General features: G+C 68.7%; 51 protein-coding genes and 1 pseudogene (1 of these 52 only partly in view). 31 read left to right on the top strand and 21 right to left on the bottom strand.

All coding sequences use genetic code 11. The annotated features are described in order from the left end of the window. Positions 1-126 precede the first annotated feature (126 nt). Genes HAV22_RS31560 through HAV22_RS20840 form a run of 3 tightly spaced genes read left to right on the top strand, consistent with a single transcriptional unit; the run spans position 127 to position 1919 of the window. Complete coding sequence (locus HAV22_RS31560; protein ID WP_267874818.1) at positions 127-258, top strand: hypothetical protein; 132 nt, start codon at positions 127-129, stop codon at positions 256-258. A 22-nt stretch (positions 259-280) separates the two neighbouring features. After that, positions 281-1099 carry a DUF1700 domain-containing protein gene (locus HAV22_RS20845; protein WP_166861688.1) on the top strand — a complete coding sequence of 273 codons (819 nt, stop codon included), beginning with the start codon at positions 281-283 and terminating at the stop codon, positions 1097-1099. A 4-nt stretch (positions 1100-1103) separates the two neighbouring features. Beyond that, a complete protein-coding gene (locus tag HAV22_RS20840) occupies positions 1104-1919 on the top strand; it encodes a head GIN domain-containing protein (RefSeq protein ID WP_166861687.1) in 816 nt (271 codons plus the stop codon). On the opposite strand, the gene HAV22_RS20835 is transcribed toward HAV22_RS20840, so the two are convergent. Beyond that, positions 1897-3195, bottom strand: coding sequence for a TIGR03862 family flavoprotein (locus HAV22_RS20835; protein ID WP_166861686.1), 1299 nt, complete (start codon positions 3193-3195; stop codon positions 1897-1899). The genes HAV22_RS20840 and HAV22_RS20835 overlap by 23 nt on opposite strands. A gap of 144 nt (positions 3196-3339) precedes the next feature. Between HAV22_RS20835 and HAV22_RS20830 the strand changes: the two genes are divergently transcribed. The 5 genes from HAV22_RS20830 (at position 3340) to dctP (ending at position 7738) form a co-directional block, all read left to right on the top strand. Then, the gene (locus HAV22_RS20830) at positions 3340-3741 is read left to right on the top strand and encodes a hypothetical protein (RefSeq protein ID WP_166861685.1); all 402 of its coding nucleotides are present in this window, start codon (positions 3340-3342) and stop codon (positions 3739-3741) included. Further along, positions 3738-3941, top strand: a complete 204-nt coding sequence (locus HAV22_RS20825; RefSeq protein WP_166861684.1) for a helix-turn-helix transcriptional regulator — start codon at positions 3738-3740, stop codon at positions 3939-3941. The genes HAV22_RS20830 and HAV22_RS20825 overlap by 4 nt, the downstream gene beginning before the upstream one ends. Then, entirely contained in the window at positions 3938-4888 is a 951-nt protein-coding gene (locus tag HAV22_RS20820) for an alpha/beta fold hydrolase (RefSeq protein ID WP_166861683.1), read from the top strand. The genes HAV22_RS20825 and HAV22_RS20820 overlap by 4 nt, the downstream gene beginning before the upstream one ends. Before the next feature lie 87 nt (positions 4889-4975). After that, positions 4976-6337 (top strand): M28 family peptidase, encoded by a 1362-nt coding sequence (locus HAV22_RS20815; protein WP_166861682.1) that lies wholly within the window; start codon positions 4976-4978, stop codon positions 6335-6337. Between the two features lie 381 nt (positions 6338-6718). Then, positions 6719-7738: a TRAP transporter substrate-binding protein DctP gene (gene dctP / locus HAV22_RS20810; protein WP_166861681.1), complete on the top strand. Its 1020-nt coding sequence runs from the start codon at positions 6719-6721 to the stop codon at positions 7736-7738. Positions 7739-7768: 30 nt separating this feature from the next. On the opposite strand, the gene moaD is transcribed toward dctP, so the two are convergent. From moaD to HAV22_RS20780, 6 genes are all read right to left on the bottom strand, one after another. Beyond that, positions 7769-8026 carry a molybdopterin converting factor subunit 1 gene (gene moaD / locus HAV22_RS20805; RefSeq protein WP_166861680.1) on the bottom strand — a complete coding sequence of 86 codons (258 nt, stop codon included), beginning with the start codon at positions 8024-8026 and terminating at the stop codon, positions 7769-7771. 9 nt (positions 8027-8035) lie between these two features. Beyond that, on the bottom strand, positions 8036-9271 hold the full coding sequence (locus HAV22_RS20800; RefSeq protein ID WP_166861803.1) for a molybdopterin molybdotransferase MoeA: 1236 nt from the start codon (positions 9269-9271) through the stop codon (positions 8036-8038). Between the two features lie 23 nt (positions 9272-9294). Continuing rightward, the gene (thrC, locus tag HAV22_RS20795; protein WP_166861679.1) at positions 9295-10776 is read right to left on the bottom strand and encodes a threonine synthase; all 1482 of its coding nucleotides are present in this window, start codon (positions 10774-10776) and stop codon (positions 9295-9297) included. A gap of 214 nt (positions 10777-10990) precedes the next feature. Beyond that, positions 10991-12367, bottom strand: a complete 1377-nt coding sequence (locus HAV22_RS20790; RefSeq protein WP_166861678.1) for an L-serine ammonia-lyase — start codon at positions 12365-12367, stop codon at positions 10991-10993. Positions 12368-12473: 106 nt separating this feature from the next. Further along, positions 12474-13436 (bottom strand): NAD-dependent epimerase/dehydratase family protein, encoded by a 963-nt coding sequence (locus HAV22_RS20785; RefSeq protein ID WP_166861677.1) that lies wholly within the window; start codon positions 13434-13436, stop codon positions 12474-12476. 88 nt (positions 13437-13524) lie between these two features. Next, positions 13525-14730, bottom strand: a complete 1206-nt coding sequence (locus HAV22_RS20780) for a glycine C-acetyltransferase (protein WP_166861676.1) — start codon at positions 14728-14730, stop codon at positions 13525-13527. A 134-nt stretch (positions 14731-14864) separates the two neighbouring features. Between HAV22_RS20780 and HAV22_RS20775 the strand changes: the two genes are divergently transcribed. Beyond that, complete coding sequence (locus HAV22_RS20775; protein WP_166861675.1) at positions 14865-15440, top strand: helix-turn-helix domain-containing protein; 576 nt, start codon at positions 14865-14867, stop codon at positions 15438-15440. Positions 15441-15525: 85 nt separating this feature from the next. Here HAV22_RS20775 and HAV22_RS20770 read toward each other — a convergent pair whose 3' ends face one another. The 4 genes from HAV22_RS20770 to HAV22_RS20755 all read right to left on the bottom strand — a co-directional run bounded on the left by HAV22_RS20770 (position 15526) and on the right by HAV22_RS20755 (position 19210). Further along, positions 15526-15669, bottom strand: a complete 144-nt coding sequence (locus tag HAV22_RS20770; RefSeq protein WP_166861674.1) for a hypothetical protein — start codon at positions 15667-15669, stop codon at positions 15526-15528. Positions 15670-15832: 163 nt separating this feature from the next. Further along, positions 15833-17101, bottom strand: a complete 1269-nt coding sequence (locus HAV22_RS31305; protein ID WP_166861673.1) for a tetratricopeptide repeat protein — start codon at positions 17099-17101, stop codon at positions 15833-15835. A gap of 191 nt (positions 17102-17292) precedes the next feature. Further along, positions 17293-17928, bottom strand: coding sequence for a 3'-5' exonuclease (locus tag HAV22_RS20760; protein WP_166861672.1), 636 nt, complete (start codon positions 17926-17928; stop codon positions 17293-17295). A 31-nt stretch (positions 17929-17959) separates the two neighbouring features. Further along, positions 17960-19210 carry an Hsp70 family protein gene (locus HAV22_RS20755; protein ID WP_166861671.1) on the bottom strand — a complete coding sequence of 417 codons (1251 nt, stop codon included), beginning with the start codon at positions 19208-19210 and terminating at the stop codon, positions 17960-17962. A 281-nt stretch (positions 19211-19491) separates the two neighbouring features. Here HAV22_RS20755 and HAV22_RS20750 point away from each other — a divergent pair, with 281 nt between their 5' ends. The 8 genes from HAV22_RS20750 to HAV22_RS20715 all read left to right on the top strand — a co-directional run bounded on the left by HAV22_RS20750 (position 19492) and on the right by HAV22_RS20715 (position 28751). Continuing rightward, positions 19492-19944 (top strand): DUF2244 domain-containing protein, encoded by a 453-nt coding sequence (locus HAV22_RS20750; RefSeq protein WP_166861670.1) that lies wholly within the window; start codon positions 19492-19494, stop codon positions 19942-19944. Between the two features lie 218 nt (positions 19945-20162). Beyond that, the gene (locus HAV22_RS20745; RefSeq protein WP_166861669.1) at positions 20163-21077 is read left to right on the top strand and encodes an isoaspartyl peptidase/L-asparaginase; all 915 of its coding nucleotides are present in this window, start codon (positions 20163-20165) and stop codon (positions 21075-21077) included. Beyond that, on the top strand, positions 21074-22021 hold the full coding sequence (locus HAV22_RS20740; RefSeq protein WP_166861668.1) for a cyanophycinase: 948 nt from the start codon (positions 21074-21076) through the stop codon (positions 22019-22021). The genes HAV22_RS20745 and HAV22_RS20740 overlap by 4 nt, the downstream gene beginning before the upstream one ends. Next, the gene (cphA, locus tag HAV22_RS20735) at positions 22018-24597 is read left to right on the top strand and encodes a cyanophycin synthetase (protein ID WP_166861667.1); all 2580 of its coding nucleotides are present in this window, start codon (positions 22018-22020) and stop codon (positions 24595-24597) included. Before HAV22_RS20740 ends, cphA begins: the two co-directional genes overlap by 4 nt. A 155-nt stretch (positions 24598-24752) precedes the next feature. Continuing rightward, entirely contained in the window at positions 24753-27854 is a 3102-nt protein-coding gene (locus tag HAV22_RS20730; protein ID WP_166861666.1) for a PAS domain S-box protein, read from the top strand. A gap of 64 nt (positions 27855-27918) precedes the next feature. After that, positions 27919-28251, top strand: a complete 333-nt coding sequence (locus tag HAV22_RS20725; RefSeq protein ID WP_166861665.1) for an ArsR/SmtB family transcription factor — start codon at positions 27919-27921, stop codon at positions 28249-28251. A gap of 8 nt (positions 28252-28259) precedes the next feature. Then, positions 28260-28433, top strand: coding sequence for a hypothetical protein (locus HAV22_RS20720; RefSeq protein WP_166861664.1), 174 nt, complete (start codon positions 28260-28262; stop codon positions 28431-28433). 54 nt (positions 28434-28487) lie between these two features. Further along, positions 28488-28751 (top strand): hypothetical protein, encoded by a 264-nt coding sequence (locus HAV22_RS20715; protein ID WP_166861663.1) that lies wholly within the window; start codon positions 28488-28490, stop codon positions 28749-28751. A gap of 15 nt (positions 28752-28766) precedes the next feature. Here the strand turns inward: HAV22_RS20715 and HAV22_RS20710 are convergent, their stop codons facing one another. The 4 genes from HAV22_RS20710 to HAV22_RS20695 all read right to left on the bottom strand — a co-directional run bounded on the left by HAV22_RS20710 (position 28767) and on the right by HAV22_RS20695 (position 35387). Beyond that, on the bottom strand, positions 28767-31163 hold the full coding sequence (locus HAV22_RS20710) for a cyanophycin synthetase family protein (RefSeq protein WP_166861662.1): 2397 nt from the start codon (positions 31161-31163) through the stop codon (positions 28767-28769). Positions 31164-31231: 68 nt separating this feature from the next. Beyond that, complete coding sequence (locus HAV22_RS20705; RefSeq protein WP_166861661.1) at positions 31232-32689, bottom strand: iron-containing redox enzyme family protein; 1458 nt, start codon at positions 32687-32689, stop codon at positions 31232-31234. Positions 32690-32874: 185 nt separating this feature from the next. Beyond that, entirely contained in the window at positions 32875-34278 is a 1404-nt protein-coding gene (bcaP, locus tag HAV22_RS20700) for a branched-chain amino acid transporter BcaP (RefSeq protein WP_166861660.1), read from the bottom strand. Positions 34279-34547: 269 nt separating this feature from the next. Next, positions 34548-35387, bottom strand: coding sequence for a metallophosphoesterase (locus HAV22_RS20695; RefSeq protein WP_166861659.1), 840 nt, complete (start codon positions 35385-35387; stop codon positions 34548-34550). Between the two features lie 116 nt (positions 35388-35503). On the opposite strand from HAV22_RS20695, the gene HAV22_RS20690 reads away from it, so the two are divergent. From HAV22_RS20690 to HAV22_RS20675, 4 genes are all read left to right on the top strand, one after another. Beyond that, positions 35504-36130 carry a LysE family translocator gene (locus HAV22_RS20690; RefSeq protein ID WP_166861658.1) on the top strand — a complete coding sequence of 209 codons (627 nt, stop codon included), beginning with the start codon at positions 35504-35506 and terminating at the stop codon, positions 36128-36130. A 73-nt stretch (positions 36131-36203) separates the two neighbouring features. Then, entirely contained in the window at positions 36204-38066 is a 1863-nt protein-coding gene (locus tag HAV22_RS20685) for an AI-2E family transporter (protein ID WP_166861657.1), read from the top strand. A 143-nt stretch (positions 38067-38209) separates the two neighbouring features. After that, complete coding sequence (locus HAV22_RS31845; RefSeq protein ID WP_166861656.1) at positions 38210-40417, top strand: protein kinase domain-containing protein; 2208 nt, start codon at positions 38210-38212, stop codon at positions 40415-40417. 44 nt (positions 40418-40461) lie between these two features. After that, entirely contained in the window at positions 40462-40839 is a 378-nt protein-coding gene (locus tag HAV22_RS20675) for a hypothetical protein (RefSeq protein ID WP_166861655.1), read from the top strand. 20 nt (positions 40840-40859) lie between these two features. On the opposite strand, the gene HAV22_RS20670 is transcribed toward HAV22_RS20675, so the two are convergent. Beyond that, positions 40860-42401, bottom strand: coding sequence for a sigma 54-interacting transcriptional regulator (locus HAV22_RS20670; protein WP_166861654.1), 1542 nt, complete (start codon positions 42399-42401; stop codon positions 40860-40862). Between the two features lie 196 nt (positions 42402-42597). Between HAV22_RS20670 and HAV22_RS20665 the strand changes: the two genes are divergently transcribed. Then, positions 42598-43581, top strand: a complete 984-nt coding sequence (locus tag HAV22_RS20665) for an ATP-binding protein (protein WP_166861653.1) — start codon at positions 42598-42600, stop codon at positions 43579-43581. 39 nt (positions 43582-43620) lie between these two features. Here the strand turns inward: HAV22_RS20665 and HAV22_RS31840 are convergent. Further along, positions 43621-44031, bottom strand: a pseudogene (locus HAV22_RS31840) (HdeD family acid-resistance protein); the annotation flags it as partial. A gap of 84 nt (positions 44032-44115) precedes the next feature. Next, positions 44116-44556: a DUF2784 domain-containing protein gene (locus HAV22_RS20655; RefSeq protein ID WP_371869698.1), complete on the bottom strand. Its 441-nt coding sequence runs from the start codon at positions 44554-44556 to the stop codon at positions 44116-44118. Between the two features lie 99 nt (positions 44557-44655). Between HAV22_RS20655 and HAV22_RS20650 the strand changes: the two genes are divergently transcribed. The 8 genes from HAV22_RS20650 to HAV22_RS20615 all read left to right on the top strand — a co-directional run bounded on the left by HAV22_RS20650 (position 44656) and on the right by HAV22_RS20615 (position 53428). After that, a complete protein-coding gene (locus HAV22_RS20650; RefSeq protein ID WP_166861652.1) occupies positions 44656-45489 on the top strand; it encodes a lipid-binding SYLF domain-containing protein in 834 nt (277 codons plus the stop codon). A gap of 440 nt (positions 45490-45929) precedes the next feature. Beyond that, complete coding sequence (gene kduI / locus HAV22_RS20645; protein WP_166861651.1) at positions 45930-46841, top strand: 5-dehydro-4-deoxy-D-glucuronate isomerase; 912 nt, start codon at positions 45930-45932, stop codon at positions 46839-46841. A gap of 8 nt (positions 46842-46849) precedes the next feature. After that, positions 46850-47605 carry a 2-dehydro-3-deoxy-D-gluconate 5-dehydrogenase KduD gene (gene kduD, locus HAV22_RS20640; protein WP_166861650.1) on the top strand — a complete coding sequence of 252 codons (756 nt, stop codon included), beginning with the start codon at positions 46850-46852 and terminating at the stop codon, positions 47603-47605. After that, the gene (locus HAV22_RS20635; protein ID WP_229421340.1) at positions 47602-48627 is read left to right on the top strand and encodes a PfkB family carbohydrate kinase; all 1026 of its coding nucleotides are present in this window, start codon (positions 47602-47604) and stop codon (positions 48625-48627) included. Before kduD ends, HAV22_RS20635 begins: the two co-directional genes overlap by 4 nt. Positions 48628-48642: 15 nt before the next feature. Continuing rightward, positions 48643-49668 carry an aldose epimerase family protein gene (locus HAV22_RS20630; protein ID WP_166861649.1) on the top strand — a complete coding sequence of 342 codons (1026 nt, stop codon included), beginning with the start codon at positions 48643-48645 and terminating at the stop codon, positions 49666-49668. A gap of 11 nt (positions 49669-49679) precedes the next feature. Beyond that, a complete protein-coding gene (locus HAV22_RS20625) occupies positions 49680-50894 on the top strand; it encodes an AGE family epimerase/isomerase (RefSeq protein ID WP_166861648.1) in 1215 nt (404 codons plus the stop codon). Between the two features lie 74 nt (positions 50895-50968). After that, positions 50969-52210 (top strand): oligosaccharide MFS transporter, encoded by a 1242-nt coding sequence (locus tag HAV22_RS20620; protein ID WP_166861647.1) that lies wholly within the window; start codon positions 50969-50971, stop codon positions 52208-52210. Positions 52211-52225: 15 nt separating this feature from the next. Then, positions 52226-53428: a glycoside hydrolase family 88 protein gene (locus tag HAV22_RS20615; RefSeq protein ID WP_166861646.1), complete on the top strand. Its 1203-nt coding sequence runs from the start codon at positions 52226-52228 to the stop codon at positions 53426-53428. A gap of 3 nt (positions 53429-53431) precedes the next feature. Here HAV22_RS20615 and HAV22_RS20610 read toward each other — a convergent pair whose 3' ends face one another. Beyond that, positions 53432-54481 (bottom strand): LacI family DNA-binding transcriptional regulator, encoded by a 1050-nt coding sequence (locus tag HAV22_RS20610; RefSeq protein WP_166861645.1) that lies wholly within the window; start codon positions 54479-54481, stop codon positions 53432-53434. A gap of 228 nt (positions 54482-54709) precedes the next feature. Here HAV22_RS20610 and HAV22_RS20605 point away from each other — a divergent pair, with 228 nt between their 5' ends. Continuing rightward, complete coding sequence (locus tag HAV22_RS20605; protein WP_371869697.1) at positions 54710-56437, top strand: glycoside hydrolase family 43 protein; 1728 nt, start codon at positions 54710-54712, stop codon at positions 56435-56437. Here the strand turns inward: HAV22_RS20605 and HAV22_RS31290 are convergent. Then, positions 56431-56808, bottom strand: coding sequence for a serine hydrolase (locus tag HAV22_RS31290; protein WP_166861644.1), 378 nt, complete (start codon positions 56806-56808; stop codon positions 56431-56433). The two genes, HAV22_RS20605 and HAV22_RS31290, sit on opposite strands and share 7 nt — an antisense overlap. Before the next feature lie 63 nt (positions 56809-56871). Next, on the bottom strand, positions 56872-57671 hold the final stretch of the coding sequence (locus HAV22_RS20595; protein ID WP_166861643.1) for a TonB-dependent receptor. Its footprint extends 2158 nt past the window's final position; the window shows 800 of its 2958 coding nt (coding positions 2159-2958); its start codon lies off the right edge, out of view — the gene reads right to left on this strand; the stop codon is at positions 56872-56874.

The following is a 57671-nucleotide window of genomic DNA, read 5'->3' as shown; positions in this document are numbered from 1 at the left end:
GCCACCGGCCGTCGCGCCTGGGCGCGCCCTGCCCCGCGAATTCCGCAGCTCGTCGCACGGCAGTGGCGCCCATCGGCGCGCTTCCGTACAGTGGCTGCATCGAAACGAGTGTTAGCGGAAATGCAAATGAACATCCATCTCGGCGTGCGCACCCTTGCCCTGCTGGCCGTCGTGGCGGCCGCGACGAGCATCCTCGTCCATCCCGGCGTCGCCGCAGACCCGGCATTGAATGCCGCGCTCTTGCTTGGCCGAAACTAACAGGATCGCGGTAGGAATCACGATGGGCAAACTGGAATACCTCGACGCGCTCAAGCGGGCCATGCTCGGCCTGCCGCCGGACGTCCAGGCGAAGACGCTGGCGTATTACGAACAGCGCTTCGTCGACGGCATCGCGGCCGGACGGGGCGAACCGGACGTGGCGCGCGAGCTCGACGACCCCTCGAAGATCGCCATGACCCTGCGCGCCAGCGCGCACCTGAACGCCTTCGCCGAGAAGAAGAGCCCGGCCAACGCCTTCGCGGAGAAGAAGAATCCAGCCAACGTGCTGCGCGTGATGGTGTCGGCCGTCGGCCTCGCGATCTTCAACCTGTTCATGCTCGTACCCGCGCTCGTCTACGCGACCCTCGTGTTGTGCCTGTACGTGGCGGCGTTGACGTTCTACCTCGCAGGCGTCGCGACGACGGCGAGCGGCCTCGCGGGGGCCAATGAGCTCGTGCTCGACTGGCCGAGCCGCTTCGTCACGATCGACGACGATGGGCGCGGCCGGCAGTTGCGCGTCAACATCGGCAGCAACGGCATCATCGTGAACGAGGAGCGCCCGCAGGTCGCCGACCCGCTGCCGCCGGAAGACAAGGCCGATCCCGACAGCCGCCTCGAGCGCTCGCGCGCCCTGCGCAGCGCGCACGCGCTCGCGGACAGCACGCTGCGCATCAGCACCGACATGGATGCGGAGTCGCGCACGACGCAAACGCTGTTCGGCCTGGGACTCGTGCTCGGCGGGATCGCGCTGTTCCTGCTGTCGCTCGTCGTCACCCGCTGGTCGTTCGCCGGCTTGCAGCGCTACGTGCAGATGAACCGCGCGCTGCTGAAAGGGAGCTGACAGCATGCGCGCTCTCTTCAAAGTGGCGTTCAGCCTCCTCGTCCTCGCCGTCGTGCTGATCGGCGCGGCGTACAGCATGCTGCGCGCCCACGGCACGAACGGTCCGTCCAGCCCCGGCGGCCGCCTCGTCGCCACCGAGCGCCGGCCGCTCGACAAGGCCGTCGCCAAGATCGACCTGTCCGGCCCCGTGAACCTCACCTTGCGCCAGGGCGCGACGCCGGCGCTCGAAGTTCGGGGCGAGCAGCGCCTGCTCGCGAACATCGACACGACCGTCGACGGCGACATGCTGCACATCGGCCCGCGCGGCATCCTGCTGCGCCACCGCACGCCAATCGAAGTCACCGTCACGTTGCCGGCGCTGGAATCGCTCGCGGTCAACGGCAGCGGCGAGCACACGGTCAGCGGCTTCGCGGGCGACCACCTCGACCTGGCGCTGGACGGTTCGGGGAATATGCGGTTCAACGGCCGCTACCGCGAGGTCATGGCCGCCGTGCACGGCAGCGGCGACCTCGAACTGACGGCCGGCGCCTGCGATACGGTCGACGCGGCCGTCGTGGGCACGGGGCGCCTCACGCTGGTCGGATCGAGCCGCGAGCTGCACGCGGAACTGCGCGGTGCGGGCGACCTGGACGCGCGCCATCTGCGCGCCGACGACGTCGACCTGAGGCTGGAGGGCTCGGGCGACGGCGCCGTCTATGCGCGCAAGCGGCTGCATGCCGACATTGCCGGCAGCGGCGAAGCGCGCGTGTTCGGCAACCCGGACGAACGGACGGTCAGCCGCAAAGGCACCGGCGCCGTCACGTTCGACGACAAGAACTGACGAGCCAATCCAGCGCCGCGCGCCCCGCCGCGCGGCCGCTGCCGAAGCACGCGGTCAGCAGATAGCCGCCCGTCGGCGCCTCCCAATCGATCATCTCCCCCGCGACAAAGACGCCGGGCGCATCCACGCCGGGCGCATCCACGCCGGGCGCATCCACGCCGGGCGCATCCTTCAGCTTGGCGCCGCCCTCCAGCGCCTCGAAGCGCACGCCGCCCGCGCTGCTGATCGCCTCGTCGATGGGGCGCGGCCGCTTCAGCACGAGCGGCAACGCCTTCAGCGCGCGTGCCAGCTTGGCGGGCTCGGCGTAATCGGCCTTGCTCAAGACCTCGTGCAGCAGCCCGGATTTCACGCCCTTGATACCGAGGCGGCTCTGCAAATGACTTGCCATCGACCGCGTGCCGCGCGGTCGCGCGACCTCGTCCAGCACGCGCTCACGATCATGGTCGGGCAGCAGGTCCAGCAGCACGGTCGCCTGGCCGTCGCGCGCGATGCGGTCGCGGATGCGCGCGGACAGCGCGTACACGAGGCTGCCCTCGACGCCCGTCGCCGTCACGACGAGCTGGCCCTTGCGGAAAGCCTCGCCATCGAGCGCCATTGCGACGGTCGTCAGCGGCGCGCCGGCGTAGCGCTCGGCGAAGTGCGGGCTCCAGTCCGCATCGAAGCCGCAGTTCGCCGGCACCAGCGGCGCCACGGCGACGCCCCGTTCCGCCAGCAGCGGCACCCAGGCGCCGTCCGAGCCGAGCCGCGCCCAGCTCGCGCCGCCCAGCGCCAGCACGGTCGCCGCCCCGCGCGTCTCCACGAGCTGCTCGCCATCCGGCGTCGCGAACACGAGCGCGCCGTCGCGCCACCCGAGCCAGCGGTGCCGCATGTGGAACGCGACGCCGGCCTCGCGCAGCCGGTGCAGCCACGCGCGCAGCAGTGGCGCCGCCTTCATGTCGGTCGGGAACACGCGGCCGGACGTGCCCACGAACGTGTCGACGCCCAGGCCGTGGATCCATGCGCGCACCGCGTCGGGCGGGAACGCATCCAGCCACGCCTGCACGGCCGGCGCGCGCTCGCCGTAGCGGCCGACGAACGCGTCATAGGCTTCCGCATGCGTGATGTTCATGCCGCCCTTGCCGGCCAGGAGGAATTTGCGGCCGACCGAGGGCATCGCGTCGTACAGGTCGACCCGCGCGCCGCCCGCCGCGAGCACCTCGGCCGCCATCAGGCCGGCGGGGCCGCCGCCGATGACGATGGCGTGGCGTGGGGAGGCTTCGGTCGGGGACTCGGACATGGCGGTGGCGGGAAAAAATCGGAGGCGAGCATTGTAGTCGAATGCGCGGCAAAAAAGCGATGTAAAGGAAGCTTGACATCGGTCCGGAGCCCGCCTACCATGTAAAGCATACTTTACATGACGTCTATCTGAAGGAGGTGTACGATGCACGAGAAACGCGTGGCGCGGGCCTACCGCACCGAACTGTGGACGGCGATCGCCGTGTACGTCGTATTGCTGTTCGTGTCGATCCGCTACGGTCGGCCGATGGACGACGGCCTGCAGCGCACGATCGTCCTGCTGGCGCCCATGATCGGCTTCGGCCTGATGATCCGCGCCATCGCGCGCCACGTCGCGCGCATCGACGAATACCAGCGCCTGCGCCTGCTGGAAGGTGTCGCCCTCGCCGCCGCCATCACGTGCGCCGTCACGTTCAGCTACGGCTTCCTCGAGACGGCCGGCTATCCGAAGCAGTCGATGTTTAGCGTGTGGATCGTGTTGGGCGCCAGCTGGGGCCTCGTGAATCTCGTGCGCGGCATACGGGCCCGCCGCGCCGTCGAATCATGAAGAACACCATCCGCGACTTGCGCGCGGCGCGCGGCTGGAGCCAGGCGCACCTGGCCGACCTGCTGGACGTGTCGCGCCAGACCGTCATCGCCATCGAGACGGGCCGCTACGACCCGAGCCTGCCGCTCGCGTTCGCGCTGGCCCGGCTGTTCGAACAACCGATCGAATCCATTTTCTTCCCCGACCAGGAGACCGCATGAACATCGTAAGACTCACGGCCGCACGGGCCGCCTTCTTCGCCGCCCTCGCCCTCGGCACCCTGCCTGCGGCGCACGCGGCCGATGCCGTGCCGCCGCCGAACCGCTACGCCGCCACGATCGCGCCGGCCGAACGGTTCGAGATCGGCGGCGTGCTCGTGGAGCGCCACGGCAGCGCCGGCCGCCCGCTGATCCTGATCCCCGGCCTCGCCAGCGGCAGCTGGGTGTGGCAAGGCACGGTGCGCGCGTTCTCGCGCGACCATGCCGTGTATGTGCTGACCTTGCCCGGCTTCGACGGCCGCCCGCCGGCCGGCCCCACGCCGTTTGCCGCGGCGCGCGCCGCCGTCGAGGAATTGATTGCGAGCCGCCACCTCGACAAGCCCGTCATCGTCGGCCACAGCCTCGGCGGCATCCTCGCGCTCGCGGTGGCCGAGGACAAGCCGGCGTCCGTTGGCGGCATCGTCAGCATCGACGGCCTCCCGGTCATGCCCGGCACGGAAGACCTGCCGCCGGCGCAACGCGGCCAGTTCGCGGACCGCACGCGCCTGCAGATCGGCCGCCAGCCGCCCGCGCTGTTCGCCCAGCAGCAGCAGGCGTACATGCGGACGATCGGCGTGCTGGACATGAGCCGCGCCGACGCGCTGGCCCAACTGACGGCGCGCAGCGACCCGGCCTCGGTCGGCGCCTGGGCGGCGGACGTGCTCACGCTGGACCTGCGCCCCGGCCTGAAGACGATCCAGGCCCCGGTGCTCACCATCGTCCCGTACCTGGACCTGGACAGCGCCCAGCAGGGCCTGACGCCGGCCGCAAAGGCCGACTACTACCGCGCGCTGATGGAGGGCACACCCAAGCTGCAAGTGGTGACCGTCGCCCCGGCGCGCCATTTCGCGATGTTCGACCAGCCGGAGGCAGTGACGGCTGCGATCCGCACGTTCCTCGGCACGCTGTAAAGCTTCCCCGGCCCGGCGCCGTCGGGTACAGTGCATGCGGCGGCGCCGCGCGATCCGCGGCGCCGACCCGTCCGACCAAGGAGCCACATGCACCCCGTACTCAAGACCCTCCCGATCCTGCTGCTGGCCAGCGCCGGCGCCCGCGCTGCCCAACCGGCGGACATGGCGCTGCCCGCGCGCCAGGCCGAAATCGACGCGATCGTGCGCGCGATCTCGCCGCAGCGCATCCACGCATACGTCGACAAACTTGTCAGCTTCGGCACACGGCACACGATGTCGGAGACGGAATCGGACACGCGCGGCATCGGCGCCGCGCGGCGCTGGATCAAGACCGAGCTGGAACGCTGTGGCGCCGGCCGCCTCGACGTGCGGTTCCAGAGTCACGTGCACCCCGTCGCCGCGCGTATCTCGCGGCCGACAGAGATCGTCAACGTCGTCGCCACCTTGCCCGGCACGCAGCCCGCATCGAAAGACCGCTACTACGTCGTCAGCGGCCACTACGACTCGCGGGTGACGGACGTGATGAATGCGACGGCCGACGCGCCGGGCGCCGACGACGACGCGTCGGGCACGGCGGCCGTCATGGAGATGGCGTGCGTGATGGCCCGTCACACCTTCGACGCATCGCTCGTCTTCATGACCGTGGCGGCGGAAGAGCAAGGCCTGTACGGCTCCGGCGACTATGCGGCGAAAGCGAAAGCGGCCGGGATGAACATCGCGGGGATGCTCAACAACGACATCATCGGCAGCTCGCACGACGAACGCGGCAAGCTCGATAACGCGGAAGTGCGGCTGTTCGCGGAAGGCGTCCCGCCCGTGAAGGAGACGACACCCGCGCTGCGGACACTCCTGCAAACGGGTGGCGAGAACGATTCGATCACGCGCCAGCTCGCGCGCCACGTGAAGGAGACGGGCGAGCGCTACGTCCCCGGCTTCAAGGTCAACATCGTCTACCGGCGCGACCGCTACCTGCGCGGCGGCGACCACAGCCCGTTCCTCGACGCCGGCTACGCGGCCGTGCGCTTCACGGAACCGCACGAGGATTTCGACCACCAGCACCAGGACCTGCGCACGGAACACGGCAAACCCATCGGCGACCTCCCCGAATACGTCGACCCGGAGTACGTCGCGCAGGTGGCGCGCGTGAACGCGGCGTCGCTCGCGTCGCTGGCGCTCGCCCCGGCCGCACCGCGCGACGTCAAAGTAAAGACGGCGAACCTGGACAACGGCACGGACCTCGTGTGGGCCCCGAACACGGAACCGGACCTGGCCGGCTACCGCATCGTGTGGCGCGACACGACGGCCCCGCAGTGGCAGGGCGCGCAATTCGTCGGCGACGTGACGGCATACCGCCTCGACCTGTCGAAGGACAACCTGCTGTTCGGCGTGCAGGCCGTCGACAAGGACGGCAACGTCAGCCCCGCCACCTACCCCATTCCCGCCCGCTGACCCATGTGGGGCGTCTCCCGCCCTGCACGCTACCGAAGGCAGGGCGCGTCCCGCCCCGCATAATCTGTCAAAAAACGCCGGTAACCGACCGGCCGCGCCCGCCGCACGCGCGGCGGCGCAGCATGCCACACACCCGATCCAGCGCAACAACCGTCGACTCTGGCGCGCGATACTTTCGCGCTGAGTCCTTGATTTTTCGGCCGATTTTTATGCTGCGACGCATTATTCTTTGCCTCAATATTTTCTTGACAAGCCAACAGCTGAGTCTATTCTTATACGCACTATAAAAGTCACAAATGCGAACGATGCACGCCTCGAGCGGTCGTCCAGAGGGGTCCACGATTCGTCCGGTAGTCCGTAATACCATCTTGGAGGATGTATATGTCGGTAATGACGCGCAGGACAATGCTGGTCGCCGTCGCGGCCAGTCCGCTGTTGCTACAAGCTGCATGGGCCCAGCCCACGAACCTCAAGATTTCCCATCAATTCCCCGGCGGCAGCGTCGCCGAAGGGGATTTCCGCGACCGCCTGTGCCGCATGTTCGCGGCCGAGACGGAGCGGCGGACCAAGGGACGCATCAAATTCAAGATCTACCCCCGCTCCACCCTGATGAAGAGCGACGCGCAGATTCCCGCGCTGGCCAAGGGCGCGCTGGACATTTCGCTCGTGCCGCTGTCCTACGCCGGCGCCACGCTGCCCGAAGTGAACATCGGCCTGATGCCGGGCCTCGTCACGTCGTACGAACAGGGTTATGCGTGGAAGAACGAAGAGATCGGCCGCGAATTCAACCGCATGCTCGCGGACAAGGGCCTGATCCTGCTGAGCTGGATCTGGCAGGCCGGCGGCATGGCCTCGCGCGGCAAGCCCATCATCGATCCGGAAGATGCGGCCGGCCTCAAGGTGCGGGGCGGCTCACCGGAAATGGACAGGATCCTGAAAGAGGCGGGTGCGACCGTCGTCGACATTCCGTCGACCGACATCCGCGCCGCGATGGAAAAGGGCCAGCTCGACGCGGCGATGACGTCGTCGTCGTCGCTGATCTCGTACCGGCTCGATGAAGTGGGCAAGTACCTCACGACGGCGCGCGGCGGCACGTACTGGTTCATGCTGGAACCCCTCATCATGTCGCGCGCCGCGTTCGACCGGCTGCCGCGCGACCAGCAAGCCATCCTGTTGTCGGTCGGTGCCGACCTGGAAGCGTTCGCGCGCAAGTCGGCCGAGCAGGACGATGCCGCCGTGGCCGCGCTGTTCCAGGGCGCCGGCGGACGCACGGTGGACCTGAACAGCGACTCGCTGCGCAAATGGCAGGACCTCGCGCGCGCGACCGCGTGGCGCGATTTCGGCGAGCGCAATGCGAATTGCGCGAAATTGCTGGCGCTGGCCGAGAAGACGATCGTCTGACGTCTTGCATCGCCCCCGCGTGGCTGGCGCCTATCCGCCCGTCACCGGGGGGAAGAATGCCACTTCCCCGCCTTCGCGGATGGGAGTCTCCGGTTCGCACATCACGTGGTCGAACGCCATGCGCAGCGCGCGCTCGTGCGCCAGCGCTTCGGCCCAGGCGCCGCCTCGGGCAATGAGGAAGTCGCGCACGGCGCCCACCGTCGCGACGCCGGCCGGCAGATCGACGGATTCGCCCGAGCTGCCCAAGGCTTCGCGCACGCTGGCGAAGAATCGCAGATTGATCTTCATGGATGTCTCTCAGTACTGCAGCGCGCTGAATGGAATGAAGCGCACGATGTCGCCTTTCGCGATCGCCTGCCCCGGCGGATTGTCGATCAGGCCGTCGGCCCACACGGTCGACGTCAGGACGCCGGAACCCTGGTTGGCGAACAGGTCGAGGCCGCCCGCGTCGTTGATGCGCGCGCGCAGGAATTCGTTGCGGCGGTCCGGCCTGGCCCAGTCGAAGTCCGCGCGCAGCGGGATCGCCCGCGGTTCCACGGCGCCCGTCACGCCTTGCACGCGCAGCAGGAACGGCCGCACGAACAGTAAAAACGTGATGAAGCTGGACACCGGATTGCCCGGCAAGCCAAGGAAGAACGCAGTGCCGGGGGCACTGCGTTCGCCAGACCCGTTGCCGCCCGAGCGATCGACTTCGCCGAACGCCAATGGCTTGCCCGGCTTGACGGCGATCTGCCACATGTTCAACCGTCCTTCCGCTTCGACGGCCGGCTTGATGTGGTCTTCCTCGCCGACCGAGACGCCGCCGGACGTGATGATCACGTCATGCTGTGCGGCCGCGGCACGCAAGGTGTCGCGCGTGGCCTGCAGCGAGTCCGGCACGATGCCGTAGTCGCTGATCTCGCAGCCGAGGTTCTCCAGCAGGCCGCGCAAGCTGAAGCGGTTCGAGTTGTAGATGGCGCCCGGCTTCAAGGGTTCGCCCGGCATCGCCAGCTCGTCGCCGGTGAAGAACACGGCCACGCGCACGCGCCGGCGCACGGGCAGGCGCGCGAGGCCCACGGAGGCGGCCAGCCCCAGTTCCTGGCTGCGCAGCCGCGTGCCGGCTGGCAGGATCACGCTGCCCGCGACGATGTCCTCGCCGGCGCGGCGGATCCATTCGCCGGGCTGCGGCGTGTGCTTCACCGTCACCTGGTCGCCGTTCGCGTCGCACTGTTCCTGCATGACGACGGCGTCCGCCCCTTCCGGAATCAGCGCGCCCGTGAAGATGCGCGCGGCGGTACCGGGCTCCAGCTTCGCGCCGACGGTGCCCGCGGGAATGCGCTGGGCGATGCGCAACGTGGCTGCGCCACTCGCGCAATCGGCCGCGCGCACGGCATAGCCGTCCATCTGCGTGTTGTCGGCGCTGGGCACCGAGAGGCCCGAGACCTGGTCGGTCGCCAGCACGCGGCCGTTGGCGTCCAGGGTGGCGACGTCCTCGACGCCGTCCACCACGCGCGCGGACGCCAGCAGGACGTCGAGCGCCTCGCGTACGGGCATCAACGGCTTGCGCCCTGGCTGACTCACTTTGCGAGTCCCGTGTGCGCCGCGATGAATTCCTTCATCTCGGCGACGTTCGCATGCATCACGACGAAGCGCTGCGGCAGGGTCTCGATGTCCTCGAAGCCGGCCGGGCGCGCGGCGTCGGTGCCCAGCGCTTCGAGGATCGTCTCGTTGAACTTCGCCGCCAGCGCCGTCTCCAGCACGATCATCGGCACGCCCGGCTCGACGTGCTCGCGCGCGACCTTGATGCCGTCGGCCGTGTGCGTGTCGATGGTGATGCCGTAGTCGTCGAACACGTCGCGGATGGTCGCGAGGCGGTCCGCGTGCGTCGAGCAGCCGGACTGGAAGCCGTAGTTGGCGACGCGCTTGAATTCGTCGCCGTCGCTGCCCGGTCCGCCGGACAGGTCGAAGCCGCCGTGCGTGTCGACCTTGCGGAACAGCGCGTGCGTGCGGTCCGCATCGCGGCCGACGAGGTCGTACACGAAGCGCTCGAAGTTCGATGCCTTCGAGATGTCCATCGACGGGCTCGACGTGTGGTACGTCTCGGACGATTTGCGGACGCGGTACACGCCCGTGCGGAAGAATTCGTCCAGCACGTTGTTCTCGTTCGTCGCGACGACGAGCTTCGCGATCGGCAGGCCCATCATGCGCGCGATGTGGCCCGCGCAGATATTGCCGAAATTGCCCGACGGGACCGTGAACGACACTTTCTGGTCGTTCGACGTCGTCGCCTTCAGGTAGCCGCGGAAGTAGTACACGACCTGCGCCACGACGCGCGCCCAGTTGATCGAATTGACGGTGCCGATCTTGTGGCGCACCTTGAATTCGAGGTCGTTCGAGACGGCCTTCACCATGTCCTGGCAATCGTCGAACACGCCTTCGACGGCGATGTTGAAGATGTTCGGGTCCTGCAGGCTGAACATCTGTGCCGTCTGGAACGCGCTCATCTTCTTGTGCGGCGACAGCATGAACACGCGGATGCCGCGCTTGCCGCGCATTGCGTATTCCGCCGCGCTGCCCGTGTCGCCCGACGTGGCACCGAAGATGTTCAGCTCGTCGCCGTTCTTCGCCAGCGCGTACTCGAACAGATTGCCCAGCAGCTGCATCGCCATGTCCTTGAACGCGAGCGTCGGGCCGTTCGACAGGCCTTGCAGGATCAGCGTGCGTTCCGGACTCTGTTCCAGCACGCGCAGCGGCGTGATCTCGGACGCCGATTCGTCGGCGCGCGCGTTCTTGTAGACGTCGGCGGTGTACGTCTTCGCGGTCAGCGCCTTCAGGTCCGCGTCCGGGATGTCGGTGGCAAACTTGCGCAGGATTTCGTAGGCGAGTTCCGCGTACGACAAGGTGCGCCAGGCGTCGAGCTCGGCGCCCGTCACCTGCGGATACTGTTCGGGCAGGTACAGCCCGCCGTCCGGCGCGAGGCCGCCCAGCAGGATGTCGGAAAAGTTCTGGGGATTACGTGCAGCGGACGCGCTCGTCGCGCGGGTGGACACATATTGCATACGTTAGAAAAGATCGGGGTTGGCAGGCGGTGAACAATTATTATAGTCCGGACCGGGTAATATTGTCTTTTTGCCGAATATTGTTCGCTAAATTCAATTCAAATCGATGCTTTCGGCGTGTGGTGGGCACGGGGTGCCCACCCTGCGGCCTCGCAATCCACGCGCGGCCGGAATTTCGTAGGGTGGGCGGGCTCCGCCCACCAAAGCAGCGCCATCAGCAGGCGGCGTGATTCACCGTCACCACGTGCACGGCCAGCCCGCCCAGGGACGTTTCCTTGTACTTGGCCTGCATGTCGAACCCGGTCTGGCGCATCGTCTCGATGACGTCGTCCAGGCTGACGAAGTGCGTGCCGTCGCCCTTCAGCGCCAGCGACGCCGCCGTGATGGCCTTGATGGCGCCCATCCCGTTGCGCTCGATGCACGGGATCTGCACGAGGCCGCCGATGGGGTCGCACGTCATGCCCAGATGATGCTCGATGCCGATCTCGGCGGCGTTCTCGATCTGGCCGTTCGACCCGCCCAGCGCCGCGACGAGGCCCGCCGCCGCCATCCCGCACGCGACGCCGACTTCGCCCTGGCAGCCGATCTCCGCACCGGAAATCGAGGCATTCTTCTTGCACAGCATGCCGATCGCCGCGGCCGTCAGCAGGAAGTCGTGGATGCCGCGGCGCGCATCGCTGGGACGGCAATCCTCGGCGTAGTAGCGCAGCACGGCCGGGATGATGCCCGCCGCGCCGTTCGTCGGCGCCGTGACGACGCGGCCGCCGGCCGCGTTCTCTTCGTTCACTGCCATCGCATACAGGCTGACCTGGTTGACGGCATCGTGCGGCAGGTGGTTCGTCGTCTCGCGCGCGGACTGTTCCTGGCGCCACAGCTTCGCCGCGCGGCGCTTGACGTTCAACCCGCCCGGCAGCTCGCCTTCCGTGACGAGGCCGTGCGCGATACAGCCGCGCATCACGTCCCAGATGCGGTCCAGGCCCGCATCCAGCGCCTCGTCCGTCATCCGGGCACGCTCGTTCGCGCGCAGCATGGCGGGGATGGTCAACCCGTCGCGGGCGCCCTGCGCCAGGAGTTCGCGCATCGTATTGAACGGGAACGGCACCGCGACAGTCTCGCGCGCCGCCTGCGTCTCGCGCGGCGCCGTGATGAAGCCGCCGCCGACCGAATAATAGATGCGCTCGATGACACTGCCGTCCGCCAGTTTCAGCACGAAGCGCATGCCGTTCGGGTGCTCGGGCAACGTCGACTGCTTGTGCCACACGAGGCTCGTGCTGCGTGTGAACGGCACGACCTTCGTGCCCAGCAGGTTCAGCACGCCGTCCAGCTCCGCCTCCGCGAGCTTGTCGTCGACGGTGTCCGGGTCGACGTCCTGCGGCGTCTCGCCCATCAGGCCGAGGATGACGGCCTTGTCGGTCGCGTGGCCCACGCCCGTCAGCGCGAGCGAGCCGTACAGATGGGCTTCCACGCCCACGGCATCGTCGAGCGGCCCGCACTCGATGAGGAAGCGGCGTGCCGCGACCATCGGGCCCACGGTGTGCGAACTCGATGGGCCGATGCCGATCTTGAAAAGGTCAAATACGCTCATGTCCATGAGCTGTCTCCTGTTGTCGTGATGAGGGCTGTCGCTACGTCTCGTGGACGCCGCCCTTTTCAGTTGGACGTCGGCCGCTCGTGGCGGCCGCGGCAATGGATGGCGATCAGGCCGCCTTGCTCATTCCCACGTCGACGTTGGCGAGCATGTCCTCGACCATCGCTTCGATGCCGACGCGCGCGTTCCAGCCCCAGTCCGCGGTGGCGCGGCTGTCGTCGAGGCTCTTCGGCCAGGAATCGGCGATCTGCTGGCGGCTGTCCGGCTTGTACGCGATGCGGAACGCGGGCAGTTTCGCCTGGATGGCGGCCGCCAGCTCGCGCGGATTGAACGACACGCCGGCCACGTTGTACGACGAGCGGATGACGACCTGTTCCGCCGGCGCGTCCATCAGTTCAATCGTGGCGCGGATCGCATCCGGCATGTAGATCATCGGCAGTGTCGTCTCCGGGCCGAGGAAGCATTCATAGGTCTCGCCGCGCAGCGCCGCGTGGAAGATCGCGATCGCGTAGTCCGTCGTGCCGCCGCCCGGCGGCGACTTGTAGCTGATGATGCCCGGGTAGCGGATGCTGCGCACGTCCACGCCGTACTTCGCGTGGTAGTACTCGCACAGGCGCTCGCCCGCGAGCTTGCTGATGCCGTAGATCGACGTCGGGTCCATCACCGCGTACTGCGGCGTGGCTTCGCTCGGCGTATTCGGGCCGAACGCGGCGATCGACGACGGCCAGAACACTTTCAATTGCTTGCCGGCCTCGCCCCGCTCGCGCGCGATCTCGAGGATGTTGAGCAGACCGTCCATGTTCAACGTCCAGGCCTTCAGCGGCACCTTCTCTCCGGTGGCCGACAGCAGCGCCGCGAGCTGGTAGACCTGCGTCACGTCTTCGGTTGCGATCAGGCCCGCCACCGCGTCCTTGTCGAGCACGTCGAGGCGCACGTAGCGCGCGGCGCCGTACAGGTTGTCCGCGCCGATGTCGGCCGCGATCACGTTCGCGGCGCCGTGCTGCTGCGCGAGGGCGGTCACCAGTTCACTGCCGATCTGGCCGTTGGCGCCGATGATGAGGATGCGTTCCATGCGTTCTTACCTTCCTTTTGGCTTCGTGAGCCTGTTCCGGCGCACCGCTTCGTGGGCGGCCGCCGGTCGATCTTGTAAAGCGCCGGGATCAGGCGGCCTTGATGATGCCCAGCTCGCGCCCGGCCTGCTCGAAGGCGCCCAGCACCTTGTCCAGTTGTTCGCGGGTATGCGCGGCCGACAGCTGCACGCGCACGCGCGCCTGGCCCATCGGCACCACCGGGTAGAAGAAGCCCGACAGCAGCACGCCCAGCTCGAACATGCGCGCCGCGAATTTTTGCGCGACGGGCGCGTCGAACAGCATCACCGGCACCACCGGGTGCGTGCCCGGCTTGATGGTGAAACCGATGCGCTCGATCTCGCGCCGGAAGTATGCCGTGTTCTCGTGCAGCCGGTCGCGCAGTTCGGTCGACTTGCCGATACGGTCCAGCACCGCGAGCGACGCCCCGGCGATCATCGGCGCCAGCGTGTTCGAGAACAGGTACGGGCGCGATTTCTGGCGCAACGTCTCGATGACTTCCTTGCGGCCGGACGTGAAGCCGCCCATCGCCCCGCCCAGCGCCTTGCCGAGCGTGCCCGTGATGATGTCGATCTTGCCGACGACGCCGCAGTGCTCGTGCGTGCCGCGGCCCGTCCTGCCCATGAAGCCGGAGGCGTGCGATTCGTCGATCATCGTCAGCGCGCCGTATTTCTCGGCCAACGCGACGATCTTGTCCAGCTGGGCGATCGTGCCGTCCATCGAGAACACGCCGTCCGTGACGATGATCTTGTGGCGCTTGCCGGCGCTCGTCGCGGCCTGCAGCTGCGTTTCCAGGTCGGCCATGTCGTTGTTCGCGTAGCGGTAGCGCGCGGCCTTGCACAGGCGGACGCCGTCGATGATCGACGCGTGGTTCAGCGCGTCGGAGATGATGGCGTCGTTCTCGTCGAACAGCGGTTCGAACACGCCGCCGTTCGCGTCGAACGCGGCCGCGTACAGGATCGTGTCGTCCGTGCCGAGGAATTCGGACAGCTTGCGCTCCAGCGCCTTGTGCACGGTCTGCGTGCCGCAGATGAAACGCACCGACGACAGGCCGTAGCCGTATTTCTGCAGCGCGGCCTCGGCGGCCTTCTGCGTCTCCAGGTCGCCCGACAGGCCCAGGTAGTTGTTGGCGCACATATTGATGAGCGTCCGGCCGTCGTCCGCCACCACTTCGGCGCCCTGGCGCGAAGCGAGCACGCGCTCGGGCTTGAACAGGCCTTCGGTCTTCAGCGTGTCGAGTTTCTGCTGCAGGTCGCTATAGAATGCTGGGTCGCTCATCGTTCTCGTCCTTGTGGTTGGCGAATGGTATATAGTGGCGGTGCGTTCGATGTATGGAACGTGTTCTATATTTCGAACAGAAATTCAATATATTGAATCTTACCCCCAGCCATTGAACTTGGCAAGCAAGCTCCATGAACAAAGCAGTCACCACCAGCGCCCCGCCCGAAGTCGGGGCCACCCTGCAGCGGCTGCGCCTCGCGCGCGGCCTCACCCTGGAAGACCTGTCGCGCATCGCGGGCGTGTCGAAATCGATGCTGTCGCAGATCGAACGGGAAAAGGCCAACCCCACGATCGCCATCACGTGGCGCCTGGCCAATGCGCTCGGCGTGCCGATCGGCGAACTGCTGTCGTCCGAAGTGCGTCCGGTCGACCTCATCCGTGTCGTCGACGCCCACGAAATCCCGACCCTGCCCGGCAGCCACGCGGGGTATTCGCTGCGCATCCTCGGACCGATGGACCTTGCCGGCAAGTATGAATGGTATGAACTGACGTTGCAGCCGGGTGGCGAACTGGCGTCGCAGGCCCATGATCCGGGTACCACCGAGCACTTGACCGTGGTCACCGGGACGGTTGAACTGGAGGTCGGGGCCGAGAAGCGAAAAATCAAGCACGGCGCGACGGCGCGCTATCCGGCCGACCAGAACCATGCCATCCGAAATGCCGGCAAGACGGAAGCGAAGGCGCTGCTGGTGGTCGTGCACCGCTGACGGGACGTTGACAAAACAAAAACCCCTGCGCGCGGCAGGGGTTGTCGTGAGGTTCCGTCGGTGCGGAACCGGTGCTGGCGGATGCTCAGCGCGGCGTCAGCGGGCCGCTACGGTACGAGGCACCGACGAGTTCGAGTGCGCGGCAAGCTTCCGTGCAGAGCGCGCGGAACAGGCGGCCGAGCGCGCTGTCGGCAGTGCGGCGGGCAGAGATGGTGGTGGTGGCGTTCATATCGGCTCCATTGCGTGTCGTTCAGTGATGAACACAGTCTACGTCCGCCCGAGATATCAATCCAATTTCCATTTTCGATCGCTGCCATACACGTCAGTGATGTCATGGTAGTGCGATATCACGTATGGCTGCCTGCCCCATCACGCCGGCTTATCGCCGCGCATCACGCGACACGGCGCTCCGGCCCCGCGTACAGCCGAACCCGCTGCCACTGCCGGCGCCGGTCCATGCCGGGGTCGGCCTGGTCACGCGCGAGGCGGCGCCCGACGCTGGCCTTGCCCGCAGCCGCGGCCGGATCGCCGCCATCGGCCGCCAGCAGCATCCACAGATACGACTGCACGGCATCGCGCGCGACGCCGCGCCCGCTGCCGACCATCGTTCCCAGGTTGTACTGGGCCAGCGCGTGCCCCTGTTCGGCGGCGAGGCGGTACCAGTGCACGGCCTCCGCATCGTCCTGTGTGACGCCGGTGCCGTTCGCATACATCGCGCCGAGATTGTTCTGCGCGCTGGCGTCGCCCTGTTCCGCCGCACGGCGATACCAGGTGGCGGCCAGCACGTCGTCGCGGGGCACGCCCTGTCCGTTCGCATGCATCACGCCGAGCGTGAACTGCGCCTTCGCAGCGCCCTGTTCCGCCGCGCGCCGGTACCAGTACAGCGCCCCTCCGCTGCCGACGTCGCCGAACCAGCGGGCGAGGCTGAGCTGGGCTTCCGCGTCGCCCTGCTCCGCCGCGCATTCGAGCCACGCGCGCGCGCCCAGCGCATCGGACGGCGTCCCGAGGCCGGCCAGATAGGCCAGGCCCAGCAACCGCTGCGCAGGCGCATGGCCGCGCGCGGCCGCCCGCCGGAACCAGTACAACGCCTCTCCCTCGCTCGGCGCGACGCCCTGGCCGCGGCGGACCATCAGTCCCAGGCCGACTTCAGCTTCGGCGTCGCCCGGCAAGGCGGCCTTGCGGAACCACGCCAGCGCGAGCGGATAGCTGCATGCGACGCCTGCACCTTCCAGGTAGCACGTCCCCAGCATGCGCTGCGCGCTCGCCAGGCCCTGCTCGGCCGCCTTGTAATACCACGCGACGGCCTCGCCCGCACCGCGCTCGACGCCCCGTCCGGCAAGGTACAGGTCGCCGAGGTTCTGCTGCGCCGACGCGTCGCCCTGCGCGGCGGCGCGGCCGAACCAGTAGGCGGCCGTCTTGTCGCACTGCGCGACACCACGGCCCTGGAAATACATCGTGCCCAGGTGGTTCTGCGCGAACGCGAGGTGCTGGCGTGCGGCCCGCTCCAGCCAGCGGCAGGCCGCGGCCTCGTCCTGCGCGGTACCGTCGCCGTTCTTGTACATCATGCCGAGGTTGAACTGCGCGTACGGGTTGTCGCGGGCAGCCGCGCGCGCGAACCAGGCGAACGCGCCCGCGCGCGGGACCGACTTGTCGATTTGCATGCGTTGCCCCCGGACGGAGTCAAAGAATTGGCAAAAGTGTAATGATGCGATGCATCACGGATTTGAGGTGCGCCAACGTGAAGGGGATGGACGAGCGCAAAAACGATGTCGACGCGACGCGTCGGCCGAAGCGGCCGCGCGCACGCGACGACAGAAGCTGCGCGGGGGAAACAGGTGAGCCGCGAACGCCGTCAGGCCGGCACGCGCCGGCCGGCCGCGTACGCACCCATGAACGCCGCGACCTTGGCGGCCGCCACGCGGTTGAGCGACACGAGCAAGCCCGGATCGACGCCGCCCAGGCCATACGTATCGTTCAGGTGCCGGCCGATGTGGATGAGCAACAGAGCCGCCACTTCGGCGTCGGCCTCGGCACGGTGGGCGCGGCCGCTGAAAGCGATGCCGAGCGTGCGCGCCAGCTGACCGAGCTTGTAGCTCGCCTGGCCCGGGAACACGCGGCGCGACAGTTTCAGCGAGCACACGAGTCCGCCATGGCGGCACCCGTGCCCCAGCAGCGCGCCCTCCGCCTTGAGGAACTTCTCGTCGAAGCTGGCGTTGTGCGCGGCGAGCACGTCGTCGCCGATGAAGTCGATCAGCGCGGGCACGACATCAATGGCCGGCGGCGCGCCGTCGACCATCGCCTGCGTGATGCCCGTCAGTTGCGTGATGAACGACGGCACCCGCACGCCGCAATTCACGAGGGAGACATAGCGCTCGACGATGCGTCCATCCGCGATGCGCAGCGCCGCCACTTCCGTGATGCGGTCGCCGGCGTCGGGCGACAGGCCGGTGGTCTCGAAGTCGAGCATGACGATGGGGCGTTCGAACACGATGCTGCCTTTCTAGGGGTAAAGACGGGTTTCAGCCGAATTTGCGGGCCGCGTCGAGCGCGAGTCCGGCGCCGATGCTGCCGAACAGGTCGCCTTCGACCTTGCGCGCGTCCGGCACGATGGCGGCGATGCGCTCGCGCAGGCTCGCGACGCCGCTGGAACCTCCGGTGAAGAACACGGTATCCACGCGGTCCGCCGCGATGCCGGCCTCGTCGAGCAGCCGGCGCACGGTCGCACCGACATTGTCGACGAGGCCACCGATCGACGCCGTGAACACGTCGCGGCCCACGCGCAGCCGCTCCGGTGGCGCGAGCCGGTCGAGGTCGAGCGCGACTTCCGGCGCGTCGGACAGCCCGATCTTCGCCTCCTCCACGCGCATCGCGAGCCAGTGTCCCGCGCGCTCGTCGATCAGGTGCTGCAGGCGCTTGAGCTTGTCCGGCTCGGCCGCGTCGCGCACGAGGTCGGCAAGCTGCGCGATGTTCTTGCGCGTGTACGCCTGGTTGATCGTGTGCCACGTCGCCAGGTTGAAGTAATAACTCGACGGCACCGCCGCACCGGACAGCAGCGCGCTGCCATGGCCCAGCAGTGGCATCACGGACGCAAGGCTCAGGTATTTGTCGAAGTCCGTGCCGCCGATGTGCACGCCGCCGGTGGCGAGGATGTCGTCGCGCCGGTCCGCGCGGCCCGCGCGCGCGGGGCCCAGGCGCACGAGCGAGAAGTCGGACGTGCCGCCGCCGATGTCGGCAATCAGCACGAGCTCTTCGCGGTCGATGCGCGATTCGTAGTCGAACGCGGCGGCGATCGGCTCGTACTGGAAGCCGATTTCCGTAAAGCCGACAGCGCGGGCGATGTCGGCCAGCGTATCCTCGGCGAGGCGGTCCGCGTCGGGATCGTCGTCGACGAAATACACGGGGCGTCCGAACACGGCGCGCTCGAACGGGCGGCCCGCCTCGCGCTCGGCACGGCGCTTGACCTCGCCGATGAAATACCCGAGCAGTTGACGGAACGGCAACGCGCGGCCCGCGACTTCCGTCTGGGCTTCCATCAGGGGCGTGCCCAGCAGGCTCTTCAGCGAACGCATCAGACGGCCGTCGTAACCTTCCAGGTAATCCGCCAGCGCGGCACGGCCATAGCGGACCTGGTCGTCGTCCGCGTTGAAGAACACGACGGACGGCAACGTCGGCTTGCCGTCCTCGAGGGCCAGCAGCACGGGTGCGCCGGGCCGCACCCAGCCGACGGTGGAGTTCGACGTGCCGAAATCGACGCCGCAAGCGTTCGCCATGGAAGTCTTTCGATGAAAAGGGGCGGAATGTTACCAGATTCCGGGCGCCGCGTCCCTTGCGGCAGGGCCACGCGACGGACGCCGCGCGCGCCTGTCTCATGCATACCACGCGCCTGCGTGGCGCCCTGTCGCGCCGAGCTGCGCGATACTCGGCCAGTGGTCGCGCATTTGCGCAGACTCCCGGGCGCCGGCATGGACAGCACACGACAGCGACGAGCGGTAGCCAAGATGCCTATCTGGGCAGCCGCGCGTGCGCTCCGGCCCGGCAGGAGGGAGCGGCCATGACGCGCGAATGGACGTTGCGGCGCAACTGCTCGCTGTCCCCGCGCCAGGTCGCGCGCGCCTACGCCGTCCTGTGCGTCGGTTCCCTCGCCGTCGCCGTCGGCTTCCTGCTGCACGGGATCTGGCTCGTCCTCGCGTTTTCCCTGTTCGAGCTGGCGCTGGTCGGCCTGGCGCTGCTCGTCTACGCCCGCCACGCAACGGACCACGAGCGCATCGCGCTGTCCGAATCGGGCCTGCTCGTCACCCGCGTGCAGGCCGACCGCCGCGAGCTGACGCGCCTCGACCCGCTGTGGACGCGCGTCGTCGCGCCGGACGGGCGGCGGCCGTCCCTCATCCAGCTGGAATCGCGCGGCGTGAAAATCGAGATCGGGCGCTACGTCGACGACACCCGCCGCCGCCAGGTCGCGCGCGAGCTGCGCCAGGCATTGCGCGGCGTATCCGTAATGCGCTAGCGACCGTTTCCTCACCTCAAAAATCCTGGCCGAATCCCCGTCGTTCACGCCCCTGGCAGACATCCCGCGGGCAACCTGTGCCGTGTAAGCGGCGTCCGACAATCACACGGCCAGGGTACCGATGTTTCTATTTTTTTACGTTTTGCATAATGCGGTATCGGCCGGCGCGGTCCGGACGGGCGCGCGCGGCACACGCATCGCAAGGAGAAAAGAACAAGATGAGTCACACCCCAGGATACGCCATCGTCGTGCACGGCGGGGCCGGCAGCCCGCGCGCCTACGACGACGGTTGCGCGCGCGCGGCCCGGCGTGCCGCCGACGAACTGGCCATCAGCGCCGACGCGCTGGAGGCCGCCATCGCGGCCGTCGCGTCGATGGAAGACGACGGCCGCTTCAACGCGGGCAGCGGCGCCGTGCTGTGCCTCGACGGCGCCACAGTCGAGCTGGACGCCTCCATCATGGACACCCGCGGCCGCCTCGGTGCCGTCGCCTGCGTGCAAGGCGTCAAGAATCCCGTGCTGCTGGCGCGGGCGGTCGCCGAGACGCCGCACTGGCTGCTCGCGGGCGAAGGCGCGAGCCGCTTCGCCGCCGCCATCGGCCATCCGGTCCACACGACGATCTCGGAACACCAGCGCGCCGCGCACGCCAGGGTCGTGCGTGAGCTGGCCGGCTCCGTACCCGCCATGCCCGGCATCGCACCGGAAGCGAAGGCGTTCCTGCGCTTCTGGAATTACCAGACCCCGCTCGACCTGCCCGCGCACGCCGCGTGCGACACGGTCGGCGCCGTCGTGCGCGGCCCCGACGGCCACTTCGCCGTCGCGCTGTCGACAGGCGGCTCCGCCCCGTCGCTGCTGGGGCGCGTGGGCGACACGCCGATCATCGGCAGCGGCTTCTACGCCGGCCCGGCGGGCGCCGTCGCGGCCACGGGCATCGGCGAGCAGATCGTGCGCCACCTGCTGGCGCGCACGGTCTATGGCTGGATCGAGGACGGCATGCCGCTCGCGCACGCGCTGGAGCGCGGCGTCGGGCTGTTCGACGCGAAGGTCCCGGTCGGCCTGATCGCCGTCAGCCGCGCGGAAGCCGGTTCCTTCAGCAACCAGGACATGCCGCACGCGCGGATCGTGACGCCATGACCGCGCGCGAAAAAATCGCCAATGCCCAGGCCGAACAGGCCGACCGCCTGGCCGGCAACCACGGCCACCTCGTGATCATCGGCGGCGGCGAGGACAAGCAGAACGACATGGCGATCCTGAAACGCTTCGTCGAGTTGTGCGGCGGGCCGTCCGCGAAGATCGTCGTCATCACGGCGGCCAGCGCAGTGGCCGCCAAGATGTGGGACGCGTACGACTGCGCGTTCCGCGACCTCGGCGTCACGCGCCACGTGCACCTGCACCTCATGACCCGCCACGACGCCAACGACGAGGACCTGATCCGCGACGTCGTCGACGCCGACGGCATCTTCATGACGGGCGGCGACCAGAAGCGCCTGCTGGCGATCCTCGGCGGCACCGCGCTGGACGCGGAGATGCACGCGGCGCTGAAGCTGCGCGGCGCGTGCATCGGCGGCACGAGCGCGGGCGCGTCCGCGATGTCCGGTCACATGCTCGCGCAGGGCCGCGCCGAGCTGCATCCCGAAAAGGGGTCCGTGAGCCTGGGCGCGGGGCTCGGTTTCCTGCACAAGGTCGTCATCGACCAGCATTTTTCCGAGCGCCAGCGGTTGTCGCGGCTGTTGTCCGTCGTCGCGCAGAACCCGTATTTGCAGGGCATCGGCATCGACGAGGACACGGCGCTCGTCGTCGAGCGGGGCGTCGGGATCGAAGTCGTGGGCGAAGGCGCCGTGACGATCGTGGACGGACGCGCGATGTCGACGAACGTGGCGGAAATCGCCGATCACGCGACGCCGGAACTGATCGACGTGCGCCTGCACCTGCTCCCGGCCGGCAGCCGCTACGCCCTTCCCGGCGCGGACGGCGGGGACGCCCGGCGCAGCGACGCCCGGCGCAGCGACGCCCGGCGCATCCCGCCTCCGCTGCTCGAGTTCCTGGAAAACATCACGAAACGGAATCCGATCTCATGAACATCGCCGAACAACGCTTCCTGCACGGCCCGAACCTGTACGCCACGGGGCCCTGCCTGCTGGCCGTGGTCGCCGCCACCGGCCAGGAGCATGCCGCCGGCCTCGGCGCCCGGCTGCTGGCGCTGCTGCCGGCGATGCCGGCCGAGGCGGCGGCCCGCCTGTCCGACTGCCAGGCCGGGCACGAAGCCCTCGAAGCCGTCGTGATGGAATTGCAGCGCCTCGCCGGCACGCCCGGACCGTTCAGCCTCACGCGGGTCGACCCGGCCCGCCCGCAGCGCGTCCGCATCGTGTGCGGCTACACCATCGAACAGGTGGCCGCGCTGGCGCTGTCCACGGCGGCCGCGCTGATCGGCGCGTGCGCGCGCCACGAAGCGTTCGACCTGGACGCCACCGTCGCCGACCTGCGCGACACGGCCCGGCGCCACGCCATCGGCACGAGCACGGCGGCCGTGCTGGCGGCCGCGCACCGGCGCGGCATCCCGAGCCTGCGCCTGACGGACGAAGCGAACCTGTTCCAGCTGGGCTGGGGGCGCCGCCAGAAACGCCTGCAAGCCACGATCACGGGCGCCACGAACCACGTCGCCGTCGGCATCGCCAGCGACAAACAGCTGACGAAGACGCTGCTCGACCAGGCCGGCGTCCCCGTGCCGGCCGGCGCCACCGTCACGACGCTGGACGCCGCGCTGCGCACGGCACGCCGGCTCGGCGGCCCCGTCACCGTGAAGCCGCTGGATGCGAACCAGGGCAAGGGTGTGACGGTCGCGTGCGCGACACCCGACGAGATCGAGCGCGCGTTCGACTTCGCCCGCAAATACGGGGACCGCGCCATCGTCGAAGAGCACCTGCAAGGCCGCGACTACCGCGTGCTCGTCACGGGCCGCAAGATCGCCGCCGCGTCGTGGCGCCGGCCGCCGCACGTGACGGGCGACGGCGTGTCCACCGTGCGCGCGCTCGTCGACGTCGAGAACAGCAACCCCGCGCGCGGCGACGGCCACGCGAACATCCTCACGAAGATTCCGCTGGACGACCTCGCGCTGCAAGTGCTGGCGCAGCAAGGGCTGGACCTCGACGCCGTCCCGGCGGCCGGCCGCCAAGTGGACCTGCGCGGCAACGCCAACCTGTCGACGGGCGGCACGGCGGAAGACGTGACGGACCTGCTGCCGGCGGACACGCGCGAGGTCTGCATCCGCGCCGCGCGCACGATCGGCCTGGACGTCGCCGGCATCGACATCGTCTGCGCAGACATCGCCCGGCCCCTGCGCGACCAGCATGGCGGCATCATCGAAGTCAACGCGGCGCCCGGCATCCGCATGCACCAGTACCCGAGCCGCGGCACGCCGCGCGACGCGGGCGCCGCCATCGTCGATGCGCTGTTCGGCGACGACGACGGCCGCATCCCCGTCGTCGCCGTGACGGGCACGAACGGCAAGACGACGACGAGCCTCCTGGTCGCGCACGCGGCGCGGTTGGCGGGCTTCTGCTCGGGCGTGACGACGACGGAAGGCGGATACATCGGCGGCGAACGCGTCGTCAAGGGCGATTGCTCGGCGCGCGCGGTGCTTGCGGCGCCGGACGTCGACTTCGCCGTGCTGGAGACGGCGCGGAGCAGCGTCCTCGAGCACGGCCTCCCGTTCGACTGGTGCGACGTCGCCGTCGTGCTGAACGTGTCGGCCGACCACCTGGGCCGCGACGGCATCGACACGGTCGAGGACCTTGCGCGCCTCAAGTTCGTCATCGCGGAGCGCGCCCGCCGCGCCGTCGTGCTGAACGCGGAAGACGACCATTGCGTCGCCATGTCCGCCGAGCTGGCGCACAGCGTGGAAATCCTGTACTTCGCGCTGGACCCCGACAATCCCGTGCTGCTGCGCCACCTGGAACGGGGCGGCCGCGGCGCCTACCTGGAGGACAACACGATCGTGCTCGCGAACGGCACGCGCCACGACGCCCTGTTGGACGTGCGCACGATGCCGTGCACCATGAAGGGCGCGGCGCGCTACAACATCGCCAACGGCCTGGCCGCCGCCGCCGCGCTGGCCGCGTGCGAGTTCGCCAACCAGGAGATCGCCACGGGTCTGCGCACGTTCGTCTCCGACTGGAAGCACAATCCGCTGCGCTCGAACGTGTTCGACGTGGACGGCGTGACCGTCATCTTCGACCATGGCCACAACACGGCCGCGTACGCGGCGCTGGCCGAGGCGGCGCGCGCACTGACGCCGGGCCGCCTCGTCGGCGTCGTGGCGGCCCCGGGCGACCGCCGCGACGAAGACCTCGTCGCCATCGGCGAGACGTGCGCGGCCGGCTTCGACGACCTCGTCGTGTACGAGACGGAAAACCGCGGCCGCGCCGGCGGCGAAGTGGCCGCGCTGCTCGTACAGGGCGCGGGCCTGGGCAGGTTCGAGGCCGACCGGCTGCAGGTCGAGCTGGACGTGCACGAAGCCATCCGCGCGGGCCTCGCGCGCTGCGCGCCGGGCGACGTCCTCGTGTTCGGGTGCGGCTCGTCGATCACGGAGTTGACGGAGGCGATCAGGCCCACGTCGCCGGCAACGGCCAGCAGGATCGAGGCGGAGGCGGTGTAGGCGCCTCCCCGGGACGCATCACGGATAAACGCACGGCCGGGCCGCCCCCAGGTGCGCGCCCGACCGGGTCGCGCCCGACCCGCCGCACATTCCGACGCGACACTTTCCCCGGCTTCGACTTATCATCCGTGCATTGAAACACGCGGGACAGTGATATGACCGAGCCAGCTGGATCGCCCGACGCGCCGGGCCTCGATTTCCGCCTTTTATTCGAAGCGACACCGGTTCCCTACCTCGTCCTGGCGCCCGACTTCACGATGGTCGCCGCCAACGAAGCGCGCCTGCGCGCCACCATGACGACACGCGAACACATCGTGGGACGGAACCTGTTCGACGTCTTTCCCGATAATCCCGCCGATCCCGGCGCGACCGGCGTGACGAATCTGCGCGCGTCGCTGACGCGGGTACTGCAGACACGGCAGCCCGATATCATGCCGATCCAGAAATACGATATCCCGAAGGACGGATCCGCCGGCGGCGAATTCGAAGTCCACTATTGGAAGCCCCTGAATTCGCCCGTGCTGGATGCGGCAGGCAACGTCGTCTACATCATCCACGCGGTCGAAGACGTCACGGAACAGGTGATGAAGCAGCGGGCGGCGGAGGCAGGCGAAGCCCGCTTCCGGCAGATTGCCGACGCGATGCCGCAAATGGTCTGGTCGGCGTTGCCGGACGGATATCACGATTACTACAATCGCCGCCATTATGAATTCGCCGGTGTGTCGCCGGACGAGACCATCGGCCAGGACTGGGGGGCGATCATCCATCCGGACGACCTGCCGCGTACACGACAAGCCTGGGCGCACTGTCTCGCCACGGGCGAGCCCTACAAGATCGAATACCGGCTGCGGCATCACGCCGGCGACTACCGCTGGATGCTGGCGCGTGCCCTGCCCATCCGGAATGCGGGCGGCGACATCGAGCGGTGGATGGGCACCTGTACCGACATCAACGACCAGAAGATCATGGAGGCGGAACTGCTGAACGCGCGGCTGCGCCTGGAAGGCACGTTGACCGCCGCGGAAATCGGCACGTGGACGTGGGATATCCAGGCCGACCGCATCCATGCCGATCGCAATTTCGCGAACATGTTCCAGATGTCCGAGGAACTCGCCGACGGCGCCCCCCTCGGCGCGTACCTGGATGCGATCCATCCCGACGACAGGCCGGGGGTCGAAGCCGACATCGCCGCATCGCTCGCCAGCGGCAAACCCTACCAGTACTATTTCCGCGTGCGACAACGGGACGGCGGCGTCCGGCATGTCCATGCGCGCGGCAAGATCGATCCCGCCCCGGACGGCAAACCCGCCTGGATGCCTGGTGTCGTCCTCGACATCACGCAGCAGAGACTGGCGGAAGAAGCCCGGCTGCGGACCGAATTCCAGTTCAGGACCATCGCCGAATCCAGCGTCATCGGCATCATGCAGTACCGCTACGACGGCACGCTGGTCAACGCGAACGATGCGCTGCTGCGGATGCTGGGTTACACGCGCGAGGAATTCGAGTCGAATGGCTTGTCGTGGCGCCAGCTGACGCCGCCCGAATGGGAGGAAGCGGACCGCAACAGCCTGGGAACCCTGCAAGCGAAAGGCAGCGTGGAGGCGTACGAAAAAGAATACTTCAGGAAGGACGGCAGCCGTCTGCCCGTGTACGTGGGGGCTGCCAATTACCGGGGCAACCGCGAAGAAGGCATCGGCTACATCCTCGACATCAGCGAATCCAAAAAGGCCCAGGCCGCCTTGCGGGAAAGCGAGATCCAGTTCCGCACGCTGGCGGAAAACATCCCGCAGCTCGCGTGGATGGCCAACAGCGATGGCGCAATCTTCTGGTACAACAACCGCTGGTTCGAATTTACGGGTATGACGCTCGAAGACATGCAAGGATGGGGCTGGCAAAAGGTCCACCATCCCGATTTCATGGAAGCCGTGAGGGCGAAATATTACGAGCAGATCGTCGAGCGCCAGGTCGCCTGGGAAGACTTGTTCCCGCTGCGCGGCGCCAACGGCGAATACCGCTGGTTCCTGTCGCGCGCGGTGCCCATCCGCGACCGCGATGGCCGGATCACGCGCTGGTTCGGCACGAATACGGACATCACCATACAGCGCGAAGCGGAAGAGGCGCTCGCGCTGGCCAACCGGCGCAAGGACGAATTCCTCGCCATGCTCGCGCACGAATTGCGCAACCCGCTGGCGCCGATCAGTGCGGCCGCCGAGCTCCTGGGACGGGCGAGCGCGGACACGGAGGTCGTCAAGAAATACGGTGCGATCATCGCGCGCCAGGTCCGGCACATGACGGACATCGTCGACGACCTGCTCGACGTGTCGCGCGTGACGCGCGGCCTCGTGTCGATCGAGAAGGCGGAACTCGACATCAAGGATGCCGTCCACGGCGCGATCGAGCAGGCCAAGCCCCTGATCGAATCGCGCGGCCATACGCTGGCAGTGCGCCTCGCTCCCGAGGCCGCTGTCGTCCTCGGCGACCGCACGCGCCTGATCCAGGTGCTGACGAATTTGCTGAACAACGCGGCCAAGTACACGCCGCTCGGTGGACACATCACGCTGCGCCTGGACATCGACGAACGGTGCGTCCGCGTCGACATCGCCGACGACGGCATCGGCATGGACGCGACCTTCCTGCCGCACGTGTTCGACCTGTTCACGCAGGCCGAGCGCACGCCGGACCGGTCCCAGGGCGGCCTGGGGCTCGGGCTCGCGCTCGCACGCAGCATCATGTCGCTGCACGGCGGCAGCGTGACGGCGCACAGCGACGGCCCCGGCAAGGGCAGCACGTTCACCTTGGCGCTGCCGCTGATGCGCAAGGAGCCGGACGCTGTCCGCGGGTCCGCCGCAGCGATCCAGGACGGCCCGGCGCAACGCCCGCTGCACCTGCTGGTCGTCGACGACAACGCAGACGCGGCGGAATCGCTGGCCGCGCTGCTGCAGACGCAGGGCCACGCCGTGACGATCCGCCACGACGCGCACGGCGCCCTCGAAGAAGCGGGAAGTGCGACCCCGGACGCCCTGATCCTCGACATCGGCTTGCCCGACATGGACGGCTACGAGCTGTCGCGGCGCCTGCACGCCATGCCCGAAACGAGCCACGCCACGTACATCGCGCTGACCGGCTACGGCCAGGCGCATGACCGGGTCCTCGCCAAGGCCGCCGGCTTCCAGCATTATTTCGTCAAGCCGATCGACATGACGGCGTTGCGGCGCGTGCTGGCCGACGTTGCGCCCGCCGCCATGCCGCGCGGTTGACCTTGCCCTGGCCCTTCGCCAGACGTGTATTGACTGTATTTCACATGTCAGATATTGGTGACACATGAAACATCGGTCGAAACATCTCACCGGAGACGAACTGCTGGCGATGCTGGCGGCGCTATCCAATCCGCACCGGCTGCGCATCATCGCCGCGTTGCGGGTCGGAGGCCGCAACTACATCAGCCAGCTGGCGCGCGAACTGGGCATCAGCCGTCCGCTGCTGCATCTGCACGTGCAGAAGCTGCAGGACGCGGGCCTCGTCGTCAGCCGGACGGAATTCTCGGCCGACGGCAAGGCCCTGAATTACATCGAGGTCGCCGATTTCGACTACGCGCTGACGCCGGACCTGATCGCCGCGGCGGTGGCATCCCTGGGCAACGATCACCACGACTAGAGGCCAACATGGAAGAGCACGTATATCTGATCACACTCGCCGCCTTCTTCGGCACCGTCATCGTCGTATTCGGCATGCGCGCCTTCGCGGCCGTCCAGCAGGCGAAGCTGCGCGGCGCTGCGCACAACGAGACGGCCGCCGCACTGGCTGCCATCCAGTCATCATCGTCATCGGCCTGTTGAGCGAAGTACTGATCCGCGGCCGGCTGATCGCCGCTCGACGCGCTGGCCTGGCGCGTGTGGGCCGCGTTCGCGTCGTTCGGCCTGCTCGGCATCCTGCAACCCGTGCGCATGCTGCCGGTCCTGCTGCTGGAAATCTGTTACAAGACCATCTGGCTGGTGGTCGTCGCGTATCCCCTGTGGGCACACGACAGGCTGGCGGGTTCCCCGGCCGAAGGCATGACGTTCGCCTTCGCCTGGGTCCTGCTGCACATCGTCGCGGTGCCCTGGCGCTACGTCGTCCGCACCTTCCTGCTCGGACGCGTTTCGACCCCGGCCTGACGCGGCCGGGCGCCGTCAGCCCACCTGCGCGGCGATCCGGGCCGCGCTTTCCGGATCGGTCGCGCGGATCGCTTCCACGAACACGTCCAGCGACGTGCCGCACGCGAACACGAGCACGTCGCCGCGCCGGCACAGCGACAGGCCCAGGCGGATCGCCGCGCCCGCGTCCAGTTCGCGGTGCAGGGTATCGGTCTTGCCGACGACGTCCTCGGCGCCCTGCAGGATCAGGTCGACGGCCCCGCCGTACGCGCGCCCGCGGCTGGACGACTCGTACACGACCAGCTCGTCGAAGCGGCCCGCGCACACGCGCCCGACCTCGAGCAGGTCTTCGTCGCGGCGGTCGCCCGGCGCCGTCACGATGCCGACCAGCTGGCCAGGCAGCAGCGAGCGGGCCATCTCGGCCAGCGCCGCGTACGCGGCCGGGTTGTGCGCATAGTCGACGATGACGGTGAGGCCGCGCACGTCGAACACATTGGTGCGCAGCGGGTTCGTCTTGCCGTCGCTGACGAACGTCGACAGCCCCGTCGCGATCTGGAGGTTCGACATGCCCGCGGCCATCAGCGCGGCCGTGGCGGCGAGGCCGTTCGCGATGTTGTAGCGCGCGCGGCCGCCGAATGCGATCGGCATCGCTTCCACGCGCAGCAATTCCTGGTGATACGTGGCGTCGGCGACAACGATCGAATTATCCTGGAAGTAGACGGCGCGACCGCCCTCTTCCAGGTGGCGCAGCAACACGGGATTGTCGGCCTCCATGGAAAAATACACGATCTCCACGTCGGGATGCACGCGGCGCGCCATCGCCACGCACAGCGGATCTTCCGCGTTCAGCACGACGGCGCGGCTGGCCGACAGCGGCACGACGGCCTTCACCTGCGCCAGGTCTTCGATCGTGTCGACGCCGTCCAGGCCCAGGTGGTCCGGCGACACGTTCAGCACCATGCCGATGTCGCAGCGGTCGAACGCGAGGCCCCGCTTGAGGATGCCGCCCCGCGCCGTTTCCAGGATGGCGAATTCCACGTCCGGCGACGCCAGCACCGTGCGCGCCGACCAGTAGCCCGTGCAATCGCCCTTCGTGACTTCCTTGCCCGCGATGGTGACGCCATGCGTGGACGTCACGCCCATGACGCGCCCGGCCAGGCGCACCGCATGCGCCATCAACAATGTGGTGGTGGTCTTGCCGTTCGTGCCCGTGCACGCGATCAGGGGGATGCGGCCGTCCGAACCGCCCATCAGGCCGTCGATGATCGCGTCGCCCGCGGCGCGCGACGCGCCGATGCCCGGGGCCGCACTGACGCCGACGATGGCGCCGCCCTGGTCGGCCAGGGGCACGGCGATGTCGCGGCAGACGATGTCGATGCCGGCAACGTCCAGGCCGATCTTCGCGGCGGCGCGCACGCACAGGCGGCGCGTGGACTCCGGCAGCAGGTCCGTGACGTCGTCGCCGGCGCCGTCCGCAGACCGTGACAGCGCGGCCTCCACGACCTTGCGGCCGGCGACGAGCACGCGGTATTGTTCGCCTTCGACGTGGCGCGCGACGACCACCTGGCGGCCGAACTTGCGCGCGTGCGCGTAGGCCTGCTCGATCTCCGCGTCCGTGCGGCAGGCCACGGTCACGCCGTCCGCCTGCTCCGCGTCCAGCGGCTTCACGGTCACGGGCGTGCCCAGGTTGCGGGCGACGCGCTGCGCCTCGTCGGCCGTGGCGACGGCCTCGCCCGCCGCCACGGGGATGCCCGCTTCATCCAGCAGCCGCCGCGTGAGCTGGCGGTCGCCGGCAATGCGCACGGCGATGGTCGCCGTGTCGCCCGTGAGCGTCGCCTGGATGCGCTTCTGCTTCACGCCCCAGCCCAGTTGGAACAGGTTCGCGTCTTCCGTGATGCGCTGGACGGGAATGTTGCGCTCGTGCGCCGCGACCAGCACGGCGGCCGTGTTCGCGTCGACGGCGTAGTGGTCGGCCAGCGCCCGCAATTCGTCCAGACGCGGCGCCAGGTCGAACGGGCGGCCGTGCGCGAGCGCGTCGACGATGTCCACGGCGAGCGCGAACGCCGGCTGTGCGACCTTTTCCAGCAGGTAGGCGCAGACGATGCGGTACTGGCCCGGGCTGCCCGTCACGGGACGCGTGCGGCCGAACGCCGCCGGCGCGCCGGCCAGGCACTGGAGGCCCAGGGTGACGTGCTCGATCGCGCGCGCGAGGTACGTGCCTTCGCGCAGCCGCTGCGCGAAGCCGCCCGGTTGCCCGGTCGGCACGAGGTAGTCCGCGAGCGACGGCAACAGGTCGAGCAGCGCGTCGTTGAAGTGCGGGAGGTCGCGCGTGGAGACGCCATATAAATCGTCCAGGTCGAGCACGGACAGGATGCAGGGAGTGGCGGCGTGGATGTTCGGTCCGCGCAGGAAGCGTTGTTCGAGTATGTGCACTGGTGTCTCTCGTTCGGACGGATTGCTTGTCATCGCGGCGCGCGCAGGCGGCACGCCGCTGGGTCTTGTCAGGCGTCGAGCAGGCGCGAATACATCCGCGTGGCCATCAGCCCGATGGCCGTATGATGCACGGAAGGCGACATGAGGCGCGCCAGCATGGCCATCGCGTCAAGCTTGCCGGCCGCATTCGCCACGCGCTCTTCCAGCTGGTGCAGTTCCGTGTCGCCACCGGCACCCCCGGGCCGGCGCCGGATCAGGCCCCGCTCCGGATAACCGCTGCGCGGCGCATGCTGCGTGAGGGTGTCGAGCGCACGCTGGCGCGCGCGGTGGCTCAGCACGCGGTCGGTGCGCGCCGTCGCGGTGGCGTCGCGCGGCGTCACGATCCAGTCGCGCAGCACCTGCTGCTCGTAGCTGGAAAAGACGCCGAACATCTCGGCGCGCTCGCCCTGGATCAGGCGCCAGAAGCGGCTGTGCTCCACGTCCTCGCCGCGCTGGATCCAGCCCGCGTCTGCCAGCGCCGTGAGGAATGCGGGAATCTGCTTCGCATCCGCGAGCCAGTCGTTGACGGAGCGGCCGGCCACGCGGCAGTAATCCGAATGCATGTTCTTGCCGACGGCGGCCTTCGCGGTGAGGATCTCGACCAGTTCCGCCTCCAGGTCGAAGGCGCCGATCACGGACGTCGTGCACGCACCGAGATCATTCAGGCGGTAGCCGTCCAGCACGCGCGCGAAGAACGCGGCCGGGTCGCCGGATTGCGCCATCAGGTGCGCCAGCGCCTGCTCGGCCTTGTGCGCGTGGCCGCTGCCGGCGTTGTCCACGGTGACGTGCAAGGTAAAGTAATACGGGTCGATCCCGAGTTCGTTCAGTTCGTACGCGGTGATCAGGAGGTGCAGCGGCAGTTGCTCGTAGCCCAGGTTGTAGCCCACGACCTCCGGCAGGAACGCGTCGGCCTCGTGGGCCAACGCCAGCTGGATCGCGCCCTGCACGAAATGGTCTTCGGGGAGCGTGTCCCAATGCTCGCAGCCGTGCGTGGCGAGCAGGCGGCGGTACAGGGTGACGTGGTTCTTGTCCGGGACGCCGTCGCCCAGCTCCTCGAGATAGGTCTTGATCAGCGGGTGGAAGTCGGGATTGTCCCAGCGTCCCAGCGTGCCATACAACCAAGCGCCGTCGACGAGCTTCGTCGGCGCGACACCCTTCAGGAAGTACAGCGCGTGCGCCTTGTTCGAGAAATAGCGGCGCGGGGCGCCGTTCTTGCGCGCCGCAAGGTATTCGCGGTACGCGATGCCGACCGTCTCGGCGCGGCCCTGGATCCAGCCTTGCAGCTGCCAGACGGCGTCCGGCAGTTCGCACGGCTCAGCGCGGGCCACCTCGATCTGCGCCGCCAGGTAGGCGCGCGCGGCATCGCGGCAGCCGGCCGGGTTGTCCAGCAGGGAAAAATACAGCGCCTTGGCGGTCGGCACCTGGGCGGGACGGGCTTCACGCACCGCTGCGCGTGCCTGGCCGTCGTCGACGAACGTGGAGGTCATGAGAATCTTCGGGTAACGATGCTACCCAAATTATGCGGACCCGCCGCTCATGGCGTAATCGGTACGATTCCCTCAAGGATGTCGGACAGGGATTACAAAATTGCATCGTTCCGACGTAAACGACGAACGGCGCCGCAGCGCCGTCCATGCGACCGGACGGCGGGCGCCGTCCGGAGGAAAAACCCTTACGACTGCGTCACGCCGTTCAGTGCAGAACGGGCGCGCGCATAACCGAAGTACACGATCAGGCCCAGCACGAGCCAGATGACGAAGGCCATCCACGTGATCGCGGACAGGAACGACATCAGCGCCAGGCAGAACACGACGGCGATGCCCGGCACGATGGGCACGCCCGGGCAGCGGAACGCGCGCTTCAGGTCCGGACGTTTCTTGCGCAGCACGATCACGGCGACGGACACGAGGCAGAACGCGGCCAGCGTGCCGATGTTGACGAGTTCCGCCAGCACGTTCAGCGGCACGAACGCGGCGATGAAGCCGAACACGAGGCCGACCACCCACGTCGCGAAGAACGGGGTGCCGAATTTCGGGTGCACGGTCGACAGCTTCGCCGGCAGCAGGCCGTCGCGCGACATCGCGTAGATGATGCGGGTCTGGCCGTAGGCCATCACGAGGATCACGGTGGTCATGCCCAGGATGGCGCCCAGGTCGACCCAGCCGGCGAACCAGTTTTCGCCCGCGTGCTGCAGCGCCAGCGAGACGGGGTGGTCGATGCCCTTGAACATCTGGAACGGCACGATGCCCGTCATGATGGCGGCGACGATCACGTACAGGATCGTGCAGATCGTCAGCGATCCGATGATGCCGATCGGGAGGTCGCGTTCCGGACGCTTGACTTCCTCGGCGGCCGACGTGACGGCATCGAAGCCGATGAATGCGAAGAACACGACGGCGGCGGCGCTCATGACGCCCGACGCGCCGAACGGCGCGAACGGATGCCAGTTGGCCGGCGTGACGTGCTTGACGCCCACGCCGATGAACAGCAGCACGACGATCATCTTGATCACGACCATCACGTTGTTGACACGCGCGGATTCACGCACGCCCCACGACAGCATTGCCGTCAGCACGAGCATGATGCATGCCGCGGGCAGGTTCATGACAGTGTGCGCGTTCGGCAGCGCGCCCGGCGCGGCGGACAGCGCTTCGGGAATCGTGATGCCGAAGCCGCTCAGCAGCGATTGGAAATAGCCGGACCAGCCGACGGCCACCGCCGACGTCGCGAGTCCGTACTCGAGCAGCAAGTCCCAGCCGATCATCCAGGCCACGAGTTCGCCCAGCACGACATAGCTGTAGGTGTAGATCGACCCGGCGATCGGCACGGTCGACGCGAACTCCGCGTAGCACATGGCCGCGAAGCCGCAGGCGATGGCGGCGACGATGAACGACAACGTCAACGCCGGGCCGGCCGTCAATGCGCCGGTGCCGGTCAGCACGAAGATACCGGTGCCGACGATCGCCCCGATGCCCATGAGGATGAGGTCGGTTGGCCCCAGCACTTTCTTCAGCCCGCCCGGGGTACGGGAGGCTGCGACCATGTTGTCGAGATTCTTGGTTCTGAAAAGACTCACTGCTTTCTCCAATCGATATGTAGATAGATCCCGGTCCCTGATTATTGTGCGCGCAACGGGCAGGCGGTAGCCTGCATACGGACGCTCGAGGCGGTCTCCTCCTGGGGCTCGGACCGTAAAGCGGCCTGACGGGGACAATCAATGCCGATCAGGCGCTTGGCGGCGTGCCATTATCTCCATTCTGTTATCGAGAATCAAAGGAAATACTCAATATTTCAACCCGCCGCTCATGGAAACCGGTGAAATCGGCCATGAAAAATGTTACATAACTAGCGCAGCGTACAGATGAGGAGCTCCGGGTCCGCATTCACCCGCAGCGGAATGGCGGAACAGCCGACGCCGCGGCTGACGAGCAATGGCCCGTGGTCGGGCAAGTCGAAGCGGCCGTAACAGTAGAGCCGCGAAAACGGGCCCTTCGGCCGGAACAGCGGCACGCCGTCGGGACGGGCGATCTGGCCGCCGTGCGTATGACCGGCGAAGCCGACGTCGAAGCGCTCGTCCCCGACGTGGCGCAACCCGTCCGGCGAATGCATCAGGTAGATGCGCACGTCGGACGCGCCGGCGAACGTGTCCGGCCCGGACGGACGGCCCAGCCACGGATCGTCGATGCCGCACACGCTGACGTGGCCGAACGGCCCCGGCAGCGCCACGCTGCGGTTCACGAGCACCTGGACACCGGCTGCGCGCAACGTCTCCTCGATGACGCCGCGCCCGTTCCAGACGTCGTGGTTGCCGATCACCGCATAGACGCCCAGCGGCGCCGCCAACCCGGCGAGAAAGGTTTTTAATCGCGCAACGTTGTCCGCGCAGAAGGAGACGTAGTCGCCGCCCAGCAGCAGCACGTCCGGCGCCTCCTCGCGCACGCATCTGAGCAGGTCGTCGTACACGGCCGCCGGCGTGGTGGGGCCGGCGTGAAAATCGGACGCGAACCCGATGCGCAGCGCCGGCGCCAGGCGCCGCGCCGGCCCAAGGTCGACGGCCTGGCGCGTCACGCGCACGGTGCCCGTGCCGCCGAGCCGGTAGCTCAAGTCGGCCACCTTGCCGTTCGACAGCACGGCATTGAGGATGCGTTCAACGAAGTGGCGAATGGGACGCTGGTGCTTGGACATGCGATGGGGAGGCCGGGAAACTTGCAGAAGCGCACTGTACACGAAACCCGCGCGCCCGGTGCACTGGTGCAATCGGTCCCGCCACGGTAACATTGCCTTTTGGACCAGGACATCCCATGCTCACACCCGACCAGTTCCTCGCCTTCCTCGCCGCCGCCATCCTGCTCACGTTGTCGCCCGGACCGGACAACATGATGGTGCTGAGCGTGGGCGTCTCGAAAGGCCGCGTGCGCGGCGTCGCGTTCGGACTCGGCTGCGCGTTCGGCTGCCTGTCGCACACCCTGCTGGCCGCCGTGGGCGTGTCCGCCCTGATCGCCGCGTCGCCGCTCGCGTTCACCACGTTGAAGGTCTGCGGCGGGCTGTACCTTGCCTGGATGGGCTGGCACGCGATCCGCAGCCGCGGCGGCGCCCGCATCGACACGGCCGGCGCGTCGGCCGACCCGGCCCGCACCTTGTTCGTCAAGGGTCTCGTCGCGAACGCCATCAATCCCAAGGTCGCCCTGTTCTTCCTGTCGTTCCTGCCGCAATTCGTCGTCGCCCAGCGCGGCGACGCCAACCTGCAGACGGCACTGCTGGGCCTCACGTTCACCGCGCAGGCCATCGTCCTGTTCGGCCTGCTGGGTTTCTTTTCCGGCGCCATCGGGCAATGGCTGGCGCGCCGTCCGAAGGCCGGCCAATGGCTCGACCGCGCCGCCGGCACCATCTTCATCGCGCTCGGATTGCGGTTGCTCGTGGCCCGCTAAAAAAATTTCTTCATAGAAATTTGGCCGGGCGCAGCATTTTTTGCTACATTGGCGGTTTTGCCGCCGGCCGCGAATGCGCGATTCCACTCTGTTCAAGCACCTGACTTCCAGCTCGATCGTCGCCGCCTGCTGCGTGCTCGGCCTGCTGTATTTCGGGCGCGAGGTCCTCGAACCGCTGGCGCTGGCGGTCATCCTCAGCCTCGTCATCGCCCCGCTGATCCGCACCCTGCGCCGCATCGGCCTGGGTCAGGTGCCAGCGACGATGCTGTCCGTCCTGATGGTGAGCACGTGCGTCGTCGGGCTGGGCATCGTCCTCGCCTTCCAGCTCGTCGCGGTGACGGGCGACCTGCCGAAATACCGCGCCGCGATCCGCACGAAGGTCGCGGCCGTGCGCGAACTGACGGAGCGGCCGTTCGCGCGCATCGAGGCCGAAATCAGCGCCGTGCAGCCGCAGGAACGGGGCATCATCAGCGGCCGGCGCGGCATCAACACGGTGACGGTCAACCCCACACAGCCGCTTCCCGTCGAGATCCGCCAGCCACGGCTGACCACGCGCGACTCGCTCGCGCGCCTGTTCGCGATGGCCTGGGGCCCGCTCGGCGAGGCGGGCCTCGTGCTCGTGCTGCTCGTCTTCATCTCGCTCGAACATGAATCGCTGCGCGACCGCCTGATCCGCCTGGCGGGCCAGACGGAGATCAACCGCACGATCCGCACGCTGGGCGACGCGGCGCAGGGCGTGTCGCGCTTCTTCCTGTCGCAGTTCACCGTGAACCTGACGTTCGGCACCCTGATCGGCCTGCTGCTGTGGCTGGCCGGCGTGCCCCACGCGGGCCTGTGGGGCGCGCTGTCCGGCATGCTGCGCTTCGTACCGTACCTCGGGGTGATGGTGGCGGGCGCCGTCATCGCCGTGTTCGTCGCCGCGATCGACCCCGGCTGGGAGCTGGCGCTGTCGTGCATCGCCCTGTTCGTCGCGCTCGAACTGTTCGTGGCGAACGTCGTCGAGCCGAAGGTCTATGGCCACAGCTCGGGCCTGTCGCCGCTCGCCGTCATCATCTCGGCCGTGTTCTGGGGCGCGATGTGGGGCCCCGTCGGCCTGCTGCTGTCGACGCCGCTCACGCTGTGCTTCGTCGTGGCCGGACGCCACGTGCGCGGACTCGAACCGGTGACGATCCTGCTGGGCGACGCCCCCAACGTCTCCGGCGCCCAGCGCCTGTACCAGCGCCTGCTGACGGCGGACAGCGACACGATCGTGCGCGACGCCCTCGCCTATCTGCGCCGCGCCAGCTTCGCGCGCTATTGCGACAAGGTGTTGCTGCCGGGCCTCGCGCTCGCCGGCGCCGACATGCGCGCCGGCCGCATCGACGCGGGCCAGATGGAGACGATGCGCGCCGCGATGGGCCGCGTGGCCGCCACCCTGAATCCGGACGGCCGCACGCCCGCGCGCACGCGGCGCCGGCGCGACGTCTCGCTGCTGGACGCGAACCTGGGCGCCTACCTGCGCCAGATGCGCGAGACGCGCCAGGGCCGCTGGCAAGGTTCCCTGGACGTGCCGGCGCACTCCGTCGTGCTGTGCGCCGCGCTGGCCGTCGAACGCGACGAGCTGCTCAGCGAGCTGCTGGTGTCCGCGCTGCGCGAAGGGAACATCGACGCGCGCAGCACCCTGCTGGGCTCGGCCGACCGGCCCGGCCCGGACAAGGCGGAGCTGATTTCCACCGTGATCCTGCCGTATCCCGCCGACGAGCGGCTGGGCGACTGGATGAACGCGACGGCGGAATTGCGCACGCATCTGCCGGACGCGCTGCTCGCCACGATCAGGCTGCCGTTCGACCTGTCATCCGTGCCGCAGCCGACCGTGGAAGAGCACGTCGACATCGTCCTGCGCTCATTTGAGGAAGCGCTCGCGTTCGTGGCGCCGGAGCGGGCACCGCGGGGTTGAGGTCGCGTCCCGGCCCGGCCGCAGCGGGCGTCTCCTGTCAACCGCGCTTGTCAAAAATAGTTATCGAACAAGCCGCAAAGCCCTTCCCTACAGTTGCACTCTCGCTATAATGTTGCTGAAAATCACATTATTGCTCATGGGTGGTGACTATTTCTTCTGAAGTGATCAGGGCACCGGACGTTCAGCCCGAACGCCGCCAACCCCCACATTACGAGTTCCGCGCCCGCCTCGGCGAAGGCGGCTTCGGCGCGGTCCACGAAGCGTGGGACACGCGGCTGCAACGCCGCGTCGCGATCAAGACGATCCGCCACGGCGGCTCGGCCGGTGCCGACCTCGTGCGCGAGGCGCGCCTGGCCGCATCGCTGCGCCATGCCGCGTTCGTCACCGTGCATGCGGTCGAGGACGACGGCGACGGCCAGTTCATCGTCATGGAACTTGTCGATGGCCGTACGCTGAAGCAAATCATGCAGGACGGCCCCGTACCGATCGCCACCGCGCTCGACTGGGTGCGCCAGGTTGCCGGCGCGATGCACGATGCACACGCGTCCGGTCTCGTCCATGGCGACATCAAGCCGTCGAACCTGATGGTGGAAGCCGACGGCCGCGTGCGCATCCTCGACTTCGGCCTCGCGCTGCGCCACGACGCGCTCGCCACGGAAACCGTATCGCTGGGCACGACGACGTCGGCCGGCGAGGCCGACCCGCAGGGCACGATCGCCTACATGGCGCCGGAACGGCTGCAGGGCGCGACGCCCGACCCGCGCTCGGACGTGTACGCGCTCGGCGTCATCCTGTACGAACTCGCATGCGGCACGCGGCCGTTCGCGACCTTGCACGGCCTGGCGCTCGCCGCCGCCTTCGTGCAAACGTCGTCCGACGGATGGGATTATCCCGACACGCTCGATACGGCGCTGATCGCACTGATCCGGGCGATGACGGCGCGTCAGCCGGAACAACGCCTGGGCAGCATGGACGAAGTCGTCAAGCGCCTCGCGGACCGGGCCGGCAAGCCGGGTCAGGCCGGGCCGGATCAGGCCGAGCCAGCCGCGGCGGCCATCGCTCCGCCGCGCCGCGCCCCGTCCCGCCGGGCCGTCCGCATCGGCGCGATCGTCCTGCTCGGTGCCGCGCTGGTGGGCGGCGCATGGTGGCGCATGGCGCCCCGGCTCGGCACATTCGCGGCGAACCTCGCCCCGTACTCGGAAGCGGTCGAGATGGAACAGGGCCTCGCCGAAGTGAAACTGTTCGACCGCCCCGGCAGCCTCGAAACGGCCGAACGTCACTTCGAGCGCATCCTGGAACGCAGTCCGGACAGCGCGGCCGCCGCTGCCGGCATGTCGCTCGTCCACGCGTTCCGCTACGGCAGCGATCGCCAAGACGACACGTGGCTGCGCAAGGCGGACGCGGACGCGCAGCAGGCGCTGAACCTGGACGATCAACTGGCACTGGCGCATATCGCCCAGGGCTGGGTCCGCGATTTCCAGGGCAAGCGCGACGATGCCCTCGCCGCGCACGAGCGGGCGCTGCGCCTCGATCCTGCGAATTTCTTCGCGTGGTATGGCAAGGTCGAAGCGCTGCGCCACGCGCGGCGTTACCCCGAAGCCCGCGCAGGCATCGCCGAAGCGATGCGCCGTTTCCCGCGCGAGCGCGTCTTCTCCGATGCGCTCGGTGTCGTGAACTACGAACAGCACGACGACGCGGCCGCCGAACAGGCGTTCCGGCGCAGTATCGCGCTGCAGCCGGATGCCGTCACCGCCTACTCCAACCTGACGGCCGTGTTGATGCGCCAAAACCGTGTCGACGAGGCGCTGCGCGTGCTGCAGCAAGGACTGCAAGTGCGTCCCAGTGCCAAACTGTACGGCAACCTCGGCAATATCCTGTTCCTGCGCGGCGACTACGTGGGCGCGGCCGACGCGTTCGAAAATGCCGTGTCGCCTGTCCGCGGGGCGCCGGGCTCCTATCTGAACTGGGCCAATCTGGCGGACACGCTGCTGTGGATCCCCGGCCGTGGCGAAGAAGCGCGGCAAGCCTACGACAAGGCGCGGCGCCTGCTGGCGGAACGCCTGGAGCGGTCGCCCAACGACGTCGTCCTCATGTCGCGCATGGGCCTGTACGCCGCCCGCTCCGGCCACCCCGATGAAGCGCGGGCATTGATGGCGCGCGCGCTGACGCTGGCACCCGCGACGGCCGACGTCCAGTTCCGCGCCGGACTCGCGTACGAACTGCTGGGCGACCGCAAGCTGGCGCTCGCGGCGATCGCCGCCGCCCTCCGTCTCGGCTACCCGGCCAAATACGTGGAAGCCGAACCCGACCTCGTAGCGCTGCGCCGCGACCCCGCCTATCACGCTGACTGATTTCGACTCACCCCACCGACCGCAGTTCAACCGAAAGGAGCATCATGCCGCAGCAAACTCATCAACTCGTCGTCACCTATGTGCAAGGCCAGACGCTGGCGACCTGGAGCCTGGACGGCGCCCCCCATCAGGACGGCGACAAGTTCGTGGTCAAGCAAGGCGACAAGGTCAGTTTCCAGTTCTCCGGCCCCGGCGACATCGCCGAATGCGTCCTGATCAGCGGCCAGATGGAAACCCGTTGCGCCAACAGCTCGCCGTTCACCGAAGGCAATCGCATCAACCTCAAGGCCAATTCGACGGTGCACGTGGGCGAGAATCTCGGCACCTGGGGATTCACGGTGTCGTTCTCCGCGCATGATGGCGGCGGCACGACCTCGTTCTACTACCTCCCCGACCCGGAAATGCAAGTCGACACGATGTGAACGACTGCTGATCCGGTACGTTACAGCGGCGCCACCCTGTCCAGGGCGAGGCGCCGGATCTCCCGTCGCAGCGACTCGGTCGGCGTCCTGAGCGACGCCGCGCAGCGCCCGACGTCGCCGTCGCACGCGGCCAGCGCCCGTTCGATCTCCTCGGGCGGAATCCGTTCGGCCCAACGGATCTCGCGATGCCCGTCCAGCAGCTTGTACATGGTCGGGCGCGAGATCCCGAGCGTGCGGGCGGCCGCCTGAATATTCCAATCGTTGCCAGCCATCGCATCGAGGACCTCGGCGTCGCTCAGCGCCGACGGCTTGCGGCGCGGCGCTTCCGGTGCTGCCGCCGGGATGGGTGCCGCCATCACCGGGGGCGCGACGTCAGTGGCCGGCATCAGACGGGCCGCGCTGCCCGCCGGCGCCGGCGTCAGCCGCACCAGTTGTTCCAGCTGCGGCGTGCCCCCATGCTGCACGAGCAGCGCTGCGCGCCGCAACGTGTGGCCCAGCTGGCGGATGTTGCCGGGCCAGTCGTAGCAGGCGATTTCCACCACGAGTTCCACGGGCAGCGTCGGCTGGGCACCATGCGCCTGCAGCAGGTGCCCGATCAGTACGCCGATGTCCTCGCGGCGCGCGCGCAGCGGCGGGAGCTGGATCGCGAACCCTTCCAGGCGCCGCAGCAGGGCCTGGTTGAACGCGGCCGCGTCCAGGTCCTGGTCGGTGGCCGCGATGAGGCGCGCGCTCGTCTTGCGGTCCTGGCTCGCACCGAGCGGCCGGTAGTCGCCGCCTTCCAGCACGCGCAGCAGCATCGGCTGCACGCTCGCGGGCGCATTGCCGATCTCGTCCAGGAACAACGTGGCGCCGTCCGCTTCCGCGAACAGGCCCCGGCGCTCCTGCGCGCCCGTGTACGCGCCGCGCGCGGCGCCGAACAACTCGGCCGCCGCCAGCGATTCGTTCAATGCCGCCATGTTGACGGCCACCAGCCGCGTCTGCGCCCGCTGGCCCAGCGCGTGGATGGCGCGCGCCGCGATCTCCTTGCCGGTGCCCGTCTCGCCCAGCAGCAGCACGGGGATGTCGGTCGGCGCCACCATGCGGATCTGGTCGCGCAGGCTGATCGCGGCCGCACCCACGCCGACGAGGCCCGGCACGGGATTGTGCTTCGGCAGGCAGGTCATCCAGTGCAGGCACAGGACGACGGCGCGTCCCAGGGTCAGCACCTGGCCATGCGCGACGTCGGCCGCACCCAGCCTCACCTCGCCCGTGGCCGCGCGGCCGTTCAGCTCGACCGGCATGCGCGTCGCCGGCAAGTGCAACAGAACGTCCTCGCCGTCGCGCACGATCCGCACGGGGTCGCGCGAAATCGTGCCGTGGCCCAGCGGCAGTCCCGCTTCGCCGGGCCGGTAGAACAGGGGCGCGTAGCGGTTCACCTCCAACGCCCCGGGGTCGCCGACGAATTGTTCGCCGATGCGGGCCGGATCCGGATGCCAGAGGATCGTCAGCGCGAGCAGAGGCCGCCCCGGGAGGCCCTGCGCGGACAGCTGCAACGTCTGTGTGTATTCGGTGGAATCGCTCATGCGGCAAGGTCGGGATGCGCGTCTGACGCTTTACATGTAAAGGACATGGCAATTTTACACGCAGAAAGAGCAAAACAGGGCAAGACGACGCTCCGGCAGGTCCATCCGGTGCGTCCGCAGCAGGATTTTGCCATGGCACGGCGTTTGCAATGACATGAATGCCGCCAGCCGGGCGGCGCCATCTAGCAACCGTGCCATGACATTCAACCGTGCCTCCTCGTCCATCCCGCCATTCGATGCCCGCGTCCTGCTCGACGTGCACAATCTGAAAGCCCTGCGCCACCGGCGCGGTGGACGCGAGGCCCTGTCGGAACAGTTCCAGGAACGCCGCCAATGCCTGACGCGTGCCGCGATCAAGCGGGCCGAGTCCGGCAAGCCGGTGCCGTACCGGACGGTACGCCACCTGGCCGCGTTCTACGGCATCGGCGTCGAGTCGCTGATCGAGACGGAACCGCCGCGCCGCATGGCGCCGGCACGCGGCACCGAGGAGGCTTCGGACGTCGAGCGGCTGCAGTGCCGCGCCGTCATCGACGCCGTCCACGTCAGCGGCCGGGGCAGGCTCATCGACGTGCAAGGGCAGGCCGGCTCCGGCAAGTCGAGCCTGCTTGCATTCGGCGCCCGCGACGCCCGTGCGCGTGGCTACGCCTGCGTCCTGCTCGACGGCGGCACCGCCGCGCAACCGGTCGTCCACACGGCCACGGACCTGATGCTGGCCCTGCTCGGCCTGGCACGGGACGACGACGCGGCGCCGCTGGCCGACCGTGTGCGCAACCGCTGCGCCGACCTGGCGCTGCCGGCCGTCCACGCCGACGCGTGCGCGAGCCTCCTCGACACGGCCTCGGACTGGCCTCTGCCGACGATACAACTCCTGCAGACGGCCGCGCTGTGCGCCCTGATCCAGTGCCGCGCCGCGAACGGACCGCTGTTCATTTGCATCGACGACCTCCAGGCCGCCGATTGGCAACTCGCCATGATCCTGAACGTGGCCGTGCCGACGACGCTGGACTATCCCGTGTTGTGGATGTTCGGAACGCGCCTCGAACCGGGCCCCATGCGCCGGCCACTCGGTGTGCGCATGGACGCGCTGGCGCGCACCACACTGCACCTGATGCCGCCGCCCGCGCGCAGGGACCGTGCCGACGCAGGCGGGGTACACCGCCTCAGCCGCGCGGGCGCCTAACCCATCGCCACGGGCGCCGGGCCGCGCGAACACGAATGCGCCGAACATGACGGACACGACGCCGGCAAGCGCGAGCAGCCACTCGCCCGCGATCGACTGACGCAGGCGGACGGCGGCGAGGATGTCGGGCACGCCCACGACGAGCGCATTCGCGCCAATGACCAGGACGAGCAGCAACGCCGTCGCGGCCGAATGGTACGCGGCCACGAGGGCCGCGCCGATGCCGACGACGCCCAGGATGACGGCATCCCGGTGCACCTGTCCGGCGGCACGATGTCTGAGCGCGCCAGCGAGTGACGCGCTGCCGGCCAGGATCGCATACGCGGCAAACAGCCCGACGAGCGCCAGCAGCGTCAGCCCGGGCCAGCCGATGGCCGATACCGCGAACAGGATGCCGAGCAGGCCGCGCAAGGCGGCTACCCACCATGATCGAAAGAAAATACTTTCCATGACCTCTCCGGAGACCGACAACGCGGCCGTCATGCCTTCGATCGGATGGCCCGTCGACGGTTCCAGGCCTCCGTCAGACCTGGATCAATGCGGCCCACGTCGATGGCAACGCAGGATGCGCGCGTACAGCACGGCATTCAGCGCCAGCACTGCGGCCGCCAGCATCCATTGCATGCCGCGCGTGAGCCCGGCCGGGTAGATCAGCGCCAGCAGATAATGATCCAGGAAGCCGCCCGCATAACCGACCGTGCCGGCCAGCAGGCGCAGGCGGTTCTCCAGCACCGTGAGCGGACACGCGGCACCCGTCACCTCGACGACGACACCCCACGCGACGGCTGCCAGGTGCACGGGCAACAGCCGGCGCCGCCACGCGACGAGCGCCGCGCCTGCAACGACGAACAGGATGAAGCCGAGGTGCACCAGCAGCACCGCGGCCGCGAGGAAGCGATACACCATCTCGACGACACCATGCGACGGACTGTCGATGATACGGCGGACGGACGCGTGCCGTCGATACCCGCGCACGACTGACGCATGTCAAGCCGGAACGCGGGTACGAACCTAAGCTCCACCTCCATCGCCGGCGCCGTCCGGCCATAACTTGATACCGCCGAGGAGAACGCCATGACGCACGTGATGCCACATCCCACCATGCTGCCCCGCGCCGGTTGGCGCGGCCTCGCCTTCCGGCTCTCGGCCGCCGCATTCGCCGCCCTGCTCATGCTCGCCTGCCTGCCGACCGCGGCCACGGCGCAGGCGACCCAGCCGGCCCGCGCCGCGCGGCCGGCACCCGCCCAAGCCAGCCACGACGGCGACACGGCCACGCGTCGCCAGCAGGCGGCCGTCAAGCACGTCGACGATGCCGTCGGCGTCGTGCAGACGATGCATGCAGACGCCGGCATGCCGGCACTGCTGGCGCGGGCACACGGCGTATTCATCGTGCCCACCTACGGCCGCGCCGCCCTCGGCATCGGCGGTGCGGGCGGGGCCGGCGTCCTGATGGTCAGGCGTCCCGACGGAAACTGGAGCAACCCCGTGTTCTTCGACATCGGCGCCATCAGCATTGGCCTGCAGGCCGGCGCCGAAGGCGGCCCCATCGCCCTCGTGCTGTTGAACGACAAGGCCGTGGACAGCTTCCGCAAGCGCAACAACTTCTCGCTCAGCGCCGATGCGGGTCTCACGGTCGTCAACTTCGCTCGCATGACCGAAGGGTCGACGGCCGGCGACGTCGTCGTCTGGTCCGGCAACAAGGGCCTGTTCGGCAGTGCCGTCACCGTGGGCATCAACGACGTCCGCTTCAACCAGCGCCTGATGGACGCGTATGGCGGCAAGCCCGTCACCGCGCAGCAAGCCCTCGACAGCACGATGACCGACGCCCGGTCCGACGCATTGCGCAAGGCGCTCGGCAGTCCGCCGGCACCCGCGAGCACCGGCGCCGGCAAGCCCGCCGGGCATTAACGGCGCGTCGGCACCACGACGTTCGGTGGCGGCCGCGACACGCCGGGATCGCGACAAAGGGACACGGCCCGGCAGCCGGTCGCGCCGGCAAACCTGGCCCCCAAGCGCCGGGCCCTGCGGCATTCGGGCAAAAAAAGACCTGCCTGTTCGATGAGGCAGGTCGAATACGGGCCGGAACATACCCGCAAGGAGATCGCAGCGCCCGCATAAACCGGTGACGCGGCGGCGCCGTCCATCTGCGCGCGACGGCACGCATGGACGGCGCCGCTGTTCGCGTCCACCGGCACCGGGCGCAACGCAAGTTAACGATAACAAAAAGCGACCGCTCCACACAAGCATTTTCTGCCGGTCGGCGCGCCACCTCCAGCCCCACGTGAGCACGGCGCTCGCGGCGGCCCCGAACCGTGCGCGGACTCTTTGACATTTCGAAATACCCTGCTATGATTGTTATCGATAACCAACAACCGCCGACCGACAGCGTCACGAACGACGAGGAGACCGCAGTGTTCGAGAAGACCTATTACGCAACCCACCCCGACATGATGGCGGGCGCCAGTACGGACGAGCTGCGCCGCCGGTACCTCATCGACCGGATGTTCGCGGCCGATACCGTCACGTTGAACTATTGCCACGACGAGCGCTTCGTCATCGGCGGCGCGGCGCCGGTATCGCGCGCGCTGGCCCTGCCCGCGCAGACGGAGCCCGCGTCCGCCGCGGGCCAGCCGTTCCTGGCACGGCGCGAACTGGGCATCATCAACGTGGCCGCCGGCACCGGGCGCGTCACCGTCGACGGCCAGCCGTTCGAACTGGCGCCGCGCGACGGCCTGTACGTGCCGATGGGCAGCGCCGACGTCGTTTTCGAATCGCTGGACGCCACGGACCCGGCCCGTTTCTACCTCGCCTCGACACCAGCCCACGTGCGCTGCGAACTCACGAAGATCACGCATGCACAGGCCGTGCCGCTGGAGCGCGGCAGCCCGGCCACGTCGAATGAGAGAACAATCTACCAGTACGTGATCCCCGGCGTCTGCAAGTCGGCGCAACTGCTGCTGGGCCTGACGGTACTGAAGACAGGCAGCGTGTGGAACACGATGCCGCCGCACGTGCACGAACGCCGTTCCGAAGTCTATTTCTATTTCGACCTGCAGGACGACCAGCGCGTGTTCCACTTCATGGGCGAGCCCGACGCCGCGCGCCACGTCGTCGTCGCGAACGAACAGGCCGTCGTGTCGCCGCCGTGGTCGATCCACATGGGATCCGGCACGGCGAACTACGCGTTCATCTGGGCGATGGGCGGCGAGAACCTCGACTACACGGACATGCACGTCCTCGACATCTGCCAGCTCAAATGAGGCACCGCATGCTCGACCTGTTCAACCTCGACGGGCGTACGGCGCTCGTCACGGGCGCCAACACGGGCCTCGGCCAGGGCATCGCCATCGCGCTGGCCGAGGCGGGGGCCGACATCGTCGCCGTCGGCCGCAGCGCGGCGACGGAGACGGGCATGCACGTCGCCGCGCTCGGCCGGCGCTTCCTCGACGTCCACGCCGACCTGTCGTCGACGGCCCCCGCGCGCGCCGCCGTCGACGCGGCCATCAACCTGAACGGCCGGCTCGACATCGTCGTCAACAACGCCGGCGTCATCCGCCGTGCCGACAGCCTGGACGTCGAGGAAGCCGACTGGGATGCCGTCATCGACACCAACTTGAAATCCGTATTTTTCCTCGCCCAGGCCGCCGCACGCCACATGGCGGCGCACGGCGGCGGCAAGATCATCAACATCGCGTCGCTGCTGTCGTTCCAGGGCGGCATCCGCGTACCGGCGTACGCCGCCAGCAAGAGCGCCGTCGCCGGCCTGACGCGCGCGCTGGCCAATGAATGGGCGGCGCGCGGCATCAACGTCAACGCGATCGCGCCGGGCTACTTCGACACGAACAACACGGCGGCGTTGCGCGCCGACCCGGTGCGCGAACCGGCGATCCTCGCCCGCATCCCGGCCGGGCGCTGGGGCGAGCCGGGCGACCTGGCCGGCGCCGCCGTCTTCCTGGCCAGCCGCGCCAGCGACTACGTCCACGGTGTCGTGCTGCCCGTCGACGGTGGCTGGCTGGCCCGATGAATGCCCGCCCCGACATGCGCGGCCGCATCGTCTGCTTCGGCGAAGTCCTGCTGCGCCTGGCCGCGCCGCCGGGACGGCTGCCGCTGAACGCGTCCGCCGCCGCCACCGCTCCCGGGGGCGCGGACGCGAACGTCGCCGTCTCGCTCGCCCTGCTCGGCCACCGGACCGCGATGGTCAGCGTCCTGCCCGACAACGCGCTGGGCCGCATCGCCGTCGACACGCTCGATGCCCATGGCGTCGACACGTCGGGCATCCGCCTGCTGCCGGGCCGGATGGGCTTGTACTTCCTTGCGCCGGGCGCCGTCGGCGGTGCCTCCGAAATCGTCTACGACCGCGCCGGTTCCGCGTATGCGCTGGCCGGGCCGGGCGCCTACGACTGGCCCGCCCTGCTCGACGGCGCCGCGTGGCTGCACGTGTCCGGCATCGCGCCGGGCGGCGCCAACGGTCCCGCGCACGCGGTTCCTGCAGCCTTGCGCACCGCGCGCGCCGCCGGTGTGCGCGTCGCCATCGACGCCAGCGACTGCGCCTCACCCTGGCAGGCACAGGGGCCCGACGCCGCGGCGCCCCTGCGACATGCGCTGGGCCACGCCGACGTGCTGTTCGCCGCCCCGCACGACCTGGCCGCCGCCCTCGGGCGCCCCGAATTGGCAGATCCGGCGCACGACACGGACGCGGCACGGGCCGCATTCGCCGCATTTCCGCGCCTGACCCTGCTCGCGTGGACCCGCTGCGCGCAGGCCGACGCCGACGCCCATGAGCTGTCCGCGACGCTGCACACGCGCACGAAGACGGTGACGGGCGGCAGCTACCGGTTGTCGGGCAGCGTCGACCGCATCGGGACGGGCGCCGCGTTCGCGGCCGGCGTCCTGCACGGGCTGCAATGCGGCATGGCGCCGGACGACGTGGCCGGGTTCGCGCTCGCCGCCGCGGCGCTGAAGCATGCGATCGCGGACGACGCCATGCCCGCCCGCGCCGGCTGGCGCGCACCGGCGCATACCGGAGGCTTCGATGCCGGGCACTGACGCGTGGAGGCGCCCATGACCGGACCGTGGCGCCTCGCCTGGGACCACGGCAGCGCGGAAGTGCAATCGCTGGGCGGCATGCTCGGCCCCCTGAGCCTGCGCATCGGCGACGAACGCGAGCTGGAGATCATGCACGTGGCGCCGTGGGCCGGCATGACGCGCGCCAGCCGGCTGCCCGGCCTCATGCGCCGCCTGCGCGGCGAATGGCCCTGCGTGCCGTTCGGCTGCACGGAGCCACCGCAAGGCCTGCCGGCCGACTGGCGCACGCACGCTCCCGAGGACGGCTGGAACCACGGCTACGCGGCCAATCATCACTGGCGCCGCGTGTCCGCGACGGATACCCGCGTCCACCTCGCCATCGACTATCCACCCGCTTCGCCGATCGAGCACATGGAGCGCGAGATCGTGGCCGACCCGCACGCGCCGGCCGTCGACATCGTGCTGCGCGTGTGGGCGCGCCGGCCCGCGCGCGTGCCCGCCGGCCTGCACCCGACATTCCGCCTGCCGCCGGCGGCGGGCCGGGTGCGCGTCGCACTGGGGCCGCACGCCGGCATCCACAGCTATCCAGCGCAGCCGGCGGGAGCCGTATCGCGCCTCCTGGCCGACACCGTGTCGCCATCGCTCGCGACACTGGCAGGCGTGGACGGCCCCGTCGACCTGGCGCACCTGCCGCTGGCCGCGCCGGCCGAGGAACTGGTGCAGGTGCGGGGGCTCGGCGGCGTGGACGGCGCGGCGCCGTTCGCGCTGCACTACCTCGACTACGACGCGTGCGTGGGCCTCTGGTGGGACACGGCGCAGCTGCCCGACCTGCTGCTGTGGGTCAGCAACGGCGGGCGCATCCACTTCCCCTGGATGAGCAGTCACCTGGCGCTCGGCGCCGAGCCGGTGAACAGCCTGTTCGACCTGGGACGCGTGGCGACGGCGCCGGCCGGCCATCCGCTCTCGGACCGCCTCGGCGTCGCGATCGCGCCGGACGCGCCGTGGGAAACCCGCTACCGCATCGCCGCGTGGCCGCAGGCCGCTTCTTCGACTTCCGACTAGACGAATCCGCCATGGCCCCCGATTTCCGTTCTCCCGCTTTCCTGCTCGACCACGTTGCCGCCACGATGCGGTTCTACCACCCGCGCGCCATCGACCCGACGGGCGGCTTCTACCACTTCTTCCGCGACGACGGCACCGTGTACGACCGCACGACGCGCCACCTCGTCAGCAGCACGCGCTTCATCTTCAACTACGCGACGGCATACCGGCGCTTCGACGACCCGGACTACCTCGCCGCCGTGCGCCACGGGGTCGCGTTCCTGCGCAGCGCACACCGCGACCCGCACACGGGCGGCTACGCGTGGCAGGTCGCGTGGGACGGAGACAAGAAGACGGTGCTCGACGCCGACAACCATTGCTATGGCCTCGCGTTCGTCGTGCTCGCGTACGCGCACGCGCTGCGGGCGGGCGTCGCGGAGGCGCGCAACTGGCTCGCCGAAACGTATGCGCTGATGGAAGCCCGCTTCTGGGAACCGGCGCACGGCCTGTATGCGGACCAGGCCAGCGCCGGCTGGTCGACGCTCGACGGCTACCGGGGCCAGAACGCCAACATGCACGCATGCGAAGCGATGCTCGCGGCGTACGAGGCGACGGGTGAAGTCCGCTACCTGCACCGCGCCGAGCTGCTGGCTGCGAACATCACACGGCGCCAGGCCGCGCTCGCGGGCGGCCTTGTGTGGGAACACTACCGCGCCGACTGGTCGCTCGACTGGGATTACAACCGCGACGACAAGACGAACATCTTCCGGCCGTGGGGCTACCAGCCGGGCCACCTGACGGAATGGGCCAAGCTCCTGCTGCTGCTAGAACGTCACCGCGCCCACCTCGCGGGCGACGCCGACTGGCTCGCGCCGCGCGCCGTCCAGCTGTTCGACGCCGCGCTGGCGCACGCGTGGGACGAACGCCATGGCGGCATCTGCTACGGCTTCGCGCCCGACGGCGCCATCTGCGACGGCGACAAGTATTTCTGGGTGCAGGCCGAGAGCTTCGCAGCCGCCGCGCTGCTGGCCGTGCGCACCGGGAACGCGCTGTACTGGGACTGGTACGACCGTATCTGGTCATACAGCTGGCGGCACTTCGTCGACCACGAGCACGGCGCCTGGTACCGCATCCTCGGTCCGGACAACCGCAAGCTGGGCGACGAGAAGAGCCCGGCCGGCAAGACGGACTACCACACGATGGGCGCCTGCCACGACGTGCTGCGCGCGCTGGAGGCGGCACGATGACGGCCCTTGACTTCCGGGCGCGCGGCCAACAGTATTTCGGCACGAACGCCGGATAACGACGGCAAGGAGACAGCATGGCAACGCGACAATCGCACTTCCGGTTCCTGTGCGGCTTCGTCTACATTTATTTCTTCGCGCAGGCGATGAGCATCTCGCTGCTCGCCCTGTGGCTGCGCTCGACGTTGAAGCTGTCGGGCACGGAGACGGGCATCGTCTTCTCCGCGAACTTCATCGCCGCCATGTGCTCGCAACCGGTGTACGGCTTCGTGTCGGACCGCGTGGGCACCCGCCGCAACATCCTGTGGACGGTGGCGGCCCTCGTCGCGCTGTCCGGCGCGTTCTTCACGCTGGTGTACGCGCCGCTGCTCAAGCTGAACATCCTGCTGGGCGCCGCCGTCGGTGGCCTGTATCTCGGGATCACGTTCATCGCGGGCAGCTATGCGATCGAGTCGTACGTCGACCGCATCGGCCGCCGCGACGGCTTCGAATACAGTCGCGTGAGGCTCTGGGGCTCGCTGGGCTTCGCCAGCGCCGCCCTGTTCAGCGGCCGGATCTACAACGTCAACCCCGGCATCAACTTCGCACTCGCCTCCGCGGCCGGCGTGCTGATGCTCGCCCTGCTGGCCGTGTGGCGCGCCGGGCCGCCCGATGCCGCCGTGCGTGCGCGCGACGGCGTGCGGCTGGCCGAGGCGTTCGCGCTGCTGCGCATGCGGGGCTTCTGGCGCTTCATGGTGTTCGTGCTCGGCGTGACGAACCTGTACCTCGTGTTCGACCAGCAGTTCCCCAGCTATTTCGCATCGCTGTTCCCCGACGTGCAGACGGGCGCCGCGATGTTCGGCTACCTGAACTCGACGCAAATCTTCCTGGAGGCGGCCGGCCTGTTCCTCGCGCCGCTGCTCGTACGCCGCATCGGCGCCAAGCACGGCCTGCTGCTGGCCGGCTCCATCATGCTCGTGCGGATCGCCGGTTCGGGCCTGGCCGTGGGCCCGCTGTCGATCTCCGCGATGAAGCTGCTGCACTCGGTCGAGCTGCCGATCCTCGCCGTCTCGCTGTTCCGCTACATCGCGCGCCATTTCGACAACCGTTTCGCATCGACCGTGTACATGGTCGGCGTGAGCTTCGGGCACTCGCTCGGCCTGGCCGCGCTGTCGCCGCTGGCCGGCGTCAGCTACGACCGCATCGGCTACCCGGCCACCTATCTCGCAATGGCGGGCATGGGCCTCGTGTTCCTCGTCCTGTCCGCCATCTTCCTGCTGCCCACGCCACCGGAAACGGCGGCGGACCCGGTCGCGCCGCTGGCGGAACCGGCCAAATGATCGCAAGGAGTTGATATGTCGTTTTCCCTGAACCCGGCCGCGCTCGAACCGCTGAACACGGCCGCCCTGCCCGCCAGCTGGCGCGGCGGCGTCGACCGCGCCGCCATCGACCGCGCCATCGAACGCGCCCTGGACGCGGTCGACCGCAACCTCGCGCACTTCGGCGACGCGTTCCCGCGCCCGTCCTCGACGCACGGCGTGTATGCCGCGATGGACAACACGGAGTGGACCAACGGCTTCTGGACGGGCATGCTGTGGCTCGCGTACGAGCTGACGGACGCCCCTCGCTACCGCGCCGCCGCGCTGCGCCACGTGCACAGCTTCCACACGCGCCAGCGCGACCGCATCAACGTGAACCACCACGACCTCGGCTTCCTGTACAGCCTCTCGTGCGTCGCCGGCTGGCAGCTGACGGGCGAGCCGCTGGCGGCGGAAGCGGCCCTCGGTGCCGCGCGCCTGCTGCTGCAGCGCTACCTGCCGGGCGCCGGCATCATCCAGGCGTGGGGCGAACTGTCCGATCCGGCCCAGCGCGGACGCATGATCATCGACTGCAACCTGAACCTCCCGTTGCTGTACTGGGCCAGCGACCACACGGGCGACCCGGCATTCCGCATGGCGGCCGACCGCCATATCGAGGCGGCCGCGCGCCACATCGTGCGCCCCGACGGCTCCACGTTCCACACGTTCTTCTTCGACCCCGCGAGCGGCGCGCCGCTGCACGGCAAGACCCACCAGGGCCATGCGGACGATTCCTGCTGGGCGCGGGGCCAGGCCTGGGGCATCTCGGGCTTCCCCCTCGTCTACCGCCACAACGGCGACGCGCGCCTCATCGAGCTCGCGCAAGTGCTGGCGAACTACTTCCTGAACCGGCTGCCGGAGGACGGCGTCTGCTACTGGGACCTGGACTTCACGTCGGGGCCGGAACCGCGCGACAGCTCCGGCGCCGCGGTCGCCGCGTGCGGCCTGCTGGAATTGGCGCAGCACCTGCCCCTCGCCGACCCGCTGCGCGCCGAGTACGAACGCGCAGCGGCCGGCATGGTGCGCACGCTCGCGCAAGATTATGCCGACACGGGCATCACGCCCGGCGCAGGCCTGCTGAAGCACGGCGTCTACCACAAGCCGAACGGCGTCGGCGTGGACGAGGCCTGCATCTGGGGCGATTATTTCTACCTCGAGGCGCTCGTGCGGCTCACGCGCACGTGGCGCCCGTACTGGTGACGCCTACTCCACGGCTTCCGTCGATTCGCGCTCCACGAGCGTGAACGGCATCAGCCGGTGCTGCGGCATATAGGATTGCCCCGCACGGCGCGCGCGGATGTGCTCGACGAGCAATGCCACGGCGCTGCCGGCCATCTCCGTGATCGGCTGGTGGATCGTCGTCAGCTCCGGCCACACGGTCGTCGCGACGGGCGTATCGTCGAAGCCGCAGACGGCGATGTCGTCCGGCACCTGCAGATGCATCCCGTGGGCGACGGCGATGACGGCCGCCGCCATGTCGTCGTTGCTGGCGAAGATCGCCGTGGGCCGCGTCGGCTGGGACAGCAGCTCGCGCGCGGCCAGCAGGCCGGAACGGTACGTGAACATGCCCTGCGCGACGCGCTCGGCCGCCACGTTGTGGCCCGCCTCGCGCATGGCGTCGATGAACGCCTGGTAGCGCAGTTGCGCGGGCGTGTGCTCCGGGTCGCCCTTGATGAAGCCGATGTCCGTGTGGCCCAGCGCCAGCAGGTGCTTCGTCATCGTCAGCGCGCCCTGGTAGTCGTCGATGCGCACGGCCGACATCTGCGGCGATGGCCGCGCCGTCGCGACGGCGACGGAGGGTATGCCGAGTTCGCCCAACTGCTTCAGCGCGGCTTTCGAGTCGCACAGCGGCGGCGGCACGATGATGCCGTCGGCGCCGTCCGCGATCAGGCGGTCGATCGCCTTGCGCTGGCTGCGCAGGTTGTCGCAGTTCTCGAGGATCAGGTGAGCGCCCGTCTGGCTGCACTCGCCGAGGGCGCCGACGAGGAACGCGCTGAGAAACGCGGCGCTGGGGTTGCTGTACAACAGCCCCACGCGCAAGGTGCCGATGCGCGCCGCGCGCGCCGCCACGTTCACCTGGTAGTTCAGTTCCTGGATTGCGCGGTTGACCTTTTCCCGTGTCTTGTCACTGACACTGGCATTGCCGTTGATGACGCGGGAGACGGTCATCGCGGAGACGCCGGCCTTTTGCGCCACGTCCCAGACCGTCGCGCCGCCGGTGGAGCGGTCGCCCTGCTTGGATTCACTGCTCATTGAATTATTGTCCTGTTGTCCGGCTGCCCGGCCATGTTATCGATTTCATACAGTGTGTTCTTTTGGACATCATAGCGCCGCCCGCGCGGAAGCGCCACTTCCCGCCCGATGGGTACGTGCGTGCATGCCCGCGAATGGCTGTTTATGCAGCACGGTTCGTCTTGATTGCGTCAATTCGACAATGCTACCATGAGATCGATAACAACCCAACCCGACCAGGAGATATCGGTGCCCCCTCAGTTGCCCGCTCAGTTGCCTGTCCTGTCACCCGAACACCGTCCCGTACGCACGCGCGCCGCGGCCGCCGTCATGCTCGCCCTGGTCGCCAGCGCTGGCTGCCGCGGCATCGCCGAACCCGCTCCCGCCACGGCCAGCGCGCCGTTGCCGGCATCCGCGCCATGGCGCGCCGACCTGGGCGACGGCCGCTACCGCAATCCCGTGCTGCACGCGGATTACTCGGACCCGGACGCGATCCGCGTCGGCGCCAGGTTCTACATGACGGCGTCGAGCTTCAACAACGCGCCGGGCCTGCCGCTGCTGGAATCGCCCGACCTCGTGAACTGGACGCTCGCCGGCCACGCCCTGCCCCGACTCGTGCCGGCCGCCGCGTTCGACCGCCCGCAGTACGGCAAGGGCGTATGGGCGCCGTGCCTGCGCTGGCACGACGGCCGCTTCTGGATCTTCTATCCCGACCCGGACCAGGGCGTGTACGTCACGACGGCCGAGCGTTTCGCCGGTCCGTGGACGGCGCCCAGGCTGCTGCTGGCCGGACGCGGCATCATCGACCCGACGCCGCTGTGGGATGACGACGGCAATGCCTACCTGCTGCACGCGTGGGCGAAAAGCCGCGCCGGCATCAACAACGTGCTCACCTTGCGCCGCATGGATGCGGGCGCGACGCGCATGCTGGACGACGCCGGCCAGGTCATCATCGACGGCACGCGCTATCCCGGCTACCACACGGTCGAAGGCCCGAAGTTCTACAAGGCGAACGGGTATTACTATGTGTTCGCGCCCGCCGGCGGCGTCGAAATGGGCTGGCAGGCCGTGTTCCGTTCGCGCTCGATCGCCGGGCCGTACGAGGCGCGGCGCGTGATGGACCAGGGCGACACCCCCGTCAATGGCCCGCACCAGGGCGCGTGGGTCGATGCGCCGGACGGCAAGGATTGGTTCCTGCATTTCCAGGACAAGGGCGCGTATGGCCGCGTCGTGCACCTGCAGCCGATGCGCTGGCAGGACGGGTGGCCCGTCATCGGCGCGCCGGGCCGCACGCCGGGCGTCGGCGAACCCGTCGCGACGTACGCGAAGCCCGTGCAAGGCTTCGGGCCGGCGGCCCCGGCGACGAGCGACACGTTCGCCGGCCCGCAACTGGGTCCGCAGTGGCAATGGGCCGCCAATCCGGCCCCCGGCTGGTATTCGCTGACCGACGACCCGGGCCATCTGCGCCTGTTCACGCAAGTCGTGCCGGAAGCCGACGGTTATGTGCGGGCGGCGGGCGCGATCCTCACGCAGAAGACGCCTGCGTCGCGCTTCGCCGTCGACACGCGCGTGCGCCTGCACGGCGCCGTCGACGGCGACCGCGCCGGGCTGATCGTCAACGCCATGCAATACGCCTGGGTCGGATTGCGCCGCAGCGGCGGCCGCACGGCCCTCGTCCACACCGTGTGCGGCCCGTTCGGACCGCGCTGCCGCGAGGAGTCGACCGTCGTGCTGGCGGACGCGCCGGACACGGTGTACTTGCGCATGGCGATGAACGAGAACGCCTTCGTCGGTTTTTCGTACAGCCTGGACGGCCGCACGTTCAAGCCGGCCGGCGACGCGTTCCCCGTCACGCGCGGCACGTGGGTCGGTGCACAGGTGGGCCTGTTCAGCCTCGGCGCGCGAGCGCGCACGCAGGCGTCGTACCTGGAAGCCGATTATTTCAACGTGTCGGCACCGAGCGTCGGGCCCTACTGACGCCCTCCCGCGCGGGTCTGCTCCGGCAGCGCGGAACCGGACGCCGGGATCAGGGCAACGCGCGCCTTGTCACACTGCTCTGCCCCGGGATCAGCAGGTGCTATCGTGATTTTCCTGCCTCTGGTCGGGTCGTCGGGGAGATATACGGCAATGTCGTCGCCAGGCCTGACCTTCCCGTTGTCGACAAGCATCACGACCACGGTCGCCGTGAATTGCTTCGTGAGCAAGGCAATGCGCAGTACCGTGTCGGGCGTGAGCGAACGCCGTTTCGCCAGGCCGGCCAGATCGTCATCCTTCAGCGCGGCAAAGAGGACGAGGCAAACTTTTGAATACGTACGATAGCCCTCGAACAAAACCAAAAAACCCGCCACCGGCGAGTGCCAGCAGCGGGTCCGAAAAGCGGGACCAGGCCCCGCGACGAGAAAGAACGAATCTCAGAGATTGCCGAACGTGTAGTTCAAGCCGAGGCTGTAGATGCGGCCGTTGTAGAAGTGCTGGAACTCCATTTGGGTCTCGGTCGCGCCCGGCACACCCACGCCGCGGTTGCCGGCCTGGTTCGTGAGGTTCTGCCCGGTGACGCGCAGCGTCAGGTTGTCGGCGATCTTGTAGTTGACCGAAGCGTCAAGCATGCCGTACGCCTTGATGTAGCGCGACCAGATCGGATACGGGTCGACACCGAACAGCACCGACGGCGAACGCCAGGTATAGGTCAAGCGGCCCGATAGCTTGTTGTCCTCATACATCGCGGCCAGCGTATAGTTGTTTTTCGACACGAACGGCTGCAAGGTATGCACGATGACCGGCGCCGCGGCGGTACCGAAGTTGAGCGGGTTGTCCGTCTTGACGAAGCTGTACGAACCCGATACCCCGAAGTTCTTTAACATGCCGAAGCTCGAATCGAAGAAGTACTGGCCGGCGATCTCGAAACCGCGCGCATAACCCTTCTCGGAGTTGACCTTCTTGCTCACCGCATACAGCCCGCCAGTGCAGCCGTTGTCGATCGCGCCCGAATACGGACCCACGTTGTCGAGCGCTTCGCAGGACAGGATCGAGTTCGGGAAGTCCTTGATTTCCTTGTCGAACAGGGCCAGCGAGGCGTAGTTCGTCTTGTTGAAATAGTGTTCCAGCGAGATGTCGAAGCTGTCGGCCACCAGCGGTTTCAGCTTGGTGTTGCCGATGCCCGCGGTGCCGGTGGACGTGTTGACGCCGATCGTCGGGTTCAGGTCGCCCAGGC

The sequence above is a fragment of the Telluria antibiotica genome (assembly GCF_011682055.1).
In the GTDB taxonomy this organism is placed as follows: domain Bacteria; phylum Pseudomonadota; class Gammaproteobacteria; order Burkholderiales; family Burkholderiaceae_D; genus Telluria; species Telluria antibiotica.
Note: the sequence above shows the minus strand (reverse complement) of the source record. Positions and strands in the feature narration are given on the sequence as shown.

What these genes read in the sequence shown, in the direction of transcription:
- HAV22_RS20835 (WP_166861686.1), bottom strand. Translation starts at nt 3,195, where the DNA reads ATGTCCGAGTCCCCGACCGAAGCCTCCCCACGCCACGCCATCGTCATC.
- HAV22_RS20755 (WP_166861671.1), bottom strand. Translation starts at nt 19,210, where the DNA reads ATGGCGAACGCTTGCGGCGTCGATTTCGGCACGTCGAACTCCACCGTC.
- HAV22_RS20635 (WP_229421340.1), top strand. Translation starts at nt 47,602, where the DNA reads ATGAATGCCCGCCCCGACATGCGCGGCCGCATCGTCTGCTTCGGCGAA.
- HAV22_RS31560 (WP_267874818.1), top strand. Translation starts at nt 127, where the DNA reads ATGAACATCCATCTCGGCGTGCGCACCCTTGCCCTGCTGGCCGTCGTG.
- cphA (WP_166861667.1), top strand. Translation starts at nt 22,018, where the DNA reads ATGAACATCGCCGAACAACGCTTCCTGCACGGCCCGAACCTGTACGCC.
- HAV22_RS20630 (WP_166861649.1), top strand. Translation starts at nt 48,643, where the DNA reads ATGACCGGACCGTGGCGCCTCGCCTGGGACCACGGCAGCGCGGAAGTG.
- HAV22_RS20625 (WP_166861648.1), top strand. Translation starts at nt 49,680, where the DNA reads ATGGCCCCCGATTTCCGTTCTCCCGCTTTCCTGCTCGACCACGTTGCC.
- HAV22_RS20690 (WP_166861658.1), top strand. Translation starts at nt 35,504, where the DNA reads ATGCTCACACCCGACCAGTTCCTCGCCTTCCTCGCCGCCGCCATCCTG.
- HAV22_RS20620 (WP_166861647.1), top strand. Translation starts at nt 50,969, where the DNA reads ATGGCAACGCGACAATCGCACTTCCGGTTCCTGTGCGGCTTCGTCTAC.
- HAV22_RS20730 (WP_166861666.1), top strand. Translation starts at nt 24,753, where the DNA reads ATGACCGAGCCAGCTGGATCGCCCGACGCGCCGGGCCTCGATTTCCGC.
- HAV22_RS20775 (WP_166861675.1), top strand. Translation starts at nt 14,865, where the DNA reads ATGAACAAAGCAGTCACCACCAGCGCCCCGCCCGAAGTCGGGGCCACC.
- HAV22_RS20695 (WP_166861659.1), bottom strand. Translation starts at nt 35,387, where the DNA reads ATGTCCAAGCACCAGCGTCCCATTCGCCACTTCGTTGAACGCATCCTC.
- HAV22_RS20610 (WP_166861645.1), bottom strand. Translation starts at nt 54,481, where the DNA reads ATGAGCAGTGAATCCAAGCAGGGCGACCGCTCCACCGGCGGCGCGACG.
- HAV22_RS20820 (WP_166861683.1), top strand. Translation starts at nt 3,938, where the DNA reads ATGAACATCGTAAGACTCACGGCCGCACGGGCCGCCTTCTTCGCCGCC.
- HAV22_RS20675 (WP_166861655.1), top strand. Translation starts at nt 40,462, where the DNA reads ATGCCGCAGCAAACTCATCAACTCGTCGTCACCTATGTGCAAGGCCAG.
- HAV22_RS20840 (WP_166861687.1), top strand. Translation starts at nt 1,104, where the DNA reads ATGCGCGCTCTCTTCAAAGTGGCGTTCAGCCTCCTCGTCCTCGCCGTC.
- HAV22_RS20740 (WP_166861668.1), top strand. Translation starts at nt 21,074, where the DNA reads ATGACCGCGCGCGAAAAAATCGCCAATGCCCAGGCCGAACAGGCCGAC.
- HAV22_RS20650 (WP_166861652.1), top strand. Translation starts at nt 44,656, where the DNA reads ATGACGCACGTGATGCCACATCCCACCATGCTGCCCCGCGCCGGTTGG.
- HAV22_RS20685 (WP_166861657.1), top strand. Translation starts at nt 36,204, where the DNA reads ATGCGCGATTCCACTCTGTTCAAGCACCTGACTTCCAGCTCGATCGTC.
- HAV22_RS20825 (WP_166861684.1), top strand. Translation starts at nt 3,738, where the DNA reads ATGAAGAACACCATCCGCGACTTGCGCGCGGCGCGCGGCTGGAGCCAG.
- HAV22_RS20790 (WP_166861678.1), bottom strand. Translation starts at nt 12,367, where the DNA reads ATGGACATGAGCGTATTTGACCTTTTCAAGATCGGCATCGGCCCATCG.
- kduI (WP_166861651.1), top strand. Translation starts at nt 45,930, where the DNA reads ATGATTGTTATCGATAACCAACAACCGCCGACCGACAGCGTCACGAAC.
- HAV22_RS20720 (WP_166861664.1), top strand. Translation starts at nt 28,260, where the DNA reads ATGGAAGAGCACGTATATCTGATCACACTCGCCGCCTTCTTCGGCACC.
- HAV22_RS20745 (WP_166861669.1), top strand. Translation starts at nt 20,163, where the DNA reads ATGAGTCACACCCCAGGATACGCCATCGTCGTGCACGGCGGGGCCGGC.
- HAV22_RS20665 (WP_166861653.1), top strand. Translation starts at nt 42,598, where the DNA reads ATGACATTCAACCGTGCCTCCTCGTCCATCCCGCCATTCGATGCCCGC.
- HAV22_RS20705 (WP_166861661.1), bottom strand. Translation starts at nt 32,689, where the DNA reads ATGACCTCCACGTTCGTCGACGACGGCCAGGCACGCGCAGCGGTGCGT.
- HAV22_RS20800 (WP_166861803.1), bottom strand. Translation starts at nt 9,271, where the DNA reads ATGCCCGTACGCGAGGCGCTCGACGTCCTGCTGGCGTCCGCGCGCGTG.
- HAV22_RS20815 (WP_166861682.1), top strand. Translation starts at nt 4,976, where the DNA reads ATGCACCCCGTACTCAAGACCCTCCCGATCCTGCTGCTGGCCAGCGCC.
- HAV22_RS20780 (WP_166861676.1), bottom strand. Translation starts at nt 14,730, where the DNA reads ATGAGCGACCCAGCATTCTATAGCGACCTGCAGCAGAAACTCGACACG.
- HAV22_RS20750 (WP_166861670.1), top strand. Translation starts at nt 19,492, where the DNA reads ATGACGCGCGAATGGACGTTGCGGCGCAACTGCTCGCTGTCCCCGCGC.
- HAV22_RS20845 (WP_166861688.1), top strand. Translation starts at nt 281, where the DNA reads ATGGGCAAACTGGAATACCTCGACGCGCTCAAGCGGGCCATGCTCGGC.
- thrC (WP_166861679.1), bottom strand. Translation starts at nt 10,776, where the DNA reads ATGCAATATGTGTCCACCCGCGCGACGAGCGCGTCCGCTGCACGTAAT.
- HAV22_RS20725 (WP_166861665.1), top strand. Translation starts at nt 27,919, where the DNA reads ATGAAACATCGGTCGAAACATCTCACCGGAGACGAACTGCTGGCGATG.
- HAV22_RS20830 (WP_166861685.1), top strand. Translation starts at nt 3,340, where the DNA reads ATGCACGAGAAACGCGTGGCGCGGGCCTACCGCACCGAACTGTGGACG.
- HAV22_RS20785 (WP_166861677.1), bottom strand. Translation starts at nt 13,436, where the DNA reads ATGGAACGCATCCTCATCATCGGCGCCAACGGCCAGATCGGCAGTGAA.
- kduD (WP_166861650.1), top strand. Translation starts at nt 46,850, where the DNA reads ATGCTCGACCTGTTCAACCTCGACGGGCGTACGGCGCTCGTCACGGGC.
- HAV22_RS31305 (WP_166861673.1), bottom strand. Translation starts at nt 17,101, where the DNA reads ATGCAAATCGACAAGTCGGTCCCGCGCGCGGGCGCGTTCGCCTGGTTC.
- HAV22_RS20770 (WP_166861674.1), bottom strand. Translation starts at nt 15,669, where the DNA reads ATGAACGCCACCACCACCATCTCTGCCCGCCGCACTGCCGACAGCGCG.
- HAV22_RS20615 (WP_166861646.1), top strand. Translation starts at nt 52,226, where the DNA reads ATGTCGTTTTCCCTGAACCCGGCCGCGCTCGAACCGCTGAACACGGCC.
- moaD (WP_166861680.1), bottom strand. Translation starts at nt 8,026, where the DNA reads ATGAAGATCAATCTGCGATTCTTCGCCAGCGTGCGCGAAGCCTTGGGC.
- HAV22_RS20670 (WP_166861654.1), bottom strand. Translation starts at nt 42,401, where the DNA reads ATGAGCGATTCCACCGAATACACACAGACGTTGCAGCTGTCCGCGCAG.
- dctP (WP_166861681.1), top strand. Translation starts at nt 6,719, where the DNA reads ATGTCGGTAATGACGCGCAGGACAATGCTGGTCGCCGTCGCGGCCAGT.